58 protein-coding genes and 1 pseudogene (2 of these 59 running past the window's edge) are annotated in these 55086 nt (G+C 61.0%); 30 read left to right on the plus strand and 29 right to left on the minus strand.

Features of this window, described 5'->3' with window-relative positions; genetic code table 11:
- The 4 genes in view from ACQY1P_RS20860 to ACQY1P_RS20875 are tightly spaced (at most 27 nt apart) and all read left to right on the plus strand, a layout consistent with a single transcriptional unit that may run on beyond the window.
- On the plus strand, window positions 1-431 hold the 3' portion of the coding sequence (locus ACQY1P_RS20860) for a COG4223 family protein (RefSeq protein WP_430255285.1). It extends 937 nt beyond the left edge of the window; only the last 431 of its 1368 coding nucleotides appear in the window; the start codon falls outside the window, past its left edge; the stop codon is at window positions 429-431.
- 21 nt (window positions 432-452) lie between these two features.
- Window positions 453-2078, plus strand: coding sequence for a heme biosynthesis protein HemY (locus tag ACQY1P_RS20865; RefSeq protein WP_430255287.1), 1626 nt, complete (start codon window positions 453-455; stop codon window positions 2076-2078).
- 27 nt (window positions 2079-2105) lie between these two features.
- Window positions 2106-2600, plus strand: a complete 495-nt coding sequence (locus ACQY1P_RS20870; RefSeq protein WP_062462449.1) for a TerB family tellurite resistance protein — start codon at window positions 2106-2108, stop codon at window positions 2598-2600.
- 26 nt (window positions 2601-2626) lie between these two features.
- Window positions 2627-3394: a glutamine amidotransferase gene (locus ACQY1P_RS20875; protein ID WP_430255289.1), complete on the plus strand. Its 768-nt coding sequence runs from the start codon at window positions 2627-2629 to the stop codon at window positions 3392-3394.
- Between the two features lies 1 nt (window position 3395).
- On the opposite strand, the gene ACQY1P_RS20880 is transcribed toward ACQY1P_RS20875, so the two are convergent.
- On the minus strand, window positions 3396-4631 hold the full coding sequence (locus tag ACQY1P_RS20880) for an MFS transporter (RefSeq protein ID WP_062462443.1): 1236 nt from the start codon (window positions 4629-4631) through the stop codon (window positions 3396-3398).
- A 142-nt stretch (window positions 4632-4773) separates the two neighbouring features.
- On the opposite strand from ACQY1P_RS20880, the gene ACQY1P_RS20885 reads away from it, so the two are divergent.
- Window positions 4774-5067, plus strand: a complete 294-nt coding sequence (locus tag ACQY1P_RS20885; protein ID WP_062462428.1) for a YggT family protein — start codon at window positions 4774-4776, stop codon at window positions 5065-5067.
- A 146-nt stretch (window positions 5068-5213) separates the two neighbouring features.
- Here the strand turns inward: ACQY1P_RS20885 and ppa are convergent, their stop codons facing one another.
- The 4 genes from ppa to ACQY1P_RS20905 form a co-directional block, all read right to left on the minus strand.
- Window positions 5214-5747, minus strand: a complete 534-nt coding sequence (gene ppa, locus ACQY1P_RS20890) for an inorganic diphosphatase (RefSeq protein ID WP_062462425.1) — start codon at window positions 5745-5747, stop codon at window positions 5214-5216.
- Between the two features lie 115 nt (window positions 5748-5862).
- Complete coding sequence (locus ACQY1P_RS20895) at window positions 5863-6369, minus strand: GNAT family N-acetyltransferase (RefSeq protein WP_062462422.1); 507 nt, start codon at window positions 6367-6369, stop codon at window positions 5863-5865.
- A gap of 200 nt (window positions 6370-6569) precedes the next feature.
- Complete coding sequence (gene typA, locus ACQY1P_RS20900) at window positions 6570-8393, minus strand: translational GTPase TypA (protein WP_062581654.1); 1824 nt, start codon at window positions 8391-8393, stop codon at window positions 6570-6572.
- A 150-nt stretch (window positions 8394-8543) separates the two neighbouring features.
- Window positions 8544-10634: a M3 family metallopeptidase gene (locus tag ACQY1P_RS20905; protein WP_430255291.1), complete on the minus strand. Its 2091-nt coding sequence runs from the start codon at window positions 10632-10634 to the stop codon at window positions 8544-8546.
- 188 nt (window positions 10635-10822) lie between these two features.
- Between ACQY1P_RS20905 and ACQY1P_RS20910 the strand changes: the two genes are divergently transcribed.
- Complete coding sequence (locus tag ACQY1P_RS20910) at window positions 10823-11326, plus strand: MarR family winged helix-turn-helix transcriptional regulator (protein WP_092659301.1); 504 nt, start codon at window positions 10823-10825, stop codon at window positions 11324-11326.
- 37 nt (window positions 11327-11363) lie between these two features.
- Complete coding sequence (locus tag ACQY1P_RS20915) at window positions 11364-12539, plus strand: multidrug effflux MFS transporter (protein WP_092660934.1); 1176 nt, start codon at window positions 11364-11366, stop codon at window positions 12537-12539.
- Between the two features lie 57 nt (window positions 12540-12596).
- Here the strand turns inward: ACQY1P_RS20915 and ACQY1P_RS20920 are convergent, their stop codons facing one another.
- The 3 genes from ACQY1P_RS20920 to ACQY1P_RS20930 all read right to left on the minus strand — a co-directional run bounded on the left by ACQY1P_RS20920 (window position 12597) and on the right by ACQY1P_RS20930 (window position 14475).
- Entirely contained in the window at window positions 12597-13820 is a 1224-nt protein-coding gene (locus tag ACQY1P_RS20920; protein ID WP_430255293.1) for an argininosuccinate synthase, read from the minus strand.
- Window positions 13821-13931: 111 nt separating this feature from the next.
- Entirely contained in the window at window positions 13932-14234 is a 303-nt protein-coding gene (locus tag ACQY1P_RS20925) for a type II toxin-antitoxin system RelE/ParE family toxin (protein WP_430255295.1), read from the minus strand.
- Window positions 14224-14475, minus strand: coding sequence for a type II toxin-antitoxin system ParD family antitoxin (locus ACQY1P_RS20930; protein WP_430255297.1), 252 nt, complete (start codon window positions 14473-14475; stop codon window positions 14224-14226). The genes ACQY1P_RS20925 and ACQY1P_RS20930 overlap by 11 nt, the downstream gene beginning before the upstream one ends.
- Before the next feature lie 150 nt (window positions 14476-14625).
- Here ACQY1P_RS20930 and ACQY1P_RS20935 point away from each other — a divergent pair, with 150 nt between their 5' ends.
- Together ACQY1P_RS20935 and ACQY1P_RS20940 are read left to right on the plus strand one after the other, a co-directional pair.
- The gene (locus ACQY1P_RS20935) at window positions 14626-15483 is read left to right on the plus strand and encodes an SDR family NAD(P)-dependent oxidoreductase (protein WP_430255299.1); all 858 of its coding nucleotides are present in this window, start codon (window positions 14626-14628) and stop codon (window positions 15481-15483) included.
- A 71-nt stretch (window positions 15484-15554) separates the two neighbouring features.
- Entirely contained in the window at window positions 15555-16196 is a 642-nt protein-coding gene (locus ACQY1P_RS20940) for a LysE family translocator (RefSeq protein WP_430255301.1), read from the plus strand.
- A 55-nt stretch (window positions 16197-16251) separates the two neighbouring features.
- Here the strand turns inward: ACQY1P_RS20940 and ACQY1P_RS20945 are convergent, their stop codons facing one another.
- The 3 genes from ACQY1P_RS20945 to ACQY1P_RS20955 form a co-directional block, all read right to left on the minus strand.
- Complete coding sequence (locus ACQY1P_RS20945; RefSeq protein ID WP_430255303.1) at window positions 16252-17322, minus strand: hypothetical protein; 1071 nt, start codon at window positions 17320-17322, stop codon at window positions 16252-16254.
- A gap of 306 nt (window positions 17323-17628) precedes the next feature.
- Window positions 17629-18867, minus strand: coding sequence for a 23S rRNA (adenine(2503)-C(2))-methyltransferase RlmN (gene rlmN / locus ACQY1P_RS20950; protein ID WP_062581643.1), 1239 nt, complete (start codon window positions 18865-18867; stop codon window positions 17629-17631).
- 237 nt (window positions 18868-19104) lie between these two features.
- Complete coding sequence (locus ACQY1P_RS20955) at window positions 19105-19632, minus strand: invasion associated locus B family protein (RefSeq protein WP_062462391.1); 528 nt, start codon at window positions 19630-19632, stop codon at window positions 19105-19107.
- 417 nt (window positions 19633-20049) lie between these two features.
- On the opposite strand from ACQY1P_RS20955, the gene ACQY1P_RS20960 reads away from it, so the two are divergent.
- Entirely contained in the window at window positions 20050-20613 is a 564-nt protein-coding gene (locus ACQY1P_RS20960) for a sigma-70 family RNA polymerase sigma factor (protein ID WP_062462388.1), read from the plus strand.
- An 18-nt stretch (window positions 20614-20631) separates the two neighbouring features.
- Here ACQY1P_RS20960 and ACQY1P_RS20965 read toward each other — a convergent pair whose 3' ends face one another.
- The 4 genes from ACQY1P_RS20965 to ACQY1P_RS20980 form a co-directional block, all read right to left on the minus strand.
- Window positions 20632-21033 (minus strand): YkvA family protein, encoded by a 402-nt coding sequence (locus ACQY1P_RS20965; protein WP_062462639.1) that lies wholly within the window; start codon window positions 21031-21033, stop codon window positions 20632-20634.
- A 64-nt stretch (window positions 21034-21097) separates the two neighbouring features.
- A complete protein-coding gene (locus tag ACQY1P_RS20970) occupies window positions 21098-21415 on the minus strand; it encodes a 4a-hydroxytetrahydrobiopterin dehydratase (protein WP_325265536.1) in 318 nt (105 codons plus the stop codon).
- Between the two features lie 20 nt (window positions 21416-21435).
- A complete protein-coding gene (gene thpR / locus ACQY1P_RS20975) occupies window positions 21436-22023 on the minus strand; it encodes an RNA 2',3'-cyclic phosphodiesterase (RefSeq protein WP_062462385.1) in 588 nt (195 codons plus the stop codon).
- Window positions 22024-22089: 66 nt separating this feature from the next.
- The gene (locus ACQY1P_RS20980; RefSeq protein WP_192077850.1) at window positions 22090-22740 is read right to left on the minus strand and encodes an arylesterase; all 651 of its coding nucleotides are present in this window, start codon (window positions 22738-22740) and stop codon (window positions 22090-22092) included.
- Between the two features lie 75 nt (window positions 22741-22815).
- Here ACQY1P_RS20980 and ACQY1P_RS20985 point away from each other — a divergent pair, with 75 nt between their 5' ends.
- The 4 genes from ACQY1P_RS20985 to ACQY1P_RS21000 all read left to right on the plus strand — a co-directional run bounded on the left by ACQY1P_RS20985 (window position 22816) and on the right by ACQY1P_RS21000 (window position 27650).
- Window positions 22816-23526, plus strand: coding sequence for an ABC transporter ATP-binding protein (locus ACQY1P_RS20985; RefSeq protein WP_062581638.1), 711 nt, complete (start codon window positions 22816-22818; stop codon window positions 23524-23526).
- Window positions 23523-26066: an ABC transporter permease gene (locus ACQY1P_RS20990; protein ID WP_325265497.1), complete on the plus strand. Its 2544-nt coding sequence runs from the start codon at window positions 23523-23525 to the stop codon at window positions 26064-26066. Before ACQY1P_RS20985 ends, ACQY1P_RS20990 begins: the two co-directional genes overlap by 4 nt.
- 156 nt (window positions 26067-26222) lie before the next feature.
- Window positions 26223-26969, plus strand: a complete 747-nt coding sequence (locus ACQY1P_RS20995) for a Bax inhibitor-1/YccA family protein (RefSeq protein ID WP_062581634.1) — start codon at window positions 26223-26225, stop codon at window positions 26967-26969.
- 123 nt (window positions 26970-27092) lie between these two features.
- Window positions 27093-27650 (plus strand): GNAT family N-acetyltransferase, encoded by a 558-nt coding sequence (locus tag ACQY1P_RS21000; protein ID WP_325265496.1) that lies wholly within the window; start codon window positions 27093-27095, stop codon window positions 27648-27650.
- A gap of 6 nt (window positions 27651-27656) precedes the next feature.
- Here the strand turns inward: ACQY1P_RS21000 and ACQY1P_RS21005 are convergent, their stop codons facing one another.
- From ACQY1P_RS21005 to acnA, 4 genes are all read right to left on the minus strand, one after another.
- Window positions 27657-28046 (minus strand): DUF2794 domain-containing protein, encoded by a 390-nt coding sequence (locus ACQY1P_RS21005; RefSeq protein ID WP_062462366.1) that lies wholly within the window; start codon window positions 28044-28046, stop codon window positions 27657-27659.
- A 326-nt stretch (window positions 28047-28372) separates the two neighbouring features.
- Entirely contained in the window at window positions 28373-29140 is a 768-nt protein-coding gene (locus tag ACQY1P_RS21010; protein WP_062462362.1) for a DUF1223 domain-containing protein, read from the minus strand.
- A 177-nt stretch (window positions 29141-29317) separates the two neighbouring features.
- The gene (locus tag ACQY1P_RS21015) at window positions 29318-30055 is read right to left on the minus strand and encodes a sulfite exporter TauE/SafE family protein (RefSeq protein ID WP_062462359.1); all 738 of its coding nucleotides are present in this window, start codon (window positions 30053-30055) and stop codon (window positions 29318-29320) included.
- A gap of 226 nt (window positions 30056-30281) precedes the next feature.
- Window positions 30282-32975, minus strand: a complete 2694-nt coding sequence (acnA, locus tag ACQY1P_RS21020; RefSeq protein ID WP_062462356.1) for an aconitate hydratase AcnA — start codon at window positions 32973-32975, stop codon at window positions 30282-30284.
- A gap of 281 nt (window positions 32976-33256) precedes the next feature.
- On the opposite strand from acnA, the gene ccmA reads away from it, so the two are divergent.
- From ccmA to ACQY1P_RS21045, 5 genes are read left to right on the plus strand one after another with little or no spacing between them, the layout of a single operon-like run.
- Entirely contained in the window at window positions 33257-33901 is a 645-nt protein-coding gene (gene ccmA / locus ACQY1P_RS21025) for a heme ABC exporter ATP-binding protein CcmA (RefSeq protein WP_430255306.1), read from the plus strand.
- Window positions 33901-34560 carry a heme exporter protein CcmB gene (gene ccmB / locus ACQY1P_RS21030; RefSeq protein ID WP_113111713.1) on the plus strand — a complete coding sequence of 220 codons (660 nt, stop codon included), beginning with the start codon at window positions 33901-33903 and terminating at the stop codon, window positions 34558-34560. Before ccmA ends, ccmB begins: the two co-directional genes overlap by 1 nt.
- Window positions 34561-34600: 40 nt before the next feature.
- Window positions 34601-35383 carry a heme ABC transporter permease gene (locus ACQY1P_RS21035; RefSeq protein ID WP_430255308.1) on the plus strand — a complete coding sequence of 261 codons (783 nt, stop codon included), beginning with the start codon at window positions 34601-34603 and terminating at the stop codon, window positions 35381-35383.
- 1 nt (window position 35384) lies between these two features.
- Entirely contained in the window at window positions 35385-35558 is a 174-nt protein-coding gene (gene ccmD / locus ACQY1P_RS21040) for a heme exporter protein CcmD (protein ID WP_430255310.1), read from the plus strand.
- The gene (locus ACQY1P_RS21045; protein WP_430255312.1) at window positions 35555-36169 is read left to right on the plus strand and encodes a DsbE family thiol:disulfide interchange protein; all 615 of its coding nucleotides are present in this window, start codon (window positions 35555-35557) and stop codon (window positions 36167-36169) included. The genes ccmD and ACQY1P_RS21045 overlap by 4 nt, the downstream gene beginning before the upstream one ends.
- A gap of 36 nt (window positions 36170-36205) precedes the next feature.
- Here ACQY1P_RS21045 and ACQY1P_RS21050 read toward each other — a convergent pair whose 3' ends face one another.
- The 7 genes from ACQY1P_RS21050 to ACQY1P_RS21080 form a co-directional block, all read right to left on the minus strand.
- Window positions 36206-36781 (minus strand): DUF2585 domain-containing protein, encoded by a 576-nt coding sequence (locus ACQY1P_RS21050; RefSeq protein ID WP_430256753.1) that lies wholly within the window; start codon window positions 36779-36781, stop codon window positions 36206-36208.
- Between the two features lie 8 nt (window positions 36782-36789).
- A complete protein-coding gene (locus ACQY1P_RS21055) occupies window positions 36790-37440 on the minus strand; it encodes a septation protein A (RefSeq protein ID WP_062462334.1) in 651 nt (216 codons plus the stop codon).
- 55 nt (window positions 37441-37495) lie between these two features.
- The gene (gene ftsY / locus ACQY1P_RS21060) at window positions 37496-38872 is read right to left on the minus strand and encodes a signal recognition particle-docking protein FtsY (RefSeq protein WP_430255314.1); all 1377 of its coding nucleotides are present in this window, start codon (window positions 38870-38872) and stop codon (window positions 37496-37498) included.
- 16 nt (window positions 38873-38888) lie between these two features.
- On the minus strand, window positions 38889-40175 hold the full coding sequence (gene mtaB / locus ACQY1P_RS21065) for a tRNA (N(6)-L-threonylcarbamoyladenosine(37)-C(2))-methylthiotransferase MtaB (protein WP_430255316.1): 1287 nt from the start codon (window positions 40173-40175) through the stop codon (window positions 38889-38891).
- The gene (dapF, locus tag ACQY1P_RS21070) at window positions 40172-41092 is read right to left on the minus strand and encodes a diaminopimelate epimerase (RefSeq protein WP_430255318.1); all 921 of its coding nucleotides are present in this window, start codon (window positions 41090-41092) and stop codon (window positions 40172-40174) included. Before dapF ends, mtaB begins: the two co-directional genes overlap by 4 nt.
- A gap of 112 nt (window positions 41093-41204) precedes the next feature.
- Window positions 41205-41792: a biliverdin-producing heme oxygenase gene (locus ACQY1P_RS21075; protein ID WP_430255320.1), complete on the minus strand. Its 588-nt coding sequence runs from the start codon at window positions 41790-41792 to the stop codon at window positions 41205-41207.
- Between the two features lie 63 nt (window positions 41793-41855).
- Window positions 41856-42929, minus strand: a complete 1074-nt coding sequence (locus ACQY1P_RS21080) for an MBL fold metallo-hydrolase (protein WP_430255322.1) — start codon at window positions 42927-42929, stop codon at window positions 41856-41858.
- A 406-nt stretch (window positions 42930-43335) separates the two neighbouring features.
- On the opposite strand from ACQY1P_RS21080, the gene ffh reads away from it, so the two are divergent.
- From ffh to trmD, 5 genes are all read left to right on the plus strand, one after another.
- Complete coding sequence (gene ffh / locus ACQY1P_RS21085) at window positions 43336-44913, plus strand: signal recognition particle protein (RefSeq protein ID WP_113111705.1); 1578 nt, start codon at window positions 43336-43338, stop codon at window positions 44911-44913.
- A gap of 12 nt (window positions 44914-44925) precedes the next feature.
- Entirely contained in the window at window positions 44926-45240 is a 315-nt protein-coding gene (locus tag ACQY1P_RS21090) for a chorismate mutase (protein ID WP_062462309.1), read from the plus strand.
- A gap of 58 nt (window positions 45241-45298) precedes the next feature.
- Entirely contained in the window at window positions 45299-45664 is a 366-nt protein-coding gene (gene rpsP / locus ACQY1P_RS21095) for a 30S ribosomal protein S16 (protein ID WP_062462306.1), read from the plus strand.
- Between the two features lie 131 nt (window positions 45665-45795).
- On the plus strand, window positions 45796-46362 hold the full coding sequence (gene rimM / locus ACQY1P_RS21100) for a ribosome maturation factor RimM (RefSeq protein ID WP_062583011.1): 567 nt from the start codon (window positions 45796-45798) through the stop codon (window positions 46360-46362).
- Between the two features lie 5 nt (window positions 46363-46367).
- Window positions 46368-47048, plus strand: coding sequence for a tRNA (guanosine(37)-N1)-methyltransferase TrmD (trmD, locus tag ACQY1P_RS21105; RefSeq protein ID WP_113111881.1), 681 nt, complete (start codon window positions 46368-46370; stop codon window positions 47046-47048).
- Here the strand turns inward: trmD and ACQY1P_RS21110 are convergent.
- Window positions 47045-47791: a sulfite exporter TauE/SafE family protein gene (locus tag ACQY1P_RS21110; RefSeq protein WP_430255326.1), complete on the minus strand. Its 747-nt coding sequence runs from the start codon at window positions 47789-47791 to the stop codon at window positions 47045-47047. The genes trmD and ACQY1P_RS21110 overlap by 4 nt on opposite strands.
- 270 nt (window positions 47792-48061) lie before the next feature.
- Here ACQY1P_RS21110 and rplS point away from each other — a divergent pair, with 270 nt between their 5' ends.
- The 3 genes from rplS to ACQY1P_RS21125 all read left to right on the plus strand — a co-directional run bounded on the left by rplS (window position 48062) and on the right by ACQY1P_RS21125 (window position 50478).
- Window positions 48062-48598 carry a 50S ribosomal protein L19 gene (gene rplS / locus ACQY1P_RS21115; RefSeq protein ID WP_062462300.1) on the plus strand — a complete coding sequence of 179 codons (537 nt, stop codon included), beginning with the start codon at window positions 48062-48064 and terminating at the stop codon, window positions 48596-48598.
- A gap of 205 nt (window positions 48599-48803) precedes the next feature.
- Window positions 48804-49601 carry a transporter substrate-binding domain-containing protein gene (locus ACQY1P_RS21120; protein WP_113165676.1) on the plus strand — a complete coding sequence of 266 codons (798 nt, stop codon included), beginning with the start codon at window positions 48804-48806 and terminating at the stop codon, window positions 49599-49601.
- Window positions 49602-49641: 40 nt separating this feature from the next.
- Window positions 49642-50478 (plus strand): amino acid ABC transporter permease, encoded by an 837-nt coding sequence (locus tag ACQY1P_RS21125; RefSeq protein WP_430255328.1) that lies wholly within the window; start codon window positions 49642-49644, stop codon window positions 50476-50478.
- 30 nt (window positions 50479-50508) lie between these two features.
- Here the strand turns inward: ACQY1P_RS21125 and ACQY1P_RS21130 are convergent, their stop codons facing one another.
- Window positions 50509-51537: a sensor domain-containing diguanylate cyclase gene (locus tag ACQY1P_RS21130; RefSeq protein ID WP_113165674.1), complete on the minus strand. Its 1029-nt coding sequence runs from the start codon at window positions 51535-51537 to the stop codon at window positions 50509-50511.
- Between the two features lie 329 nt (window positions 51538-51866).
- Between ACQY1P_RS21130 and leuC the strand changes: the two genes are divergently transcribed.
- Together leuC and ACQY1P_RS21140 are read left to right on the plus strand one after the other, a co-directional pair.
- The gene (gene leuC, locus ACQY1P_RS21135; protein ID WP_430255330.1) at window positions 51867-53276 is read left to right on the plus strand and encodes a 3-isopropylmalate dehydratase large subunit; all 1410 of its coding nucleotides are present in this window, start codon (window positions 51867-51869) and stop codon (window positions 53274-53276) included.
- Between the two features lie 213 nt (window positions 53277-53489).
- The gene (locus tag ACQY1P_RS21140) at window positions 53490-54320 is read left to right on the plus strand and encodes an EamA family transporter (protein WP_430255332.1); all 831 of its coding nucleotides are present in this window, start codon (window positions 53490-53492) and stop codon (window positions 54318-54320) included.
- A gap of 41 nt (window positions 54321-54361) precedes the next feature.
- Here ACQY1P_RS21140 and ACQY1P_RS21145 read toward each other — a convergent pair.
- Window positions 54362-54811 (minus strand): annotated as a pseudogene (locus ACQY1P_RS21145) (L,D-transpeptidase family protein); the annotation flags it as partial.
- A 123-nt stretch (window positions 54812-54934) separates the two neighbouring features.
- Between ACQY1P_RS21145 and ACQY1P_RS21150 the strand changes: the two are divergent.
- Window positions 54935-55086, plus strand: the beginning of a protein-coding gene (locus ACQY1P_RS21150) for a response regulator transcription factor (RefSeq protein WP_062462280.1). Its footprint extends 529 nt past the window's final position; only the first 152 of its 681 coding nucleotides appear in the window; the start codon lies at window positions 54935-54937; its stop codon lies beyond the right edge, outside the window.

A 55086-nucleotide genomic window follows, 5' to 3' on the forward strand; every position in this document is an offset into this window, starting at 1 on the left:
ATACGAACATTGCCGGCGACGATCCCGCGATCGCCGAGCTCAAGACATTCGCCGCAGACGGCGCGCCGTCGCGTGAACAGCTGCAGAGCGAGTTTCCCGCCGTCGCGGATGCGATCATCCAGGCGTCTGTGCCTGCAGATCCCGACCAGGGCATTGCCGGCCGGCTTCTGTCCTCCGCCATGTCGGTGGTCAAGGTTCGCCGCGTCGGCGATGTCGAGGGTGACACGGTCGACGCGATCGTATCGCGCATCGAGGACCGGTTGCGCAACGGCGACCTGCAGGCTGCCGCCCAGCAGTGGGATACGCTGCCGGACGCCGCAAAATCGGCGTCTACCGAGTTCAAGCGGAAGCTGGATGCGCGGGTACAGGTTGAAAATCTCGTGAGCGGAACTCTTTCGCGCGCGCTTGCTGGCACGAAATCAGGCTCTTAAGGCTGAAGAAGAAAGAAACGGATGATCATCAGGCTCTTCATTTTTCTTCTCGTGGTTCTGGGCCTCGGCTGGGGCTTTTCTTGGATTGCGGATCGCCCAGGGCTGATCTCGATCACCTGGCAGGACCATCTGATCGAAACCAGCATCATGGTAGCCGCTTCCATGGTCGTGGCGCTGATCGCGGCCGTCATGATCGTCTGGTGGGTCATCGGCGTCATCTGGACGTCGCCGCTCTCGGTGCGCCGCTATTTCCGCACCCGCAAGCGTGACCGCGGCTATCAGGCGCTCTCGACCGGCCTGATCGCAGCCGGTGCCGGCAATGCCGTTCTTGCCCGCAAGATGAGCATCCGCACGCGCGGCCTGCTCAGCGCCGATCAGGAACCGCTCATTCACCTTCTGGAAGCCCAGGCAGCTCTGATCGAAGGCCGCCATGCCGACGCACGCGCCAAGTTCGAACAGATGGCCGAAGACCCGGAAACCCGCGAACTCGGTCTGCGCGGCCTTTACATGGAAGCACGCCGTCTCGGCGCCAACGAAGCTGCTCGCCAGTATGCCGAAAAAGCCGTCGAACATGCGCCCTACCTGCCCTGGGCAGCCCAGGCGACGCTCGAATCGCGCAGCCAGTCCGGCCGTTGGGACGAGGCCATCCATCTGCTGGATCAACAGCGTGCGGCAAGTGTGCTGGAACGCGGTGAAGCCGAGCGCTTGAAAGCCATTCTTTTGACCGCCAAGGCAGGCGAACGCCTGGAAGGCGACCCGAACGGTGCCCGCGAAGATGCAAAGGCCGCCCTGAAGCTCGCCAAGGGCCTCGTCCCGGCCGCCATCATTGCTGCCAAAGCCTATCTGCGCGAAGACAATATCCGCAAGGCAGCAAGCATCCTCGAAAGCGCCTGGAAGATCGAGCCGCATCCGGATCTCGGCCGAACCTACGTGCGCGCCCGCAGCGGCGACAGCACGCTTGACCGTCTGAAGCGTGCCGAAAAGCTCGAAGCGCTGCGTCCCAACAACATCGAATCGCTGCTGGTCGTCGCGCAGGCAGCTCTCGATGCCCAGCAGTTTCCCAAGGCGCGCGCCAAGGCGGAAGCTGCAGCCCGCATGCAGTCGCGTGAGGCCGCCTATCTCCTGCTGGCCGATATCGAGGAAGCGGAAACCGGCGATCAGGGCCGCGTCCGTCACTGGATGGCGCAGGCTCTGCGCGCCGGCCGTGACCCTGCCTGGGTTGCCGACGGTATCGTTTCGGACAAATGGTTGCCGCTCTCGCCGGTCACAGGACGTCTTGATGCCTTCGAATGGAAAGTCCCGTTCGGCCAGATCGAAGGACCCGTGGAAGACGGCACCCTGGCCGCAGACGAGGCGATCGCAACGCTTCCGGCAATCACGATTCGCGAAGACGTCACGCCGGCTGTCGAAACACCGGAAAACGAGAGCACCAATCAGGTTGCTGCAGACATGCAGCCCGTTGTAGTGCCTCAGGAAGACTTAGCTGTTGCAGCAAAAACACCTACGGCCACGAATGTGACAGCGGAGCAGCCTCCGGAGGCAGAAAAGCAGGACGAGACCGTTCCCTTTTTCGGTCGTCCGCCCGATGATCCCGGTGTCAAGGACGCAAGTGCCGAGAAGTCTCCCACGAGGCTGAGGCTTTATTAGAAAAACCGGAGAAGGCCTAGATTACATATGCTCGATCGCATCCAGGCCTTCCTCCACACGCTGACAGCCCCGCACCATACGGATGAATTTGCGCCAGACGACCCGCGCGTTGCGTTCGTGGCGCTCTGTTTCCAGGTCATGGAAGCCGATGGCAACATGTCCGAGGAAGAGCAGCAGAAATTCCGCGATCTGATGCGCGATCGTTACGATCTGAGCCCGGAAGGGTTGCAGTCGCTGATCGAGGCGGGCCGGCAGGCTGGAAGCGAAGCTGTCGACTATTACCGGTTCACCTCGGATCTCAGAAAGCATCTGGTTGACGAAGAGGACCGGATCGAGCTTCTCGGTATCCTCTGGGATATCGTCTACGCGGATGGGCAGCGCAGCGAGATCGAGGACCACGTGATCTGGCGTATCGCCGATCTCCTGGGCGTTTCCGCCCGAGACCGGGTTCTACAGCGGCAGGAAGCGGCCGCGCGCACCTCGGCTCATCCGGTCGCAGGGGAAGAGGAAGAAAAGGTCTAGCCAGGAACGCTTCAGGACGTGACGTCATGAGAACCCCTTCCCGCCCATCCTCCAAACTCCCCATCCTCGCGATCCTGCATCAGGAAACCTCGTCCACCGGTCGCGTCGGCCAGATGCTGGTCGACAAGGGCTTTGCGCTGGATATCCGCAGGCCCGCTCTCGGCGATCCCCTCCCCAACTCGATGTCCGGCCACGCAGGCGCCGTCGTCTTCGGCGGTCCGATGAGTGCCAACGACCCGGACCCGTTCATCAAGACGGAAATCGACTGGATCGACGTGCCGTTGAAGGAGAACAAGCCCTATCTCGGGATTTGCCTCGGCGCCCAGATGCTGGTGCGCAATCTCGGCGGCCGCGTCGGGCCGCAGAAGGGCGAAGTAACCGAGATCGGCTGGTATCCGCTGCGTGCGACCGAGCACGGCAGGCTTTTGATGCACTGGCCGAAAATGGTCTACCACTTCCATCGCGAAGGATTCGACGTGCCGCGGGGCGCAAAGCTGCTTGCGGAAGGCGACGCCTATCCGCATCAGGCGATCCGTTACGGCGAGAATGCCTGGGGCGTACAGTTCCATGCGGAACTCACCCGCGCCATGATGCATCGATGGGTGGTGCACGGCGCCGAACGCTTCGGCATGCCGAATGCGCAGCAGGGAAACCAGCATTTGGAAGGACGGATGATCTTCGACCACGCGTTGAAGGACTGGCTGTGGACCTTCCTCGACATCGTTTTCGATCGGCCCGCCGCCGAAGCAAACCGACCGTCAGCACCTGCCTACCCCGCCCAGGGGAACGGATAACTCAGCGCTGCGGTGCTTCCAGATTGTCGATCTTGCGAAGCTTCGGAAAGCCGATCGACCAGATGACGGCGACCGCCAGTGTGCCGATACCGCCGATGACGACGGCAGGGACCGCGCCGATCGCGTGCGCCATGGTGCCGGCCCGGAACTCGCCCAGCTCGTTCGATGCGCCGACGAACACCATGTTGACGGCGTTCACACGGCCGCGAACCTCGTCCGGTGTCCAGAGCGCGATCAGCGTCTCGCGGACATAGACCGAGATCATGTCAGCCGCACCCATCAGCATCAAGGCCGCAATCGAGATCCACGGGGTGGCCGAGAGGCCGAAGATGAGCGTTCCGAGACCGAACAGCGCCACGCCAATGAACATCGCTGTACCCGCGTGGTGGCGGATCGGATGGATGGCAAGCCAGACCGCAACGCCGATCGCGCCGATGCCGGGCGCCGCGCGCAGCAGGCCGAGGCCCCAGGGACCAAGCTCCAGCACGTCGCGGGCAAAGATCGGCATCAGCGCCACGGCGCCACCGAGCAGCACAGCAAACAGATCGAGCGAGATTGCACCAAGCACGATCTTCTCGCCGGCGATGAAGCGGAAACCGGCCAGCATCTCGTCCCAGCTGACTTTCGAGGCAGGCGTGCGCTGCGCGGGCTTCGGGATCATAAACACGAGGATGGCGGCAACCGTCATCAGAAAACAGGCGACCGAATAGGCCGCAATCGAGCTGGCGCCGTAGAGTAGCCCGCCGAACACCGGCCCTAAGATCGATGCCGTCTGCCATGAGGATGAATTCCAGGCGATGGCGTTGGGAAGATCTTCTTCCGGCACGAGGTTCGGTCCGAGCGACTGCACCGCCGGCCCCATGAAGGCGCGCTCGATGCCGAAGACGACAAGGATCGAAAACACCAGCCACGGCGTGAATGAGTCGGTGATGGTGAGCGCCAAAAGCGCCGCCGAACACAGTCCGCCGACGACCATGCAGATCGCCATGATCATGCGTCGGTTGTAGCGATCGGCGACCGAACCCGTCACCAGGATCAAAAGCAGCGACGGCAGAAACTGGAAGAGCCCGATCAGACCGAGATAGAGAGGATTGCGCGTCTCGTCATACATCTGCCAGCCGACGGAGACGCTGACAATCTGGATCGCGAAGGCTGCGAAGAACCGGCTGAGAAAGAAACGCGTATAAGCTGCGTGACGAAAGGCGGCGAAGCGATCACCCGATGTGGGTATGGACATGGAACCTGTACTTTCAGCGAAGCCGGAAACCCACGATATGCACACGCCGCCGTTAAACATCCTGCGACGCGGGCCATAGACGGCACTTGCCCGTTAGTTCGCCAATGTCTACATGTCTGTCAACAAAGAAATGGAGACGTGAATGCTCGCCCTGTTTCAGACCATTGACTTGGCCTTGAACCTTTACACCTGGATCTTGATCGCCAGCGCCATCTTTTCATGGCTGTTCGCCTTCAACGTGATCAATTCGAGCAACCAGTTTGTCGATGCAATCGGCCGGTTTCTCTTCAATGTCACCGAGCCCGTTCTCGCGCCGATCCGCCGGGTCATGCCGAACCTCGGTGGTATCGACATCTCCCCGATCATCGTGCTTCTGATCATCTTCTTCATCCGCTCGCTGATGTGGACCTCGATCTATCCTGCTCTCGCAGGCTGAAGCCAAAGACTTTCAGCACGGACACGGTCGGCCCGCGCTGGGAAATTTCCCGCGCGGGCCGTTTTTGTTTTGGGCTTACGAGCGAAACAAAAAATCCCCCGGCTCGAGACGAACCGGAGGATTTTGGAAGCGGTCAGCGGTAAAGATTACTTCTGAGCGTTGAAGCGTTCGATCGCCGCGACGATCATTTTCTTGGCGACGTCAACGTCCTTCCAGCCTTCGATCTTCACCCACTTGCCGGGCTCCAGATCCTTGTAATGCGTGAAGAAGTGCTCGATCTGCTTCAGCGTGATTTCTGGCATATCGGTGTAGTTCTTGATCTTGTCGTAGCGCTGGGTCAGCTTCGGAACCGGCACGGCAATGATCTTCTCGTCCTTGCCGCCGTCGTCTTCCATCACCATCACGCCGATCGGGCGGACATTGATGACGCAACCGGGAACCAGCGGGCGGGTGTTGCAGATCAGAACGTCGATCGGATCACCATCCTCGGACAGCGTATGCGGCACGAAGCCGTAATTGCCCGGATAGGTCATCGGTGTGTACAGGAAACGGTCGACGATCAGGGCGCCGGCTTCCTTGTCCATCTCGTACTTGATGGGCTGGCCGCCGACAGGTACTTCAACGATTACGTTGACGTCTTCAGGCGGATTCTTGCCAACAGAAATTGCATCGATGCGCATAGTCTTCCCCGATGAGGTTTACGAACTTGTGAACCGTCGATAGCGGGAATTGGCTGGCAAGGCAACACAGGTTTGCCGCCAAGGTTAAGTCGTGGCGCACCTTTCGGCCCCGAAGTCAGTGCCAGACGAAACCAATCTTCTTTAGGGACTTTCCGTCGAAGTCCTCCATGCCCTCTGCAAGATCCGCCCCGCCATGGGATCGCAGAAAGCGGACGGCATGCTCGCTGTCTTCCAGGCACCAGACGACCAAGCCCTTGCAGCCAAGCGATTTCAGCAGCCTGCGGCTTTCGCCGAACAGGCGGCGGCCGAGGCCGACGCCCTGATATTCCGGGCGCAGGTAGATCTCGTAGATCTCGCCGTCATAGGGAAGCGCACGGGCGCGGTTGAGGCCGATCGTCGCATAACCCGCGATAACGCCACCGATATCCAGAACCAGAAGCGTCGCCGGCCCGCGGACGGCCTTGCGCCACCACCCCTCGCCGCGGCGCTCCAGCATCTGGATCAGCGGCTTGTGCGGAATGAGGCCGGCATAGGCTTGCGACCATGCCTGGCGGTGCACCTCGGAGATAGCCGGGGCGTCTTGCGGCTCCGCACGCCTGACATCGATCGATAACGTTTTCATAACGCGATTCTAGGTCCTGCCATGGGCTCTCCGCCATTCCCGAGACCCGGGTAAAGTGGATTGCCCACAAGCTTCTCATGTGGACGATGGCAAGGAGGTTAACGCATTTTTTACCTTCGCCACAAGCGTGGCCCAGACCAAGCCACAAAAAAACCCCGGCATTTCTGCCGGGGTCTTGGATGGTCTTGGGAGGCGCGCTGTTAGAGAGCGGCCTTCGACTTGTCGAAGCGCTTGCGGTCGTTTGCGTCGAGATAGATCTTGCGCAGGCGGATCGACTTCGGCGTGACTTCCATCAGTTCGTCGTCCTGGATCCAGGACAGCGCGCGGTCGAGCGTCATGCGGATCGGCGGCGTCAGGCGAACGGCTTCGTCCTTGCCGGCCGAGCGGATGTTGGTCAGCTGCTTGCCCTTGAGAACGTTGACTTCGAGGTCGTTGTCGCGGGTATGGATGCCGATGATCATACCGGCATAAACCTTTTCGCCTGGCTCGATGATCATCGGGCCACGGTCTTCCAGGTTGAACATCGCGTAGGCGACGGCTTCACCGGACTGGTTCGACAGGAGAACACCGTTGACGCGACCGACGATCGCACCCTTGTAAGGCTGATAGTCGTGGAACAGGCGGTTCATGATCGCCGTGCCGCGCGTGTCGGTCAGAAGTTCCGACTGGTAACCGATCAGGCCGCGGGTCGGCGCGTAGAATACCAGGCGAACGCGGCTGCCGCCGGACGGACGAAGCTCGACCATCTCGGCCTTGCGCTCGGACATCTTCTGCACGACGATACCGGAATGCTCTTCGTCGACGTCGATCACGACTTCTTCGATCGGCTCCAGCGTCTGGCCGGTTGCTTCGTCCTTGTGCATGACGACGCGCGGACGCGAAACGGCAAGCTCGAAGCCTTCGCGACGCATGGTCTCGATCAGAACGGCAAGCTGCAATTCGCCGCGGCCGGACACGAAGAACGAATCCTTGCCGTCAGACTCTTCGATCTTCAGCGCAACGTTGCCTTCGGCTTCCTTGAACAGACGGTCACGAATGACGCGGCTGGTAACCTTGTCGCCTTCGGTGCCGGCAAGCGGGCTGTCGTTAACGAGGAAGGACATGGTAACGGTCGGCGGATCGATCGGCTGCGCTGTCATCGCTTCGGTGACCGCAGGATCGCAGAACGTGTCGGCAACCGTACCCTTGGAAAGGCCAGCGATCGCTACGATGTCACCAGCATGGGCTTCTTCGATTGGCTGACGCTCGATGCCGCGGAATGCGAGGATCTTGGAGATACGGCCGGTTTCGACGGTCTTGCCGTCCTGCGACAGAACCTTGACGGCCTGGTTCGGCTTGATCGAGCCGGATGCGATGCGGCCCGTGATGAGACGACCGAGGAAGGGGTTGGCTTCGAGAAGCGTACCGATCATGCGGAACGGGCCTTCGCCGACATTCGGCTCCGGAACGTGCTTCAGGACCAGATCGAGCAGTGGTGCAAGACCTTCATCCTTCGGACCTTCTGGGTTGACGTTCATCCAGCCATCGCGACCCGAACCGTAGAGGATCGGGAAGTCGAGCTGCTCGTCGGTGGCGTCGAGGTTCGCGAAGAGGTCGAAGACTTCGTTGATGACTTCTTCGTGGCGACCGTCCGGACGGTCGATCTTGTTGATCGCGACGATCGGGCGAAGACCAACCTTCAGCGCCTTGCCGACCACGAACTTGGTCTGCGGCATCGGGCCTTCCGAGCTATCGACCAGAACGATGGCGCCATCCACCATCGACAAGATGCGTTCGACTTCGCCGCCGAAGTCGGCGTGGCCGGGAGTGTCGACGATGTTGATGCGAACACCCTTCCACTCGACCGAAGTCGCCTTGGCGAGAATGGTGATGCCGCGTTCTTTTTCGAGGTCGTTCGAGTCCATCATGCGCTCGACGGTGCGCTGATTGTCGCGGAACGAGCCGGACTGCTTCAGAAGTTCATCGACAAGGGTCGTTTTGCCGTGGTCAACGTGCGCGATAATCGCGATATTCCGCATAGCCATTTTTAGATCTCGGATGTTTCGGGGCGCAGATCGACGGACCGCACCTATTTCGTTGGCGCGCTCATACCCTGTTTTTCGCAAATGCGAAAGGGGGCGAGCGCGATCTGCGATCAACGCCCGCTCTTCACCTTTTAAAGATAATGGCTTTTGTCAGCCGTCTCCGCCCGAAAGCTCGGCCATGATGGAGAGCCCCCGCTTCTTCAACATTGCGGTCGGATCCGGCAGCTTGCCGCGGAAGGCTGCATAGGCTTCTTCCGGATCAATCGAGCCGCCGACCGAATAGATATTGTTCTTGAGCTTGCGCGCCGTCACCGGATCGAACGGGTTGCCGACCTCCTCGAACGCCGCAAATGCATCCGCATCAAGGACTTCCGACCACATGTAGGAATAATAGCCGGCCGAGTATCCGTCACCGGCAAACACGTGCTGGAAATGCGGCGTGGCGTGGCGCATGACGATGGAAGCCGGCATGTCGAGCTCTGCCAGCACCTTGGCCTGCACCGCCATCGGATCATCGACCGTGCTTTCCTGGGTGTGGAAAGCCATATCGACGAGTGCCGAAGCGGTGAATTCGACCGTCGAGAAACCGGCGTTGAACGTCTGCGCGGAAAGAACCTTGTCGAGCAGTTCCTTGGGCATTGGCTCGCCGGTCTTGTAATGGACGGCATATTTCTCGAAGATTTCCGGCACCGTCAGCCAGTGCTCGTAAAGCTGCGACGGCAACTCGACGAAATCGCGCGAGACGCCGGTGCCCGACACCGATGGATAGGTCACGTTCGAAAGCATGCCGTGCAGCGCATGGCCGAATTCGTGAAACAGCGTACGCGCATCGTCGAGCGACAGAAGCGCCGGCTTGCCTTCGGCAGGCTTTGCGAAATTGCAGACATTGTAGATGATCGGCAGCTCACCTTGCATGCCGTTCTTCAGCGTCAGCTTGTGCTGCGACTGGAAAGAACTCATCCAGGCGCCGGAGCGCTTCGAGGAGCGGGCAAAATAATCGCCGAGGAAAAGCGCTTTCAGATTGCCGTCCTCGTCATGGATCTCGAACACGCGCACGTCAGGGTGATAGACCGGCAAGTCCTTGACCTCGACGGCCTTGATGCCGAACAGGCGCTCGGCCACATCGAAGGATGCCGCGATGATCTTCTCGATCTGGAGATAGGGCTTCAGCTCACTCTCGGAGAAAGAGAACGTCCGCTCGCGCAGCTTTTCGGCGTAGTGGCGCCAGTCCCAGGGCATGACCGGATGATTGCCGCCCGCTTCCGAGATCAGACCTGAAAGACTTGCCTCTTCCTCCAGCGCTTTGGTGCGGGCCTTCTGCCAGACCTGGCCGAGCAGACCGTTTACCGCCTTCGGTGTCTTCGCCATCGTGTTGTCGAGCTTCAACGCGGCGTAATTCTCATAGCCGAGCAGCTTGGCCTTTTCGGCCCTCAGCGCCAGCGTTTCGCGAACGATCGCGATATTGTCCCGCTCGCCGCCATTTTCGCCGCGCGCCACCCAGGCCTTGAACGCCTGTTCGCGCAGATCCCGGCGGGTCGAGAAGGTCAGGAACGGTTCGATGATCGAGCGCGACAGCGTGACGAGATAGCCTGAGCCCTCGCCGCGCTCCTTGGCAGCTTCCGCCATCGCCTCTTTCACAAAAACCGGCAGACCCTCGAGATCGGCTTCTTCGGTCAGTTTCAACGACCAGGCCTTTTCGTCGCCGAGAACATTCTGGCCGAAGCTCGCCCCGAGACCGGCAAGCGTCTCGTTGATGCTCGACAGCCGCTTCTGCTGGTCCTCAGGCAGATTGGCACCCGATTTGACGAAGCCCTTCCAGTGACGCTCCAGCACCCGCTGCTGCTCGACGGTCAGATCAAGGTCGTCCCGCTTCTGCCAGAGGGCGTCTATACGCGCGAACAGTTCGGCATTGGTGCCGATCTTCGAATAGTGGCGCGACATCTTGGGCGCGATCTCGCGTTCCAGAGCCTGGATCGTATCGTTGGTATGCGCACCCGCCTTGCCCCAGAAGATCGACGAAACGCGCGACAGCTCGTCACCGGCGATTTCCAGTGCAACGATCGTGTTTTCGAATGTGGGCTCAGCGGAATTTCCCGCGATCTCAGCGATTTCCGCCTCGTGCAAGGCGATGGCGGCATCGAAGGCCGGCGCGAAATCCTCGTCCTTGACCTGATCGAAGCGCGGCAGGCCATGATGCCCGTTCCAGTCGACAAGCGCGGAATTCGCTGAGAAAGTTGCCATTGGGTCGTCCTTCACTGTGCTGCTTCGATACCGTCTAATTGCGTAGAGCGACCATATATAGGCAGGCACGGCAAGAGCTTCATCCGCTGATGCAGATTTTTGGAACGCACATCGTTGCGAAATCGCCCGGCACACGGTTTCCAGGCATTTCGATTTGCGTCGTCGGGGAAAGATAGTAAGGCTGCCTTATGAAGCTCGCGAACGAACATCGCCCGGAAACGCCAGGCTTGGTCGCCCAGGGTGAAACCCTCGGCTTCCTGATCGCCGATGCCGCGAGGCTTCTGCGCACGGCTTTCGAGCGGCGCATCGCCCAGGCGGGCCTCGGCCTTACCGCCGGCGAAGCACGAGCACTGATCCATATCGCCCAAGTCGATGGCAGCCGCCAGCTCGACATCGCGTCGCGCATGGGCGTCGAACCGATGACGCTCTGCGCCTATCTCGACAGGCTCCAGTCGCTTGGCCTCATTGAGCGGCAGCAATGCTGCGCCGACCGACGGGCAAAGCGCATCATGCTGACGCCGACCTCTGCCGACATGCTGGCGTCAATCCAGCAGGAACTGCGCGCCATCATCACCTGCGCCACCGAAGGGTTCGATGCCCAAACCGCAAACCTCCTCGGGCAAGCCATGAAACATTTCAACGGCAACCTGCAGAGCTTCAATTCGTCTCAGGCCGAAATTGATGAAGGCTGATACGCAGGCAGCTTCCTTAGTGACACCGCCCGAGCGGATGACAGCTCTGCGAACCACGCTGCTCGGCGCCCTGCTGACGGCGATCGGCCCTGTCTCGATGGCAATCTACACGCCGGCGATGCCGGAACTCGTGAAAGCCTTCGGCACGTCGGAAGCCGCAATCAAGCTCAGTCTGACGCTTTACTTCGGCGGCTTTGCCGTCGCGCAGCTTCTGGCAGGACCGGCCTCAGACGCATTCGGCCGCCGGTCCGCCAGCATTGCGTTCCTGCTGATCTATCTCGTCGGCTCGCTGATGGCGGTCTTTGCACCCTCGGTCGACTGGATCCTGGCTGGGCGGCTGGTGCAGGGGGTCGGCGCTTCCGTCGGCATGACGGTTGCCCGTGCCGCGGTTCGCGACCAGTTCGTCGGTTTCGAAGCCACCCGCATCATGAACATGATCGGCATCATGCTGGCGGTGGGTCCAGCAATCGGCCCCACCATCGGCGGCCTGTCGCTGTCGGTATTCGGCTGGAAATCCGTCTTCGTACTGATGGTCATCTTCGGCGTTATCGTGCTGACAAGCTGCCTGCTGTTCCTCAAGGAAACAACGGTTCCCGACCGCAGCCGGCTCAGACCCTCGATCCTCGTTTCGACCTACTTCTCCCTTCTCACCGACCTGAGGTTCCTTCTTCCGTCTCTTGTCCTCGGTGGCGCGATCGGCGCGCTCTACGCCCAGGGAACGATGCTTCCCTTCGTGCTGATCGGTGAAGTGGGGCTGACCCCGACGCAGTTCGGCCTCGGCATGCTCATCCAGACCGGCGCTTTTCTCAGCGGGTCGATTGCACTGCGGCTTGTGTCCGGGCGCATCAGCGGGCCGACGACGGTGGTGATCGGGCTCATGTTCAGCGGTATCGGGGGCACGATGATGGCCCTCTCCGTTCATCTGCTGCCACCGTCCTTCCTATCGATCATGCTACCGGTCGGCGTCTCCACCTTCGGCATCGCGTTCATCTCACCCTACACGGTGACGGTCGGCCTTGCGCCCTTCCCAAAGACGGCAGGCTCCGCTTCCGCACTGATGGGTTTCATCCAGATGGGCGGCGGCTTTGTCGGCGGCCTACTCGCCGCTGTCTTCGGCGACCCTTTAACGGCTATCGGCACCATCATTCCCGCCATGGAATATGTCGCCGTCGGCAGTTACATCGCCTACCGGATCATCAGCCGTCGGCAATAAAAAAAGCCCGCCTCCGTTTCCGGAAGCGGGCTTCAATATCGATCGGTGCAAAAGCGCTTAGCGGAGCTGGTTGCGCTTGGCGAGCGTGCGCAGGCGCAGAGCATTGAGCTTGATGAAGCCAGCTGCATCCTTCTGGTCGTAGGCGCCCTGGTCGTCCTCGAACGTGACCAACTGGTCGGAATAGAGCGACTTCGCACTCTCGCGACCGATGACCATGACGTTGCCCTTGTAGAGCTTCAGCGTCACTTCGCCTTCGACATGCTCCTGGCTCTTGTCGATCATCGCCTGCAGCATCTCGCGCTCCGGCGAGTACCAGAAGCCGTAATAGATGAGCTCGGCATATTTCGGCATCAGCTCGTCCTTGAGGTGGGCTGCACCCCGGTCTAGCGTGATGGATTCGATGGCGCGGTGAGCGGTGAGCAGGATCGTGCCGCCGGGGGTCTCGTAGATGCCGCGCGACTTCATGCCGACGAACCGGTTCTCAACCAGATCGAGACGGCCGATACCGTTGTCGCGACCGTAGGTGTTGAGGGCCGCGAGCAGCGTTGCCGGAGACATCTCGACGCCGTTGATCGAGCAGGCATCGCCCTTGCGGAAACCAACCTTGATGGTTGTCGCCTGATCCGGTGCAGCTTCCGGCGAAATCGTGCGCATATGCACGTATTCGGGAGCCTCGACCGCCGGGTCCTCCAGAACCTTGCCTTCGGAGGACGAGTGCAGCAGGTTGGCATCGACCGAGAACGGCGCTTCGCCCTTCTTGTCCGTGGCAACCGGGATCTGGTTCTGTTCGGCGAAGTTCAAAAGGTCCGTACGGCTCTTGAAAGCCCAGTCGCGCCAAGGTGCGATGACCTTGATATCCGGGTTGAGCGCATAGGCCGACAGCTCGAAGCGGACCTGGTCGTTGCCCTTGCCTGTTGCGCCATGCGCGATCGCATCGGCACCGGTCTTGCGGGCGATGTCAATCAGATGCTTGGAAATCAACGGCCGGGCGATCGACGTGCCAAGCAGGTAGACGCCTTCATAGACGGCATTGGCGCGGAACATCGGGAAGACGAAGTCGCGGACGAATTCCTCGCGGACGTCCTCGATATAGATCTCCTTGATGCCCAGCATCTCGGCCTTCTTGCGCGCCGGTTCCAGCTCTTCGCCCTGACCGAGATCGGCGGTGAAGGTCACCACTTCAGCATTGAGCTCGGTCTGCAGCCATTTCAGGATGATCGAGGTGTCGAGACCGCCGGAATAGGCGAGAACGACCTTTTTTACGTCTTTCGGAAGTGCCATGTCGAATTGTCCGTCTGCGGGTGGTGGCGGTTGGATCAACCGTCGTGTCTGGGATGGCGCACTTTTAGCGAGTTTCAAAAGCCGCGCAAGAAAAACCCGGAAACGACCGCGTCAGAGATGGCGCGACAGGTTCATGCGTTGATGCAGGATGCGGATGATCACGACCTGGGCGCCTTTGTGCCGGTAGACGATCCAGTGGGAGCCGCATGAGCACGTCAGATACCCTCGGCGAATTTGGTCAATCGGCTTGCCCCGCTTGCGACCACTCGCAATGGCTTGCACAGTAGAGATGATGTCGCCGTAATAGGCGTCCGCTTGGGAAAGAGACCAGGTTTCAAAAGTGTATCGCCAGATCTCCGCAAGGTCCCGTCTCGCGCGGGGCGCAAGCTTGTAACCCTTGGCTCTACCGGACATGTTTGCGATGCATTTCTTCCAGAAATTCATCGGAATCGAACGGCTGCGGCTCGCCAGAGTCTTCGCCTTCTTGAATTGCCGCGCGGATGGCCTCGAGCGAAGCGGCGTCGCTTTCCTGCATCAGGCGCAGAGCGTCCTCGATCACTTCGCTGGCGGAGCCATAACGTCCGTCTTCGACCTGCTTTTCAACAAAGGCGGCCAGTTTTTCGTCAACTTTGATAGATCTAAGTTCGCCCATCATGCCGGCTCCGGTTCGGTCTCGCGTCATGTTGACGGATCTGCTGTACGATACCATATCGCGCCGAGCCGTTGAACACCTTTGGGTCTCAGAACAGCCCGAACCTTCGAACGCCAAAACCTTTCAACAGAGGCGTCAAAGAGGAGACTTTCCATGTCCATCACTCACCCTGCTCTGAAGAAAGACAATGTCGCCGTCGTCACCGGCGCCGCCTCCGGTATCGGCCTTGCCGCTGCCAAGGAATTTGCGAAACTTGGCATGTGCGTCGTCCTCGCGGATCTCGAGGGCGACCGGCTGTCAGAGGCCTGCCGCGAGGTGGCCGCCCTTGCCGACGATGGCGAGGCCGATATCGTGGCAATCGGCACCGACGTCTCGAAGCCGGCGGAGATCGAGGCTCTGGAACGCGCCGTTCTGCAGCGCTTCGGCCGGGTGCACGTGCTGATGAACAATGCCGGCATCCAGCCTGGCAGCAGCCTGTTCGGCCCGCAGGTTAACTGGGACAACGTTCTGGCCGTCAACCTGATGGGCGTCGTCAATGGCAGCAGGACATTCGGCCCCCGCATGATCGCCCATGGCGAGCCGGCGCTGATCATCAACACCGGTTCGAAACAGGGCATCACCACGCCGCCCGGCGATCCCGCCTACAATGTCTCCAAGGCCGGCGTGAAAGCATTCACCGAAGCCCTGCAGCACGAATTGCGCAACATGCCCGAATGCAAGGTCAGCGCCCACCTTCTGATTCCCGGTTTCGTCTATACCGGACTGACCAAGGGGGGCCGCACCGAAAAGCCCGATGCCGCCTGGACGTCCGAACAGACGGTGCAGTTCATGCTGGAAAGCCTCGAACGCGGTGATTTCTACATCCTTTGCCCGGACAACGATGTCGACCGCAAGACGGACGAGCGGCGCATGGCTTGGGCGATCGGCGACATCATCGAAAACCGTCCGCCTCTGTCGCGCTGGCATTCGGACTTCACGGATGCATCAAAAAAATTCATCAGCGGCAGTTGATCGACAGGTTTGGCAGGACTTCGAAAGCCGGATAGAACGCGATAAACGTTATCCGGCTTTCGAGAGTACTCATGGAATTCCTGCCAAGCCTTGCATCGCTTCTGGCCTTCACCGCAGCCGGCCTGCTTCTGGCTCTGACGCCTGGGCCGGATATGACGCTGTCGATCAGCCGGGCGCTTGCGCAAGGGCGCAGATCGGCGCTGTTCGTGGTGCTCGGCACCAGTCTTGGCGTCGTCTGCCACACGCTTCTGGTCGCCTTCGGCATCTCGGCGCTGATTACCGCCTCGCCAACGGCCTTTTTCATCCTGAAAACCGGCGGCGCGGCCTATCTGCTGTGGCTGGCAATCCAGGCAATCCGCTTCGGCTCCAGCTTCTCCGTCGAAACCGTGGAGCGCGCAACGGCAAGCCCGCTCGCAAATATCTCGATCGGCTTCTGGGTGAATATCCTCAATCCGAAGGTGATCATCTTCTTCATGACCTTCCTGCCGCAGTTCGTGACGGCGACAGATCCGCATGTGACGGGCAAGCTGGTCTTCTTCGGGATCTTCTTCATCGCCATCGGCATGCCGGTGAACCTGATCGTCGTGCTTGCTGCCGATCGGCTTGCGAACTGGCTGCAAAGAAATCCGAAAGTCCTGCGCGGCCTCGACTACACCTTCGCCGGCGTGTTCTCGGTCTTCGCCCTGAAGATCTTCATGACGCAGTCGAGATAAGGTCGCCTCTTCGTTTCAAACTACCTTCGCTTCGCGTCGAAGGACGACTCTTCTGTTACTCCCCCTGGCCGCGGGTGGGCGGGGCACCAATTCCGATGTCGGACTGCGGGCCATGCGGGTATTCGACGCTGTGGGAATGGGTGGTCTTTTCGGCCGCCACCGGCCCGGAAAAGCCTCCGGCACCATAGAAGGCGAGATGCAGGCCCCAATAGCCACTCATGAAAACCACGATGGCGACAGCCAGCCCGGCAGGGATGGCCGAAAGCTTTTGTTTCAGTCCGGGCAGCAGCCCGTCTGCCCGGTTCTGGTCGCAGGCAACCGCCACCAGGATGGCGGTGATCAATCCGTGGCCGATCAGGTCGATACGCCCAAACGGCAAGACGGCCGAGGTGAAGATGACGATCATTGCGATGGCCGAAAGGCGGCGGATAAGCGCGGTCCAGAGAAGACCGAAGCCCATGGTGAATTCGGCGATACCGGCCATGGGAATAAAGACATCGCGGGGCATGCCCATCGTGAGAACGGGCTTTTCCAGCACCAGCGGATAGAACCATTCGGGATAGGCGAATTTTTCGAGGCTCGACCACATGAGCGCGATGGCTAACCCCCAGCGCAGCACTTCAAAACGGTGGACACGCCAGTCGTCTTTCATCGGCTCGATGATCAGGTAGGCGGCAACGCCGAGCCCGAGCGCCAAATAGTCGAACAAGTGGAAGAGATCGTAGTCCCGCGCCGCGAGCAGCCATAGGGCAACAATTCCAAGGCCGGCGAAAGGCATGGTCCGCCGCGAGAAGATCAGGGCAGCGATCAGCAACTGCAGCCAGGACACCCATTCGGCAGGCGTCTTCAGGTCCGGCGTCAGGTAAACGCCACCCGTGGCAAAGATCGCGACGAAGAACGAGCCAATGACGACGCGGACATAATCGTCGATCCTCACCCAGAGCGGCGAGGTAAAGCGATCAAGCGCTTCGAAGATCAACGGTCCAAAACGGCTGGTTTCGATCGCCCGGGCTGCGGCGAAACAAACGAGAACGAGTACGATCGCCACCCAGAACCAGATATCGCGCAGAACAGTTTCGACCGGCTGGAGAGGCGCACCCACGATGTAGGGTGCGAACCATTTCACATGCGCTTCTGCGGTTGTGGAAATTAAGGCAGCAACTATCGCTCCGCCTGTTAGTGAGACATAAAATACAGACTTCCTAATGGGATGCTGAAACATGGCGGCATCTTCCGGTTGCACCTGGATGAGCCACATCGATATCAGATTATTGCAGTCTGCATATGACCCCTACAACGGAATCAAGCGCATTTGCGCCGCGCCAGGCGGCATTTTTGCCGCCCCTCGAGCGCTCGGTTTCAGAAACGAAAGGACTGATGAGAGTTTCCAGGCTTCGAGCCGGTTCAGCCAGCAATCGAAGCCCTCCCGGCGTCAGTCGTCTTCGCCATGGCCGGCGATCATCATCGCTTCGAAGGCGAGACGCTCCGTCTTGCGCATGCGCTCCGATTCCGACTTCAGCTGACCACAGGCGGCGAGAATGTCGCGGCCGCGTGGCGTGCGGATCGGCGAGGCATAGCCTGCCTGGTTGATGAAGTCGGCAAACTTGGTGATCGTCTCCCAGTCCGAGCACTGGTAATTGGTACCGGGCCACGGGTTGAACGGGATGAGATTGATCTTAGCCGGAATGCCCTTCAGCATCTGGGTCAGCAGCTTGGCATCCTCGAGGCTGTCGTTGACGTCCTTCAGCATCACATATTCGAATGTGATGCGACGGGCGTTGGACAGGCTCGGATACTGGCGGCAGGCTTCCAGCAGTTCCTTCAACGGATACTTCTTGTTGATCGGCACCAGCATGTCGCGCAGTTCGTCGCGGACCGCATGCAGCGAGATCGCCAGCATCACGCCGATTTCCGTGCCGGTCCGATAGATTTCCGGCACGACGCCCGACGTCGACAGCGTGACACGACGCTTTGACAGCGAAAGCCCGTCGCCGTCTGTCGCGATCAGCAGCGCCGTCTTGACGCTTTCGAAATTGTAGAGCGGCTCGCCCATGCCCATCATGACGACATTCGTGACCTTGCGGTCGCCGGTCGGCACGAAAGCGCCGGGCGGCGTGTCGGCACCGGGAAAATCACCCAGCCGGTCGCGCGCCAGAAGCAACTGGCTCAGAATTTCCTCGGCCGTCAGGTTGCGCACGAGGCGCTGGGTGCCGGTATGGCAGAAGGAACAGGTCAGCGAACAGCCGACCTGGCTTGATATGCAGAGCGTGCCGCGGCCCTCTTCGGGAATGTAAACCGTTTCGACCTCGACCGGACGACCGGCACCGCGCGGCGGGAAGCGCAGCAGCCACTTGCGGGTGCCGTCGTTGGAAATCTGCTCTTCCACCACTTCGGGACGCGCAATGGTGAAATGCGTCTTCAGCATCTCGCGCATGTCCTTGGCGACATTCGTCATCGCGTCGAAATCCGACACGCCGCGAATGTAGAGCCAGTGCCAGAGCTGGCTGACACGCATGCGCGCCTGTTTTTCCGGTATGCCCTTTTCTCGCAGCGCCGCGCTCATATCCTCGCGCGACATACCGATCAGCGACGGCTTTTCACTGAACAGGTCCGGATTGGCGACGAGCGGCTTCTTGATGGCGACAGGCGCAAAGGCCTCGGAGACCGACATTTCTTCATATCCCGTTCGAATAACATGCCTTCGCCCAGCGCAGGTTTCGCGCATCGCCGTGGCATGTCTTTCTGTGAAATCATGGCGTCCCGGGTAAGCGACTTTCCGAGGAACGGTCGCGCAGGACTAATCTTGACGGGCGCTTTATCATCAAAACGACGCCACGTCACTATTCTTCGTCAAACGCAAAAGGCCGGTCGATGACCGGCCTTCCAATGCGGTGGTGGCAATCTCTGCTTACTTGCAGGATTCGACCTGCTTCAGAGCTGCTGAAATGCCCTGCAGCGAATAGGCGTAGGACGTCTTGGTGCCGCGACCGGATACGGCGCTGACGCTCATCTTCTGACCGGTGCGCATCGCTGCAACGAGAGCCGGTTCTTCGGCGGCGTTCTCGACCCAAGCGGCCTTGTCCTTGGTGAACATCGTGAAGTTCTTATTGTCGATCGTCACGGTGACCTTGGAATTGGTCTGCATCGTGTAGCCCATCATCGCCTGCGGTTCGTAGGAGATGTTCTGGCCCGGGCGCTGCGACACGATGAAGAAGATATCGCCGTGATCGACGCTTGCAGGCTCCTTGGTCGTCGGGACGGACAAGACGTAGCAGACCGTAGCCGCGCCCTGCTTGTAGGAATACGCACCCCACGCCTTGAACTGCTGGATGCGGTTCGGCGTCTGGGCGGAAGCGGTACCCGTGCCGGCGCCAAGTCCTGCGCCAATTCCGGCGAGAGTAAGCGCCAATGCGATTGCGACGGTTCTAGCGGCCATGATCTCCTGCCAATTTTCGTAATTTCAAGGGCCCGAGCCGGGCCAGTACGGACATGCCTTCTCGGCGTCATGTCTGGGCGTCATATGCGGCGTCCCAACGGTCGGGTCCCATTTTGACTTCATTCCGGTTACCAAAGAGTCAACACTATCGGTTGGATGCTGAATATGTAGTGAACCGGGATGTGGTCGAATGCGGCGCAGGGTTGCGTTTAATGATGCCCGTTCCAGACGTCGAGTTTTCTGGGCGCATCACTCAACAACGATTTGGGCAAGAGTTTGTCCGTCCGATGACGCAGGCCGCAGCACTTTGAAACTACGTATAAATCCTGCTTAAAACCGCTACCCGTTTTTCTACCGATACGGTAGGATAGTCGCAAAGCTGACGCCTACTCACAAAGAAAGCCTACTGCCGGTTAGATGCTAGGGGACGAGAGAGACCGCTTCGCCCGCCTGGTCAGGGCAGTGGCTGCAACGCGTGATCAAGACGCGTTCACTGCGCTTTTTGATCATTTCGCGCCACGCCTGAAATCCTGGCTGATGAAGCGCGGCATGAATTCGGACGAGGCAGAAGAACTCGTCCAGGATGTCATGACCATCCTTTGGCATCGTGCCAGCCTCTATGATCCCGCAAGATCAAGCCTGTCGACCTGGCTGTTCCGGGTCGCACGAAACCGCCACATCGATGCCAAGCGCCGCGCCCGAAACCGCAAGTTTGACGGCCAGGAGACATTTCTTGCCTTGGCGGAGGTACCGGGCGTCGACACCTTGTTTGAAAGCAAGGAGCGCGACGAGCGGGTCCGTGATGCCCTTTCTCAGATTCCGGACGAGCAAATGAAGCTGGTGCGGGCCGCCTTTTTCCTGGGTCAGTCCCATTCCGAAATCGCCGCTTCGACCGGGCTTCCGCTGGGCACCGTAAAGTCGCGCATCAGGCTGGCGTTCGAGCGCCTGCGGCGAGCACTGGAAGAGACTTCACCGAACTGAAGCGGCGGGGCGGCCGGATCAGCCGCTCGTCTTCATTCCGGCTGCAATATCGGGGTGATCGGCAAGCGCGCTGTCTGCTGCGTCGTAATGTCCGTCGTTGATATGGCCCTGGATCATGCGCAGGGCCGCAGCAAGAACCGCGATATCATCGCTGAAGCCGACGACCGCAAAGAAATCTGGGACGATGTCGATGGGGAGAATGAAATAGGCAAGCGCTGCCAGCAAGGTCCCGCGAACGCGCAAGGGTGTTTTTCGGTCCACGGCGCAGTAATAGGCGGCGACCAGATCGCGGCTGAATGGAATTTGCCGCGCGGCTCGCCGCATCGTCGGCCAGAACCTGGCACGCACCTGCTTTTCCCGGCGATCCTGCGTTTTTTCGTCGCCGGGCAGAAGGATCTCGCCGATCTTGACGTCATCCACGCTCATTCCGTCACTCCAGATGCTCGCTTCAATGCATCAGCATATGGGAATGCCGGTGTGAAGTTCAATTCCGGGGCGTGACGATCCGTGCGCGAAATGCCTTGTCCATCGCCCGCGCCAGCTCGAAATCGCGATCCGTCAGCCCCTTCTTCGCATGGGTGGTCAGCTGCACCTCGACGCGTGAATAGCTGTTAGACCAGTCCGGATGATGGTCGAGTTTTTCAGCCGCCAACGCGCATTCCGCCATGAACCCGAAGGCTTGGCGAAACGACGCAAAGACAAAACTCCTCGTGATCGCGTCGCCATCAAGGCCCATCGTCCAGCCATCGAGAGTGGCGATCTCGCGCTTGATCGCTTCTCTGTCCAGCACCTCATAGGCCATCAGCATACCTTCGCCAGAGACTAGAAACGGTGCTCGGCTGTTTCCATCTCGTCCTGGGCATAGCCGTAGCTGAGCTCGCGCAGCGGGAAGATTTCCTCCGTCAGGTAGGGCCCGCCACCGCAGGATTCCTTGGAAGACATCAGCACGAAACGCGGAACGAGAAAGGGCGCGGTGTGAAAATTCCCGCGCCCTGAAAGGTAATGTACGACTTCATCGAGTCGGCAGTGTTTGAGACGTGCCAGAGTGACATGCGGCGTGAATTTCCGCGGATCCGGCGCCAGTCCGAGACGCTGGCAGATCCGCTCGGTTTCCCCCTGCAGCGCGTGAAGTTCGGGCGACGGGGAGACGCCGGCAAAGATCGAATGCGGCTTCTTGGACCCGAACGAACCGATCCCGGTCAGCTTTAGCTGGAATTCCGGACGGTCGATCCGGTCCAGCCGGTCGACGATCTCGTCTGCGGTCCGTCCGTCGATGTCGCCGATGAAGCGAAGGGTGATGTGATAGTTCTCCACATCGATCCAGCGTGCACCGGGGATGCCGCCACGGAGCAGCGACAGGCTCATGGCGACATTGCGTGGAACTTCGAGGGCGATGAAAAGTCTCGGCATAGGGACCTCCTCGAATCTTTTGCAGATGCTAACAGCGGAACATGCAACTCGCTTCCGCGCAAGATATTATTTTTGCTGACTACCGATGTCCCCAAGGAAGGCTTCGACGGAAGGAAGGCTCTTTTCGACCATGGCCGCGACACCCTTTGCGTTCGGATGCATGCCGTCTTCAAGCTGCATTCCGGCAACCGTGGTCACGCCATCAAGGAAGAACGGGTAGAGCGGCAGCGCGTGTTTCTTGGCGAGCCTTTCGTAGATCGGGTTGAACTTCTGCGCATAGTCGCTGCCCATGTTCGGCGGCGCCATGATGCCAACCAGATAGATCGCGATGTTGCGCGCCTTCAGACGCGTGATCATCGCATCAAGGTTCTTTTCCGTCTGCTCGGGTGCGATGCCGCGCAGCGCATCGTTGGCGCCAAGCTCCAGGATCACGCCATCAGTGCCATCTGGAACCGACCAGTCGATGCGTCCAAGCCCGCCGGAACTGGTATCGCCGGACACGCCGGCATTGTTGATCGCCACATTGAGGCCCTTCGCCTTCAGCGCTGCCTCGAGCTGGGCGGTGTAGGATTCTGCCGGCGCCAGCTGATAGCCGGCCATCAGACTGTCTCCAAAGCCGACGATCTGGAGGGTCTTGTTCTGGGCGAAAACCGGGGCTGAGGTCAGTGCTGCCAGTATCATGACGAGGAATTGAAGCGGTCTTGCTTTAAAACGCACGATCGGTCTCCTAGATTTGGGCTTAACCGCAGCGCGGCATGAATTGCTCTTGAAGCCTATATAGGACGGTCTGCATTGACTAAAACCATCATCACGCTGCGAAAAGCCGATCTCACCCTCGGCAGCGCGGCGGCATCCGTTCACGTTTTGAAGAGCATGGATCTTGACGTCGACGCAGGAGAAGCGGTCGGCATCGTTGGTCCCTCCGGTTCCGGCAAATCGACACTGCTGATGGTGCTGGCCGGCCTCGAACGCCTCGACAGCGGCGAGATCGTCATTAACGGCCAGGCGCTTCACAACCTTTCCGAAGATGCGCTGGCGGATTTCCGCGGCCGCAATATCGGCATCGTCTTCCAGTCGTTTCACCTCATCGCCAACATGACCGCGCTCGAAAACGTCGCAGTCCCGCTGGAGCTTGCAAATGCGAAGGATCCGTTCGAGATCGCCCGCCGCGAGCTGACAGCCGTTGGCCTGGGTGAACGCCTGCACCATTATCCTGGCCAGCTCTCTGGCGGTGAACAGCAGCGCGTAGCGATTGCCCGCGCACTCGCCCCCTCGCCCGCCGTGCTGATCGCGGACGAACCGACCGGCAATCTCGACACCGAGACCGGGCGCCAGATCGCCGACCTTCTGTTTTCCAAGCAGGCCGAGCGCGGCATGACGATGATCCTCGTCACCCATGACATTTCGCTCGCTGCCCGCTGCTCGCGCCAGATCCGCGTCCGCTCCGGCGAAATCATCGACGACGGAGCAGGCGCTCCGGCCGTTCAGGTCGCATCCGTATGATGGTCGCGGTCCCCCGGCTGAAAATTGCACTGCGCCTGGCATTGCGGGAAATGCGCGGTGGCCTTAGCGGCTTCTACATCTTCCTCGCCTGCATCGCCCTTGGCACCGGCTCCATCGCCGCCGTCAATTCCGTTTCGCGCGCCATTACCGAAGCGATTGCCGGCCAGGGCCAGCAACTGCTTGCAGGCGATATTCGTTTTGAGCTGAACAACCGCGAAGCGACCGAACAGGAACGCGCCTTCTTGAGCGGGCTCGGCGAGATGTCTGTCTCAACCGGCCTTCGCTCCATGGCCCGCAAGCCGGATGGATCCGAACAGGCGCTGGTCGAGGTCAAGGCCGTCGACGGCGCCTATCCACTCTACGGAGAGTTTAAGGCCGAGCCAGCCGCGCCCCTGCAGGAACTCGTCGCCAAACAGGGCGAGACCTTCGGCGCGCTGGCCGCACCGCTTCTGCTCGAGCGCCTCGGCATCAAGACTGGCGACGAACTGTTGCTCGGCAATATCAGGCTCGTCCTGCGCGGCACGATCGCGTCGGAACCGGACGCGGTGTCCGATGGCTTCGGCTTTGCGCCCCGCCTGATGGTCAGCCGGGAAGCGCTGCAGGCGTCGGGCCTGATGGCAAACGGCAGCCTTGTCGAACACGCCTACAAGATCAAGCTGCGTGATCCTGCCAGCCGGGCCGGGTTGGCCGATCGCGCCAACCGAGAGTTCCCGGCCGCCGGCTGGTCGATCCGAAGCAGCGACCGCGCAGCCCCGTCGCTTACCGAAAACGTCGAGCGCTTCTCGCAGTTTCTGACGCTGGTCGGCCTCACCGCGCTGATCGTCGGCGGTGTCGGCGTGGCGAACGCCGTGCGGGCCTTCCTCGATGCCAAACGCACCACGATCGCCACGTTCAAATGCCTCGGCGCACCCGCAACTGTTGTCACGCTGATCTACCTGTTCCAGATCATGGTTCTGGCAGTGATCGGCATTCTGGCCGGCCTCGTCATCGGCGCCGTTTCGCCCATCGTCGCACTGCGCTTTCTCGAAGGCGTGCTTCCGGTACCGGATGGCATCAACATCTATCCGTCGGCGCTTGGGCTTGCCGCCCTGTTCGGTCTGCTGATCACCTTTGCCTTCGCCATTCTGCCGCTTGGACATGCGCGCGAGGTCCCTGCCACAGCTTTGTTCAGAGAACAGAGTTTCGACACGGGCCGGCTTCCATCCTGGCCGTATCTGGCAGCCGCAGGCGCAGCACTCGCCGCTCTCGCAATCCTTGCGATCTTCTCGTCCGAAAATCACTTCGTCGCCTCGGTCTTCCTCGGCGCGGTCGCCTGCGCGTTCGTGCTGCTGCGGCTTGTGGCGGCGCTCATTGCGTGGCTTGCCCGTCGTGCCCCGCGCGTCAGTTCGCCGGCCTTGAGGCTGGCACTCGGCAATATCCACCGTCCCGGCGCCCTGACGCCCTCGGTCGTGCTCTCGCTCGGCCTCGGTCTGGCACTCCTGGTGACGCTGGCGCTGATCGACGGCAACATGCGCAACCAGCTGACCGGCAACATCGCCCGCAACGCGCCGAACTTCTTCTTCGTCGATGTCCAGAGCGCCGAAGTCGATGGTTTCCGCAAGCTGCTGCAGGAGCAGGCACCCGGCGCCAAGCTGTTCGAGGTGCCGATGCTGCGGGGTCGCATCCTCGCCTTCAACGGTCAGGATGTCAGTCAGATGAATGTTCCGGCAAAGGGCCGTTGGGTTCTGCGCGGCGATCGCGGCATCACTTACGCCAAGAACAAGCCGGAAAGCTCGACCCTGACGCAGGGTGAATGGTGGCCGGCCGACTATGACGGCGAGCCTCTCGTTTCATTTTCGGCGGAAGAGGCAGGCGAACTCGGACTGAAACTCGGTGATACGGTCACCGTCAACGTGCTCGGCCGCAACATCACCGCCAAGATCTCCAGTTTCCGCAACGTCGAATGGGAATCGCTGTCCATCAACTTCGTCATGGTCTTCTCGCCCAACACGTTCCGCGGCGCGCCGCATGCCTGGCTTGCGACCCTCACCGATCCATCGGCAACGGCGCAGCAGGAAGCGACAATCCTGCGCTCCGTCAGCAATGCCTATCCGACCATCACGAGTGTTAGGGTCAAGGATGCGATCGATATCGTCGATCAGTTGATCGGCCAGCTGGCAACCGCGATCCGGGCAGCGGCCGCCGTGGCGCTGATCGCTTCGGTGCTGGTGCTTGCCGGGGCGCTTGCGGCCGGAAACCGCGCCCGTACCCACGATGCTGTGATCCTGAAGACGTTGGGGGGAACGAGATCCATGCTCATTCGTGCCTTTAGCTACGAATACATGATCCTCGGCTTCGCCACCGCCGTGTTTGCGCTTCTGGCCGGCGGCGTATCCGCCTGGTTCATCGTGTCGCGCATCATGCGCCTTCCCTCGACCTTCCTGCCAGATGTGGCGATCATCACGGTTGTGGCCTCGCTGGTGCTGACCGTCGGCATCGGGCTTATCGGCACGTGGCGGGTGCTGGGCCAGAAGGCGGCGCCGGTCCTCCGGGAATTGTGATCGGGAGCTTTGGGATCCATTGCGTTCCTTCCCCCTTGTATAGGCGTGGTTATCGCCTCATATTTGATGGTAGGCTTGCTGGGCTCCGCAGCGGCGCCTGGGTCTGACCGTTAGGGCCCGACACCGTGACAAATTCCGGAGCTTGAAGAGGATACTATGGCTGACTTCAACAACTATCAAAACCGAGCCGCCCAGACGGGTGCGCAGTCCGGTGCGATGATCGATGAAGGCCTGCGCGCCTATATGCTCAAGGTCTACAACCTGATGGCACTCGGCCTGGCAATCACCGGCATCGCGGCATTCGCGACCTGGCAGATGGCCGTCGCCGATGGCCAGCTGACCCCCTTCGGCCAGCTGCTGTTTGCAAGCCCGCTGCGCTGGGTCGTGATGCTGTCGCCGCTCGCCGTCGTGTTCTTCCTGAGCTTCAGGATCAACAAGATGAGCGTAAGCGCCGCCCAGGCAACCTTCTGGGGCTACGCTGCCCTGATGGGTCTTTCGCTGTCGTCGATATTCCTGGTCTTTACCGGCCAGAGCATCGTGCAGACGTTCTTCGTGACCGCAGCTTCGTTCGGCGCTCTGTCGCTCTACGGCTACACGACGAAGAGAAGCCTGTCGGCAATGGGCTCGTTCCTGATCATGGGCCTGTTCGGCCTGATCATCGCCTCGATCGTCAACATCTTCCTGGCGTCTTCGGCACTCGGCTTCGCGATCTCCGCGATTGGCGTGCTGATCTTCGCAGGCCTTACCGCCTACGACACGCAGAAGATCAAGGAAATGTATTACGACGCGGATGACGCGACGGTCATGGGCCGCAAGGCGATCATGGGCGCCCTGACGCTCTACCTCGACTTCATCAACCTGTTCACCTTCCTGCTTCAGTTCATGGGCAACCGTAACAACTGATCCACGAAGTGGAAGACAGACCAGACGACAAACAAGAAGGCGGCCGCAAGGTCGCCTTTTTTGTTGCCCGCCGGGAGGCTGCGTCATAGGCTTGCTGCCTCACCTCAAGCCCCAAGTCCTGCCATGCCCCAGCACCTTCGCGACGTCACAACCGACGACCTGCCCGCCATCACGGCCATCTACCGGGACAGTGTGCTGAACGGCACCGCAAGCTACGAGATCACCCCGCCTGATCTGAAAGCGATGACCGCGCGCTTCCACGCCATCCGCGAGAAGGGCTATCCTTACATCGCCGCCATCGACGACGCCGGCGTCCTCATCGGCTATGCCTATGCATCCGCCTTCCGCACGCGGCCGGCCTATCGCTGGCTGGTAGAGGATTCGATCTATCTCTCTCCGGGGGCGCGTGGAAAGGGTGCCGGGAAGGCACTGCTGCAGGAACTGCTCAGCCGCTGCACAGCGCTCGGCTTTCGCCAGATGGTGGCCGTGATCGGTGGCGCAAGCCCCGCATCCGTCGCGGTCCACAAGAGCCTAGGCTTCGAAATGACCGGTACGCTGAAAGGCACCGGCTTCAAGCACGGTCAGTGGCTGGACACGGTCCTGATGCAGATTGCACTCGGCGAGGCTAGGGATACACCGCCTGACCCGACGGTCTATCCCGGTTCGCTGTTCACCGAGTGAACCAGTTCAGTCGATGAGCTTCAGCGCCTTGTCGAACACTTTCAACACCTGTGGCAGCTCGTGACCACGCTTCAGGATCACGCCGTTCGTGTTGATGACGGAATAGGCACCCTGCTTGTTGGCAAGCTTGGGGTTCTTCTCGATCCTGAACAGCGGCAGCTCTCCCGATCGCTTGAAGATCGAAAAGACGGCCTTGTCCTTCAGGTGGTCGATCGCGTAATCCTTCCACTCGCCCTCGCCCACCATCCGACCATAGATCCACAGGATGGAGTCGAGCTCTCGACGGTGAAATGTCACGGGCGCAGGATCGAGGCTCTGTCGGTATTCGCTGAGATTGACGACGACGGCAGCATCGTGAGGCCGGTGGCCCCTCGGAAATTCAGGCTGATCGGTCATCAAGACTCCCAATCATAGATGTCAATGCAGTGACAGTGTGCCCCGACATTTTAGAAATTGCAACGCTGCCATACCAGGTTACCGGCTGCCGCGATGTTTTCTGAGAAAGCCGTATTTCGGTCAAAACAGCGCCCGAATTGCAAGCGAGATTGCAGATGTTGGTTTGGCGCGTTCTTTAGCGCCATTTGGCCCGGTTCGGTTCGCTGACCCTTACCCCCAGCCCCCCAGTGGATTTGGACCGGGCCGCCAACAAACTTCCCGTCGAAAAGAATGAGCGCGCGGCGCTCCGCGACCAGCTTGCTGGTGAGCGGTGTTGGTATGCCCTGTCAGTCGTCCAGCTTCTTGCGCCCGGCCATCAGGATTGTTGCGCCGATGATCTCGGCCGGCTCGCCATTCGGGCCCGATGCCTGAAGCAGGATTGCGCAACCGTCCTTCTTGGACTTGCCCATCAGCTTGCCTGGCAGCTTCAGCGACATGGTCTGGCCGTTCCACATGCCAACGGACTGCACGTCGTAGACGCTATGCCAGTAATCCATGTTCTTGCCGCTGTTTTCGCCCTTCGTCACCTCGACCTGCTGCTTCTTCGTGAAGTAGGCGACGACGACTTCGGCCTCGGCCGGTATCTGTGCATTGCCGGCGCCGATCTCGATTTCGATCTCGTCTCCGTGCATGGCAGCCGAGACGGGAACAACCAGCCCCTCTCCCTTGCTGCGCATACCATCGACCTTGGAGTTGATGCCGACCAGGTCCGTACCTTTGACATGGTCGCGACCGTTGATGATGGCCTGCGGCGTGTACACGCCGCTGCGGCCCATCGTCTTGGCATAGCCGTACTGACGCTCGGTATTCTCTTTGGAGGCAAGCGTATCGGTCCAGCCGAGATAGTTCCAGTAGTCGACGTGATAGGACAGCGCCACGACGTCGCCCTGGGCCACAAGCTGGCTGAACGTGGTGTCCGCAGGCGGACAGGAGGCACAGCCCTGCGAGGTGAACAGTTCCACGACGCCCTTCGGGGCCTTCGATTCCCCTGCCGAAGCCGAGCCTGCTATCAGCAGACCGGCAACGAGGACCATGGAGCGAAAACGAAGCAGCATGAATGGCAAACCCTTTGATAGGTTGTTTGTTATCCACGATTGCGAGGGGCAATCAAGGCCATAACGGTGGGACGCCGGATAAGTAACCGCGGCACCGGTTCAAGAGGAAGTCACGAACGGGTGAGGATCCGACATGTGATCGCTCTCTGCGATCGCGTGTCCGGCCCGTTCCGCCTGTTAGAAAAAGCTCAGCAATCCCTGGGTCAGGTAGACCGCGCCGACGCCGGTCACCACCCATCGGGTCCAGCTCCGAAAATTGGCGTCCGTCATCTTTTGCAGGATACCATTGCCCGCCCGAGCGCCCAGGATGGCGATCGGCGCGGCGATCAGCACCGCCACCATGTCGACGGTCGGAAGGTTCGAAGCGGCATCCCAGTAGAAGGCGATCTTTGCCAGATGCGAGATCGTCTGGATCGACGCCTTGGTGGCGATGACCTTGCGCCGGTCCATCTCTGTGCGAATGAAGAAGATATCGACCGTCGGACCTGCCACGCCGACGCTGATCGTCATGCCGCCGGACAGCAGTCCAGCCAGAAACGCATGCGAGGGACGGGACGCATCGAGCTGCAGCCTGTTGACCGGCAACCAGACGAGAACAGGCATCAGGCCGACACCGATCAGAACCACGATCAGGCTTGGCATATAGCTCGTCAGAAACAGGATGAGGGCGGAAACGGCGACACCAGAGCACAGGATCGAGAGGATCTTCCAGTCGATATAGGCACGGGAGAACCAGGCGCGGGATCCGTTGGAGACCATCTGGATGACGCCCTGGATCGCGATGGCGGTGCCGACCGGATAGAGAAACAGCAGGACCCACAAGAGGATCAGCCCGCCCGCCATGCCGAAAATCCCAGACAGAAGCGACGTCAGGAAAACCGTAACGGCCATGCCGATAAAAATGATGAGGGACAAGGAATGAAGACCTTAACGTCGGTGGCCAAGGCGAAATGCTCACCACCGCATCCCCGTGCTGGTCAGGGGAATTGAGCGACCCGGCACATGCAAGGTCGGAAAACCGGTTCTCCAGCCCAGGAGTTTGGGCTGACGAAGTCTTGCGAAAAGCACATCCAGGCGGGTGAGCCGATCGCCGTCAAAGAATGTCCACCCGCCGGTCTGACCGGCGGGTGGAGGATTTTTATTAAGCGACAAGATCGCGAAGAACGGTCTGCAGAATGCCGCCGTTGTTCATGTAGATCACCTCGTCCAGCGTATCGATGCGGCAGAGGATGTTGATTTCCTTCACCGAACCGTCGCCATAGGTGATCTTTGCGATCTTCCACTCGCGCGGCTTGATATCGCCTTCGAGACCGACGATCTCGACCGTCTCGTCACCCTTGAGGTCGAGCGAAGCCCAGGTCACGCCCTCTTCGAAGACGAAGGGAACGACGCCCATGCCGACCAGGTTGGAGCGGTGGATACGCTCGAACGACTGGGCGATGACGGCCTTGACGCCGAGCAGGTTGGTGCCCTTTGCAGCCCAGTCACGCGAGGAACCGTTGCCGTATTCGACGCCGGCAAAGATGACCAGCGGCGTGCCTTCATCCTTGTACTTCATGGCCGCATCGTAGATCGACATCTCTTCCTTGGACGGATAGTGGATGGTGTAGCCACCTTCCTTGCCGTTCGGGCCGAGCATGTGGTTGCGGATGCGGATGTTGGCGAACGTGCCGCGCATCATGACTTCATGATTGCCGCGACGCGTGCCGTACTGGTTGAAGTCGGCAACGGCGACGCCGTTTTCCGAAAGGTAAGCACCGGCTGGCGAAGCAGCCTTGATCGAACCGGCCGGCGAGATGTGGTCGGTGGTGATCTTGTCGCCGAACAGGCCAAGGACGCGTGCGCCGTGGATGTTCTTGAGACCGGTTCCCGTCTTGCCCATGCCGACGAAATACGGCGGGTTCTGCACATAGGTCGACTTGTCGTCCCATGCATAGGTGTCGCCGTCAGGGATCTGGACTGCCTGCCAGTTCTCGTCGCCCTTGAACACGTCCGCATACTTGCTCTCGAACAGTTCGCGGGTGACGTATTTCTGGATGAACTCCTGAACTTCCTTGGAGGTCGGCCAGACATCCTTGAGGAATACCGGCTGGCCATCGCTGCCGATGCCGAGCGGTTCCGTGGTCAGGTCCTTGCGCACCGAGCCGGCCAGCGCATAAGCGACGACGAGCGGCGGCGAAGCCAGGTAGTTGGCCTGGACGTCAGGCGAAATACGGCCTTCGAAATTGCGGTTGCCGGAAAGAACGCCGGCAGCAATCAGACCCTTGTCGTTGATCGTCTTGGAGATCGGCGCCGGCAGAGGACCGGAATTGCCGATGCAGGTCGTGCAGCCGAAGCCGACGAGGTTAAAGCCGATCGCATCGAGCGAATCCTGCAGGCCGGACTTGGCGAGATATTCGCCAACAACCTGCGATCCCGGTGCAAGCGACGTCTTTACCCACGGCTTGGACGTCAGACCCTTGGCGACTGCGTTGCGGGCGAGAAGGCCAGCCGCGATCAGCACCGACGGGTTGGATGTGTTGGTGCAGGACGTGATGGCGGCAATCGCCACATCGCCATGACCGAGATCGTAATCCGTGCCTTCAACCGGGTAGCGGTTTTCAAGCTGGCCCGGCTTCTTGTAGTCGGTGTCCATCGAGCCGGCAAAACCGGAGGCGATGTTCTCGAGCGAGATGCGACCTTCCGGACGCTTCGGGCCGGCCATCGACGGTACGACGTCGTTGAGGTCGAGTTCCAGTGTGTCGGTGAAGACCAGCTCGGCACCGTCGGTGTCGCGCCACATTCCCTGAGCCTTCGAATAGGCTTCGACGAGCGCAATGCGCTCTTTGGTGCGGCCCGACATGTGGAGGTAGCTGACGGTTTCGGCATCGACCGGGAAGAAGCCGCAAGTCGCGCCGTATTCCGGACCCATGTTGCCGATCGTCGCGCGGTCTGCGACCGGCATGTTGTCCATGCCCGGGCCGAAGAATTCGACGAACTTGGAAACCACGCCCTTCTTGCGCAGCATCTGCACGACTGTCAGCACGAGGTCGGTCGCGGTAACGCCTTCCTTGAGCTTGCCGGTCAGCTTGAAGCCGATGACTTCAGGCAGAAGCATCGAGACCGGCTGGCCGAGCATCGAGGCTTCCGCTTCAATACCGCCGACGCCCCAGCCGAGAACGCCGAGACCGTTGATCATGGTCGTGTGCGAATCGGTGCCGACGCAGGTATCCGGATAAGCGACGGTTTCGCCGTCCTCTTCACTGGTCCAGACCGTCTGGCCGAGATATTCGAAGTTCACCTGGTGGCAGATGCCGGTGCCGGGCGGAACGACGCGGAAATTCTTGAACGCCTGCTGGCCCCACTTGAGGAAGCGGTAGCGCTCGCCGTTGCGCTCGTATTCGAGCTCGACGTTGCGGGCAAAAGCGGTCGGCGTGCCGAATTCGTCGACGATGACCGAGTGGTCGATGACGAGATCGACCGGAACCAGCGGGTTGATCTTTTCAGGATCGCCGCCGAGTGCCTTGATGCCGTCGCGCATGGCTGCGAGATCGACGACTGCCGGAACGCCGGTGAAGTCCTGCATCAGCACGCGGGCTGGACGATAAGCGATCTCAGCCTCGGCCAGACCCTTGTTGTTGAGCCATTCGGCAACCGACAGGATCTGGTCCTTGGTAACGGACTTTCCGTCTTCGAAGCGCAACAGGTTTTCAAGCAGAACCTTCATCGAGAAGGGCAGCTTGGAAACGTCCGGCAGACCATTCTGCTCGGCTTTCGGAAGGCTGTAATAGACATAGTCCTTACCGCCTACGGTAAGGACGGAGCGACAATTGAAACTGTCGACAGATTTAGCCACGGATAAACCCCGCTGATGTAAGAGCCAACACGCGCGTGCGGACGCCTATGCACTTCATGCACATCAGGATGCGGGTACGACCATTTCCGCTGTCCGCACGAAAGGACTTTTGAAGATCCTCAAGTTCGGCGCTAGATGAAAATCACGCCGGCCGCTGGCGTGTTGCGATGCTTATAGATAATTTCTAAGAAGCGTTCCAGACACTTTGACGCAGGTCGCCAAACATTTTTTGGCAGCGATGTGATCGAAGGCTTAATCCGGCCCGAAAAGGCATAGACCATATGCGGCTGATTGCCGAAAATCTGAGCGCCCGGCGCGGCGAAGATCTGATCTTCCAGGGCGTCTCCTTCGCACTGTCTGGCGGCGAAAGCCTTGTTCTGACGGGGAAAAACGGATCGGGCAAATCCACGCTCCTGCGCGTCGTGGCAGGCCTCCTGCGCCCCGAAAGCGGCACCGTCACATGGCAGGCAGAGACTGCTGACAAGGGCATGCGGGCAGCAGAAGCCTGCCATTACCTCGGCCACCGCAATGCCATGAAAGCCGAACTTTCAGTGTATGAAAACCTGACATTCTGGCAGCAGTTTTTCGGCCATTCGCCGCAGGGCGAGTCTCTTTCTGTCGACGAAGCAGCCGATGCGGTCGGCCTTTCCGACATCACCCATCTGCCGTTCGGATATCTTTCCGCGGGCCAACAGCGGCGCATGGCATTTGCCAAGCTTCTCGTCTCCTTTCGGCCGGTCTGGATCCTCGACGAACCGACCGCAGCCCTCGACGTGAGTGCGGAACGCGTGTTCACCGGGCTGATCGAATCACATCTGCGCACCGGCGGCATCCTCATCGCCGCCACCCACCAGCCGCTCGGGCTTGAGAGCGCGCAGGAATTGAAGATGGCAGGATTTGCCGGTTTTGCGGCGGAGGTCTGGTGATGACCGCACTCCTCCTGCGCGACCTGAAGCTTTCCGTCCGTGCCGGCGGTGGGGCGCTGATCGGCGTCCTGTTTTTCATCACCGTTGTCGCCGTCATTCCCTTCGGTGTCGGTCCCGATCTCAACCTCCTGTCGCGAATCGGTCCGGCGATCGTCTGGATCGGAGCGCTCCTCTCCGCCCTGCTCGGCCTCGACCGGATGTTCCAGACCGACCGCGAGGATGGATCGCTGGACCTGATGCTGATGCAGGAGCATCCGCTCGTTCTGACCGTGCTCGTCAAATGCCTGGCCCACTGGATCGGCAACGGCCTGCCGCTGGTCATCGCCTCGCCGCTGCTTGGCCTGTTCATGAACATGGACGAAGTGGCGATCGGCGCCACCATGCTGACGCTTCTGGTCGGCACGCCGGCGCTCACCTTTATCGGTGCCGTCGGCGCAGCTGTTGCGGTCACCCTGCCGCGCGGCGGGCTGCTTGTCTCGATCCTCGTCCTGCCTCTTGCCGTGCCAGTGCTGATCTTCGGGGTCAGCGCCTCCTATGCGGCGGTGGAGGATCCCGCTCCATTCCTGCCGCCTTTTCTGATACTGGTGGCAATCACGATGTTTTTTGCAGTGCTTGGGCCCCTTGGCGCAGCGCTCGCTTTGCGAAACGCCGACGATTGATTAGATGGAACTTCTTTTCGCCCTGAAGTAGAAAACCCAGATGTCCGAAAGCCTTGCCATCACCAAATTCAGCGATCTCGCCAACCCGACCCGGTTTTTAGGCCTGGCGTCGCGCGTCCTGCCCTGGCTTGCAGCGGTCACCGCGATCCTGTTTGCAGCAGGCCTCTATCTGAGCTTTGCCGGCGAAGGCGACTATCAGCAGGGGCTGACGGTCCGCATCATGTATGTGCATGTGCCCGCGGCATGGCTGTCGATGATGTGCTACACGGTGATGGCGCTTTCGGCGATCGGCACGCTGGTCTGGCGCCATCCCCTGGCGGACGTTGCCCACAAGACCGCTGCCCCGCTTGGCGCCGCCTTCACGCTGATCGCACTTGCCACCGGCTCTCTCTGGGGAAAGCCGATGTGGGGAACCTGGTGGGTCTGGGATGCGCGTCTCACCTCCGTCTTCGTGCTTTTCCTGATGTATCTCGGCCTGATCGCGCTCAACCGCGCCATGGACGATCCGGGCAAGGCCGCCCGCCTTTGCGCCATCCTCATCCTCGTCGGCTTCGTAAACATTCCGATCATCAAATTCTCGGTCGACTGGTGGAACACGCTGCATCAGCCGGCAAGCGTCATTCGCATGGGCGGATCGAGCATCGACGCGTCGTTCCTGCGGCCGCTGCTTGTCATGGCACTTGCCTTCACGATGCTGTTCTTCACCCTGCACATCGCTGCCATGCGCAACGAGATCTGGCGTCGCCGCGTGTCCGCGCAGCGCCGGATGGCAGCAAGAATGGCAGGCGACAAGCCAGGCCTGACGATCGAGAAGAGCACCTGACATGAGCCACACATTCTATATCGCCATGTCCTATGGAATTGCCGGCCTCATCTCGCTCTGTCTGATCGCCTGGGTCTGGCTCGATGGCCGCGCCCGCCGCCGGGAACTTGCGCAGCTCGAAGCCGCCGGCATCCGCCGCCGCTCGGCAAAGACCCCGGAAGGCGGCAAGGCATGACCGCCGAACCCTCGTCCTCGCAAGACATCCCGCCGAAACGCCGCGGTCTTGCCCGTTATGCCTTCGCGCTTATCCCGCTTCTTGCCTTCGCAGGTTTTGCCGCAATCGCCGGCAAGATGCTCTACGACCAGGACGTCAACGGACGCGACATCTCCGCCATTCCGTCAGCCCTGATCGGCAAGAAAGCGCCGTCTCTGGCGCTGCCGCCTCTCGAGGGCTCGCAGACCGCGGCGCTGACCTCACCGGCCATTGCCGGCAAACTGACGCTGGTCAATGTTTTCGCCTCCTGGTGCGTACCCTGCCGGCAGGAACATCCGATCCTGAAGCAGCTGGCAGAAGACAGCCGGCTCACCATCGTCGGCATCAACTACAAGGACCGCAACGACAACGCGCTGCGCTTCCTCGGCGAGCTCGGCAACCCCTACAAGGCGATCGGCATCGATCCGAACGGCAAGTCCGCGATCGATTGGGGCGTCTACGGCATTCCGGAAAGCTATCTGGTCGGCCCCGACGGCACGATCCTCTACAAGAAGGTCGGCCCCTTCGACACCCGCAGCGTCACCCAGGATCTGCTACCAGCCATCGAGAAAGCGGCAGCGGGAAAAGGATGAACCAGCACTTGCTGATTCTGAACCTTGTTCAACGCCTCAAACCGCGTTTTGCCAGACCTTGATTGCATCGACGGGCCAGACCAGCATCAGCACGTTGAGGACGAGGTTGTCGCGGATCAGCAAGCCGGTGAAGAGTTCGAAGAACAGGGCGATGCACACCGTGAGCCAGACGGGCGCGCGTGCGGCAACTACGAAGCCGAGCGCCATGAACACCGTATCCATCGCCGAGTTGATGATGCTGTCGCCCGAATAACCGAGCGCCATCGTCGCGGTCCGGTAGCGATCGATGATGACAGGGGAATTTTCGGCGATCTCCCACGCGGCCTCGAGGAGGACGGCAAGCGAGAAGCGGGCCGGCACCGACGCCCGGCGCAGGATCAGCCAGCCGAGCCCGTAGAACAAAAAGCCGTGGATGATGTGGGACGGCACATACCAGTCCCCCAAATGCTGGGAATTGCCTGACGAATTCACATCAGGCTCGAACAGTTTGATGTAGCCGCATTCGCAGATCGGAATGCGGCCCATCGCGTAGAGAATGGCGATCTGCGCCACATACAGGACCAGCGCCGCCACAAGCCAGCGTCGTCCGGATGAACCGCTTGAGGGCAGCACCCCGGCAGTCACACCTCGGAACCTGATTTCGGCTCTTCGACGGAGTGCCGCATGATCAGCGGCATCTGCGACAGCGTGAACAGGATGGTGATCGGCATCGTGCCCCAGACCTTGAAGTTGACCCAGGCCTCGTCGGAGAAATTGCGCCAGACCACTTCGTTGAGCACGGCGAGAAACAGGAAGAAGATCCCCCAGCGCAGGGTGAGCTTTCTCCAGCCCTCTTCATTCAGGCTGAAGGCGGCATTGAAGACATAGCCGAGCAGCGACTTGCCGAAGAAAAGCCCGCCGAGCAGCACCACGCCGAACAGCGTGTTGACGATGGTCGGCTTCATCTTGATGAAGGTTTCGTCCTGCAGCCAGATTGACAGCGACCCGAACACCATGACGACCACGCCCGACACGAAGGGCATGACCGGCAGATGCTTGAAGACGATCTTGGAGATCACCAGCGAGATCACCGTGGCGACCATGAACAGCGCGGTTGCCACCAGAAGCGGGCCGCCGACGGCCGAAAGCGCCGGGAATTTCTGCACCAGCCATTCGCCGCGCAGGTTGCCGAAGAAGAACACCAGGAGCGGCCCGAGCTCCAGCGCCATTTTCAGGCCCGGATGCTGCTTTTCTTCCTTGGTCGGCTTGGTGTCGCTTTCAATCGTCTGCATGGGGTCCAACTTTAAAGCCAGTAATTGCCTGGAGCAAATTCGTTTCTGTGTGTCATCAATGCGGCGCGGGCGCCAGCCCGGCGATTGCTTCGGCAAAATCCTTCGCCTCGAAAGGCTCGAGATCGTCGACCCCTTCGCCCACACCGACGAAATAGACCGGCAGCTTGTGCTTGGCAGCAATCGCGACGAGGATACCGCCGCGCGCGGTGCCGTCGAGCTTGGTCATGATCAGACCGCTGACGCCGGCGATATTGCGGAAGATCTCGACCTGGTTCATCGCGTTCTGGCCGGTGGTCGCATCGAGCGTCTGCAGCACCGTATGCGGCGCGTCCGGATCGAGCTTGTTCAGCACGCGAACGATCTTTTCGAGTTCCGCCATCAGCTCTGTCTTGTTCTGCAACCGGCCGGCCGTGTCGATGATCAGCACGTCCGACTTGTTGGCACGCGCCTGCTCGAACGCGTCATAGGCAAGACCCGCCGCATCGGCGCCGAGCTTGGTGCCGATGAACTGCGATCCCGTCCGGTCGGCCCAGATTTTCAGCTGCTCGATGGCAGCGGCACGGAACGTATCGCCGGCGGCCAGCATCACCTTCAGCCCCGAGCCCGAAAGTTTTGCCGCCAGCTTGCCGATCGTCGTCGTCTTGCCGGTGCCGTTGACGCCGACGACGAGAATGACATGCGGCTTGTGGCTGAGATCGAGCTGCAACGGCTTGGCAACCGGCGTCAGCACCCTGGTGATCTCCGCCGACATGATGCGCGACACATCCTCGCCGGTCACGTCCTTGCCGTAGCGTTCGGAAGACAGCGTGCCGGTGATCCGCATGGCGGTCTCGACGCCGAGATCGGCCTGGATCAACAGATCCTCGAGATCCTCGAGCGTCTGGTCGTCCAGCTTGCGCTTGGTAAACAGCGCCGCGATCTGGCCGGTGAGCTGCGACGAAGTCCGCGACAGGCCTTCGCGCAGACGCTGGAACCAGGTGAGTTTGGCCGGCGGCACGATGGTGACCGTCTCCGGTGCCGCACTGGCGGTGGAAAAGCCCTTGGGAAGAACGGGCGTCGGCAGTGGAGCGGAATCGACATCTGCGGCCGCTTCCGCTTCCAGCAGCGACAGTGGCACGAGCCCGAGTTCGGAGGTTTCCTCGACACCCGGGAGAATGGCACCCTCGTCCTCTGCGGCAGCCTCGGAAACCGGCTCGTCGACGTCAGCCATGTCGGCCGGCGCATCCGACGCCGGTCCGCCGGCAGTCTCCATCTCGATCGCGGCCACCGGATCGACAGCGGCGACGGGCAGGTCTTCCGCGCGCGTCTTTGGTTCAAGCTCCGCCTGAACGGATTCCGCTTCGCTGATCGGTGCCGGAGCGCGATCTTCGACCTGTTGTTCGGGGGGGACGTCGCCGAAGGTGAAGACGCGTTTGATGAAACTCAGTGCCATAAGAAATCCGTTCCGGTCAGGCCGCCCGCTCTGTGGCGGGAGCGGCCATGACCCGCATGTCGAGATGTTTGCCGTTATGGCCAGTTATCATAATGCGCTGGATGTCCCGGGGAACCAGCCCCGGCACGGCGACCAGCGAAAAGTTTTCGGTATGCGCCATGCCGTTGTTTTCGACGATGACGATCTGTTCGGTCCCCACCATGCGGTCGAGATGGGCTTTATGCAACGCTTCGCCCGTTGCACGAAGCCGTGCTGCACGCTCCTTGACCACTGCCCGGTCGAGCTGCGGCATCCGCGCGGCCGGCGTTCCGGGACGCGGGCTATAGGGGAAAACATGCAGAAAGGAAATGCCGGCGTCCTGCGCAAGCGTCGCCGAATTCTCAAACATCTCTTCCGTCTCGGTCGGAAATCCGGCGATCATGTCGGCGCCGAATGCGATCTCGGGCCGCAGGCGCCGTGCCTGCTCGACAAAGTCCAAGGCTTCGCGGCGACTGTGGCGGCGTTTCATCCGCTTCAGGATCATGTCGTCGCCATGCTGCAGCGAGAGGTGCAGGTGCGGCATGAAGCGCGGCTCGTCGGCGATCAGATCCCAGAGGTGATTGTCCGCCTCGATACTGTCGATCGACGACAGCCGCAGCCGCAGGATATCAGGCACCTGCTTCAGAAGCGTCTTCGCAAGAAGACCGAGCGTCGGCTGGCCGGGAAGGTCGCCGCCGTAGCTGGTGGCATCGACGCCGGTCAGCACGATCTCGCGATACCCGCCTTCGACAAGCCGGCGCGCCTGTTCGACGACCGCGCCCATTGGCACCGAACGGGAATTACCGCGACCATAAGGGATGATGCAGAAGGTGCAGCGATGGTCGCAGCCGTTCTGGACCTGGATGAAGGCCCGCACGTGTCCGTCGATATGGCGGATCATCTGCGGCGCCGTCGCCTTGATGCTCATGATGTCGTTGACGCGAAGTTTCTCTTCCGACGACACGCCGAAATCCGGAAGCGCGCGGTAGGATTGGCTCTTCAGCTTTTCCTCGTTGCCGAGCACCATGTCCACTTCGGGCATGTCGGCAAACGTCTGCTTCTCGGTCTGGGCGGCGCAACCCGTGACGACGATGCGGGCATGAGGATTGTCACGACGCACGCGGCGGATCGTCTGGCGGGCCTGGCGCACGGCTTCGGAGGTTACCGCACAGGTATTGACCAGCACGGCATTGTTGAGCCCTGCCTTTTCGGCCTCCGCCCGCATCACTTCCGATTCGTAGGTGTTCAGCCGACAGCCAAAGGTGATGACCTCGACGCCACTCAATGGACCTTCGCCCCTTGGTAAGCGCCCTGCCCCACATCCTCGTCGCGCGAAAATTCACCGGTGACCGGATCGACCTTGCCGGACCATTCCCATTCCGCTGGACCAGTCATCACCACGTGATCGTCTTCACGCCACTCGATGACGAGCGGCTGCCGGGTGGGCGCCGAGGCAACATCGATGGTCACGGTGCGACCCGTGCGGCCGGTGCGCGCAGCGGAGACGCCGGCGGCACAGGCGGCAGAGCCGCAGGCAAGCGTCAGACCCGCGCCGCGTTCCCACGTGCGGGTGCGCAGCGACGTTTCCGATGTCACCTGCGCCAGGGTGATATTCGCCTTTTCCGGAAAGATCGGATGGTTTTCGAGAAGCGGTCCGAACCGTTCCAGATCGAAGTCCATCGGGTCGCGATCAACCCAGAAGATCGCATGCGGATTGCCGATCGCCATTGCGGACGGCGAATGCAGGATCGGCGCATCGATCGGGCCGATCTGCAGCTCGATCCGGCTGGTATCGTAGAATTCTTCAGACAACGGGATCTTGTCCCAGGCAAAGGCCGGCTTGCCCATATCGACCGAGATCGTGCCATCCTCGTGCTCACGCGCATTGAGAATGCCGGCAACCGTCTGGAAGGTGAAAACCTTGCGGCCAGTCTCGGAGCTCAAGGCCTGCACGACGCAGCGCGTGCCGTTGCCGCAGGCCTGGGCCTTGCTGCCGTCGCAGTTCAGGATGTCGATGAACGCGTCGGTACCCGCTATCTTCGGATCGTGGATCGCCATGATCTGGTCGAACTGGGTCGCAGCATCCGCGTTGAGCGCAACGGCTGCTTCCGGCGTGACCTTGTCGGCGCGACCGCGCATGTCGATGACCAGGATCTTGTTGCCAAGCCCGTTCATGCGCGCAAATTCGACCTGTTCTGCCATGATTGCCAACCCGTGCGGTAATTTACCGGTCATCGGCCGTATATGGCGGAAAACGCCATGAATTGCCAGTAGCGCGCGCAACTTGTGCGGCGAGCGCCATTCTCCGATCGTGTCATCCGAAGATCTGGTCGACCAGCGCATGCACCCGGCGGAACGCCGCCTTGGCACCTTCTGCTGCCTCAAGTTCCTCTGCCTCGGTCAGCAGAAGCTCGTTATAGGCCGAAACGAAATTGCGCCAGTGCAGGCCGCGACCGTCCGTGTGGCCGGCCAGATGCCGCGCACCGAAATCGTCGGACAACCCGAGCTTGGCCGCTTCCTTGCGCAGGAGGGCTGCCCCGAGATTGGAGCCTTCGGCGACGTAGAGCCAGCCAAGCGCGGTCGCAGGGTTCAGGGGGCCGGTCGTCGATCCCAGCTGTTCCGGCACGCCGCCGAGATCCGCGATGTCGTGGCGAAGCGCTTCCAGCCGGCAACGCTCGGCAAGGCCGGGCAGCAGCCGGTTGAGTTCGGCGGCAGCGTAAAGCGGCGCGACATCGGCGTGAAACCGATGCTGGACGTCGAGAAACAAGGCATAGCGCTCGCGATTGGCGAATGGCTCCGCCCGCATGATCCGCTTGTCGAGCGTATCATGCGTACCCGCTGTCTGCGCCTTGAGGCGCTGGATGCGAGTAGCGTCCGTCAGGCGGTCCAGTTCGATCTGCATATCTTGCCCCATTCACTCATGTTTCCGCATCAAGCAAACTGTGGAGCGGCTCGTCAAGCTCCGTCACGCCGGAACGTCGAAAACCTCACCTGCCCGCATCGGCCGGAATCGTTCACGCGCAATACCACGACTGTCGAGCGCCGCAAACAGCGCCTCGACCGGCTGGTCGATGCCCTCGTCCGTCAGCTTGACCGTGCCCCAATGATGCCCGGCAACAAAGGAGGCTCCGCAAAGCTGCATACCTTCGACGGCTTCCTGCGGATCCTGATGCTGCGCCTTCATGAACCAGCGCGGCTCATAGGCGCCGAACGGCAGGTTCGCGAGGCGGAAAGGACCATGCTTACTGCCCGCGGCGCGATAGTTGACGCCCTCGTGAAATCCGGTATCGCCCACATGATAGACCTTGCCGGCCGGCGTTTCAAACACGAAGGCCGCCCACAATGCCTTGCGCCGGTCGCCGAGACCCCGCGCCGACCAGTGATGGCAGGGCTCGCAGTGAAACACGACGCCGGGCGCGACAGTCTCGCTGCCGCCCCAGTCCATGACCGTGATCTTCGCATCCGGAACCTTCGAGCGGATGATCGCATCATTGCCGAGCGGCGTGATGAAATGCGGCTTGTCGCGGCCCTCAAGCACCCACAGCGTCTCGAGATCCAAGTGGTCGTAGTGATTGTGGGTGACGAGCACGATATCAATCGGCGGCAGATCACCGATGCGGATACCCGGCGGATTGACCCGCTTGGGCCCGGCGAAGGAGACCGGACTGGCACGCTCCGACCAGACCGGATCGGTCAGAATATTGACGCCGGCAACCTGGATCAGCAGCGACGCATGGCCGACCATGGTGACGACAAGACGATTGCCGGTCACGCGCGTCTCCGGCACGGCCTGCGGAAACGGGCTGGCAAACGTGTCCGGCCAGGGAATATTGCCGTTGCCGAACTTCCAGCGCAGGAGGTCGAACGTTCCACGCGGCTCCTCTCCGCCGGGATTGAAGAAATGCGTTCCGTCGAAGTGATCGGACACCGGCCCGGAATAATAGCTGTTGGCTGCCATGGCACCTCGTGCGGTCAACCCGCCGGCAAGGGCCACCACTGCGCCGATCCCGGACCATTTGAGAAAATTGCGACGTTTCATGAGGTCTGTTCGATCACCAGGGTTTGCAAGAGCTGCGCCATCAAGGCCACCTCTATCTAGGTTCGCATATATCCCCTATAGAATACGGCAATTCGCGCACGGGCGGAAGCTTGCGGCAACATCAGATCTCCGGCATCTCGTCAGCGGACGCCCTCGCCCGCGGCAAAACCCCGGCGCGCCTTGACTTCCACCCCCATTTCCTGTTTAAGCCCGGCAATCTGCTGACAAGTCCGAGAACTTGGAGCCGCCGACCGGGAGCCGAACTATTCGGAAACCCGGAGGTCAACACCCGACAGCGCGTGGCGCCCTCGGGTGCTATTTGGCTTTGCGTACTCCTTGGTGCCTTGTATTTGCCGGCGAAAGAACCGACGTTTTTGGGCACCCGGAAACGAAGAAGGAATACACGATGTTCGAAAACCTCCAGGACCGTCTTGGCTCCATTCTGAATGGACTGACCGGCCGTGGCGCATTGAGCGAAGCGGATGTATCCGCCGCCCTGCGCGAGGTTCGCCGTGCGCTTCTGGAAGCCGACGTGGCGCTGGAAGTGGTGCGCGCCTTTACCGACAAGGTTCGTGAAAAGGCCGTCGGCGCCGAGGTTCTGAAATCGATCAAGCCCGGCCAGATGGTCGTCAAGATCGTCCATGACGAACTGGTCGAAATGCTCGGGACCGAAGGCGTCGGCATCAGCCTGCATGCCGCGGCCCCTGTTGTCATCATGATGGTCGGTCTGCAGGGTTCGGGTAAAACCACGACATCAGGCAAGATCGCCAAGCGGTTGACCGACCGCGAAAAGAAAAAGGTGCTGATGGCGTCGCTCGATACGCGACGTCCGGCAGCCCAGGAACAGTTGCGCCAGCTCGGCGTCCAGACCGGCGTCGATACGCTGCCGATCATTGCCGGCCAGTCGCCGACCGATATCGCCGCGCGCGCCGTCCAGGCGGCCAAGCTTGGTGGCCACGACGTCGTCATCCTCGACACCGCCGGCCGCACGCATATCGACGAACCGCTGATGGCCGAAATGGCGGAAATCAAGCGGAAGTCCAACCCGCATGAAATCCTGCTGGTCGCCGACTCACTGACCGGCCAGGACGCCGTCAATCTGGCCCGCAATTTCGACGAACGCGTCGGCATTACCGGCCTCGTTCTGACCCGCATGGATGGCGATGGCCGCGGCGGTGCAGCACTTTCGATGCGTGCCGTCACCGGCAAGCCGATCAAGCTGATCGGTGTCGGCGAACGGATGAACGAACTCGAAGAGTTCCATCCCCGCCGCATCGCCGACCGTATTCTCGGCATGGGCGACATCGTCAGCCTGGTCGAAAAGGCAGCCGAAAACATCGACGCTGAAAAAGCAGCGGCGATGGCCAAGAAGATGCAGTCGGGCAAGTTCGACCTGAACGATCTCGCCGACCAGCTGCGCCAGATGAAGTCGCTCGGCGGCATGGGCGGCATCATGGGAATGATGCCCGGCATGGCCGGCATGAAGGACAAGCTTGCCGCATCCGGCATGAGCGACAAGATGTTCGACCGCCAGATCGCCATCATCGGCTCGATGACGAAGGCCGAACGCTCGAACCCGGATATGCTGAAGCACTCCCGCAAGAAGCGCATCGCAGCCGGCTCCGGCACGGACGCGTCCGAAATCAACAAGCTGCTGAAAATGCACCGCCAGATGGCCGACATGATGAAAATGATGGGCGGCAAGGGCAAGGGCGGCATGATGAAGCAGATGATGGGCGGCCTTGCCGGCAAGATGGGTCTTGGTGGTATGGGCGGCGGAATGGGTGGAATGGGCGGCATGCCCGATCTTTCCAAGCTCGATCCCAAGCAGCTGGAAGCCCTGCAGAAGCAGGCCGAAGCTGCCGGCATGAAGCCTGGCTCCATGCCGGGTCTCGGTGGCGGAATGCCGGGTCTCGGTGGAGGAAAGCTCCCCGGCCTTGGCGGCTTCCCGGGTCTTCCCGGCCTGCCTGGCAAGAAGAAGTGAGGGGAGGACGCGATGGTTGACCCTGAGATCAAGGCAAAGCTTTCAAGCTACCGCCAGTCGATCGACAATATCGATGCGGCACTGGTGCATATGCTGGCGGAACGCTTTCGCTGCACCAAGGAAGTGGGCGTCCTCAAAGCCCAATACGATTTGCCGCCGGCAGACCCGGCGCGCGAGGAATACCAGATCGAACGCCTTCGCCGCCTGGCCGACGACGCTCATCTGGACCCGGATTTCGCCGAGAAGTTCCTGAACTTCGTCATCAAGGAAGTCATCCGGCATCATGAAGCCATCGCCGCCGAACACGGCGGTAAGGAAACAGCTTAAACCAATAACGACACGGCCCGCCGGGACGGCGGCCCAGACAAACCTAGGAGTGAATACAATGCCCTTGAAGATCCGTCTTGCCCGTGGTGGCTCGAAGAAGCGTCCTTACTACACGATCGTCGTCGCTGACGCCCGTTCGCCGCGTGACGGCCGCTTCCTGGAAAAGGTCGGTTCGTGGAACCCGATGCTTGCCAAGGACGACGCAAAGCGCGTTGAAGTCAACGTAGAGCGCGTTCAGCATTGGCTCGACAACGGCGCACAGCCGACCGACCGCGTTCTGCGCTTCCTGGCAGAAGCCGGCGTTGGCCAGCGCGATGCCAAGAGCAACCCGGAAAAGGCAAAGCCGGGCAAGAAGGCTCAGGAACGCACTGCCGAGCGCGCAAAGAAGATCGAAGACGCCAAGGCAGCTGCTGCCGCGGAATAAGATCTGCTTCTTTTGCTTCGACGGGTGGTGCGGCAACGCACCGCCCGTTTTGCTGTTTTCATTCAGCCGAGACTGTTTTCATTTCACTGTGTTGCGCTTAAATGGGCGCGAAGAAACCGGAGCCTTCCCGCATGACCAAGCTCGAAAACCCAGTTCTGATGGCAACGATCGGTGCTGCCCAGGGCCTGCGGGGCGAGGTGCGGGTGAAATCCTTTACCGAGGATCCGACGGCGCTCGGCGACTACGGCAACCTTTACACCGCCGACGGCCGCGTCTTCGAGATCCTCGATATCCGCGAAGCGAAAACAGTCGTCATCGTCCGCTTCCGCGGTATCAACAGCCGCGAGGATGCAGAAGCGCTGAACGGCATCGAGCTGTTCGTCGACCGTGACAACCTGCCGGACGAGGAACTGGACGACGACGAATTCTATTACGCCGACCTCGAGGGCTTGGAAGCCGTCGACAAGGACGGCAAGAGCTTTGGCACGGTCAGCGCCGTGTTCGATTTCGGCGCCGGCGATCTCCTGGAGCTGAAAGGCCCCGGCCGTCGTCCGTCGCTCATTCCGTTTACCGAGGCAGCCGTTCTGGAGATCGATCTCGAAGGCGGCAAGATCCTGATCGATCCCGAAGCTGCGGGCCTGATCGAAAACCCGGACGAAGACGACGCGAACTCGAACTTTCCGCGCAAGGACAAGTGACCGCGATGCCGTTTCGCGCGACGGTGCTCACCCTCTATCCGGAAATGTTTCCCGGCCATCTCGGCTTTTCCCTCTCCGGCAAGGCAATGGAACGCGGGCAGTGGTCGCTTGAAGCGATGCAGATCCGTGATTTCGCGGAGGACAAGCACCGTACTGTCGACGACACGCCGGCCGGCGGCGGCGCCGGCATGGTGCTGCGGGCGGATATTCTCGGCAAGGCGATCGATTCCCTCGCAGATGACAACCGTCCCCGCCTGCTGATGAGCCCGCGCGGAAAGCCGCTCAGCCAAAAGCGCGTTCGCGAGCTTGGCGAGGGCGAGGGCGTGGTGATCGTCTGCGGACGTTTCGAAGGCGTCGACCAGCGGGTGATCGATGCACGCCAGCTCGAGGAAGTGTCGATCGGCGACTATATCCTTTCGGGCGGCGAGCCGGCCGCTTTGACGCTGCTCGACAGCGTCGTTCGCATTCTGCCTGGCGTGATGGGCAATGCGCTGTCCGGCACCCACGAAAGCTTCGAGCACGGCCTGCTCGAACACCCGCACTATACGCGTCCACAGGTCTTCGAAGACCGGGAAATCCCCGCTATTCTGACCTCCGGCAACCATGCCGCGATCGAGAAATGGCGGCTCGAACAGTCGCTGCGGCTTACTCGGGAACGCCGCCCGGACCTGCTGAACGAAAGCTAGCCGGTGACGAAATAGTAGACGGTCAGGCCTGCGCCGACCGCTACCACGCACCAGCGCAGCACTGCCTGCGGAACGCGCCGTGCGAGCCACACGCCGCAATAGCCGCCGAGCGCTCCCGCTGGCATCATGATGATCGTTTCCGGCCAGGCAATCACGCCGCCGCCGACGAAGACGACGATCGCGACGCCGGCAATCAACGCCGCCAGCATGTTCTTCAGCGCATTGAGATGATGATAGCTGCCGCCGGTCGTCATACCCAGCACCGCCAGCATCATGATCCCCATCCCGGCCCCGAAGAAGCCGCCATAGATCGAGGTCAGGAACTGGCCGATGACCGAAAGGGGCGAGTTGGCAGGCCGCTCGGCCGAGGCCTTCGGCTTTAGCCATGGGCCTGCGGCAAACACGGCGGTAGCAGCGCCCAGGAGCCACGGCACGACCTGGCGAAACGCGTCATTGTCGAGCGCCAGCAGGATCAACGCTCCCAAAATCGAGCCGATGACGGAGACGATTGCGAGCGCCAAAGCACTTCGCCAGTGCCTGGCAATCTCGCGGCGATAGGCAAGCGTCGAGGTGACATAGCCCGGAAACTGCACGATCGACGATGTTGCGTTGGCCGCGATCGGCGGCACGCCGGCAAGCGTCAAGGCGCCGAAAACGAGAAACGTTCCGCCGCCGGCAATCGCGTTGGCGGCACCCGAGAAAAAGCCGGCAGCGGCCAGCAGCACCACCATGGTGATCGACATGAATCCTCCCGAATTCTTTTCGGTCAGCCTTTAGACCTGCTATAGAGAGGCAGCAAGCGGCGAAAACGCCACCGATCGCCACAAAATTGCGGCATGCCCGATGACAAGCGCATGCCTTTCGTGTAATGGCGCGAACGGAAATGGGAAAACTGTCCCGTCTGCCAGCAACAAAGAATGGCGAAACGCTCTGCCGCAAGGCAGATCCAGAGGCTTTGACCAACGGATCCTAAGAGCGCTCTGGCTGTTTCAGAAAAACCTGAGGTTTGACACATGAACATCATCCAGCAGCTTGAGGCCGAACAGGTCGCCAAGATCGAAGCCAAGCGCTCGCTTCCAGAATTTTCCCCGGGCGACACCGTCCGCGTCAACGTCCGCGTGACGGAAGGCACCCGTACCCGCGTACAGGCCTATGAAGGCGTTTGCATCGCCCGTTCCGGCGGCGGCATCAACGAAAGCTTCACCGTTCGCAAGATCTCCTACGGCGAAGGCGTCGAGCGCGTATTCCCGGTCTACTCGCCGCTCGTCGAAGGCGTCGAAATCGTTCGCCGCGGTCGCGTCCGTCGCGCCAAGCTGTACTACCTGCGCGATCGTCGCGGTAAGTCGGCTCGTATCGTCGAGAACACCGGCACGCGTGCACGCAAGCTGAACGAAGCCGAGCGCGCTGCAGTTGTCGAAGAAAAGGCACGCATCGAAGCTGAAAAGATCGCAGCAGCACAGGCTCTCGCCGCCGACAAGGCAGCAGCAGAAGCCGCTGAAGCGAAGGCTGCGGAAGAAGCAAAGGCTGCAGAAGCAGCATCTGCTGAATAAGATTTCCCTTCATGGGATGCGAAAAGGCGGCCGTTTGGCCGCCTTTTTTATTGCCTGCGGTTGCCCTCGGGCATTGATATCGACCCCACTGCAGTTGCGTCTGCAAAGGCAAACCCAGCGATCTTCGTCTGAGGGAATGGTTGTGCTTGTCTTCCCGCAGAAATTGGTGAGATTTGGCTGAGATATTTCTCTTGAGGATCGCCCCATGCTGAAAAGACGTTTTGTCATTGCCGCCCTCGCAGTTGCAAGCCTGGCACCGGTCACTGCTTTTGCGCAAAACCTGCCGGACCTGAAGGCCCGTTCCGTGGTCGTCGTTACCGAAAACGCCTACCCGCCCCTGCAGTTCGTCGATCCGAAGACGGGCCAGACGATCGGCTGGGAGTATGATGCGATGAACGAGATCGCCAAGCGGCTGAATTTCAAGGTCGAGTACCAGAATGTCAGCTGGGACGCGATGATCCAGGCCGTGTCCGATGGCCAGTACGACATCGGCATGACCGGCATCACCATCAAGGATGAACGCAAGGCACAGGTCGATTTCTCCGATCCCTACCTGCGCTCCGAACAGTTCATGCTGGTACGTGGCGACGAAACCCGCTTTGCCGACGAAAAGGCCTTCGCTGCCGTGGACGGCGCGCTGATCGGCGCCCAGCCGGGCACCTCGCCCTTCTATACAGCCGTCTACAGCATCCTCGACGGCAACGAGCAGAACCCGCGCATCAAGCTGTTCGAAACCTTCGGCGCAACCGTGCAGGCGTTGAAAGGCGGCGATGTCGATCTCGTCCTGACCGACAGCGTTGCGGCGAAAGGCTATGTCGACGCGTCGAACGGCGGGCTGAAGGTGATCGGCGGCCCGCTCGGCGCCGAAGATTTCGGCTTCATCTTCAAGAAGGGATCGGATCTGGCCGCCCCCGTCAACGCCGCGATCGCCGCGCTGAAAGCCGACGGCACGCTGGATGCCCTGAACAAGAAATGGTTCCTCGACTACAAGATGGGCCAGTGACCACCAAGATGGCAGTCCCTGCGGACAGGGTCGAAACCTGATGAACTTCCAGACCCTGCCGACATCGGGCGGCGATGGTGATCGTCCGTGGTGGCTCGCAGCCGTCGTCGTCATAGGCCTCGCGATCGCAGCCGTGATCGTCGTCAACGATCTCTATGCCCAGGTTTTCGCCACCGTCTCGCGCGGCATCTGGGTGACGGTGTTCGTGACGGTCACGGCCTTCGTGCTTGCCACCGCTCTGGGGCTGGCCATCGCCCTTGCGGGCCTTTCCGATCGCCTCGCGCTCCGGCAAGCGGCGCGATTCTACGTGGAAGTCGTGCGCGGCATCCCCATCCTGGTTCTATTGTTCTACATTGCCTTTGCCGGCGCACCGGCGATCGTCGGTTTTTACAATGTCCTGATCGCGCCGCTGGTCGACGGCGGCTTTCTCGAGCCGATGCAGGTCCGTGATCTCTCTTTGATGTGGCGTGCGATCATTGCGCTGACGATCGGCTATTCGGCCTTTATCGCCGAGATCTTTCGCGCCGGTTTCCAGTCCATCGATCGCGGCCAGGTCGAAGCGGCCATGGCGCTCGGGCTGACGCGGGGTCAGCGCTTTCGCCTTGTCGTGTTTCCGCAAGCGATACGGGTGATCTTCCCGCCGCTCTCGAACGACTTCGTTGCCATGGTGAAGGACAGTTCCCTCGTCTCGGTTCTCGGCGTCGCCGATATCAGCCAGGCCGGCAAGATCTATGCGTCCGGCTCGTTCCGGTTTTTCGAGACCTATTCGATCGTCGCCTATATCTACCTGATCCTGACGATCGGCCTGTCGATCGCCTTGCGGCAGGTCGAAAAGAAGATGCGGGAACAGGGGATCAGAAAGGCAAGCCGCCGATAGTGCGGCGCAGGACGTTTCCTTTGCGAGCCGTCAGGAGGACCTGAGGACGAACCTGTCGCGGCCGGAGGCCTTCGCCTCGTACAGCGCTTCGTCCACGGCCTGCAAAAGGCTGAGGCGATCCGACCCTGCATGCGGCGCAAGGGCAGCACCCACGCTCAGACGTGCATTGACGATATGCCTGCCCACGGCAAACGGGCTGCGGAACCGTTTCACGAGGCGTTCCGAAAGACCGGCCAGCGCATCGGCATTGGCAAGGTTCGGAACAAAGACGGCGAACTCGTCGCCACCCATCCTGACGGCAATTTCCTGGACACCGAGGCATTCGGTAATGCGTTGCGCCGCCTGCTTCAGCACTTCATCGCCCGCGGGATGGCCGAGCGTGTCGTTGATCGTCTTGAAACCGTCCATATCCATGTAGAGAACGCCGACAGTCTGGTGCGCCGAAAACGCATCGGCCAGCATGCCGTCGACGATCGAGACCAGCGCCGCGCGATTGTAGAAACCGGTCATCGGATCGGTGATCGCGGCCAGCCGCAGCTTTTCCTCGGCAAAGCCCATCACATGATTTGCCTTCTGAAGCCGCAAAAGACCGCTCGCCACCTCGGCGAAATGCATGAGATTGGCGATCTCCCGGTCGCTGAATTCGCGCGGCTCCGTATCGAGAAGGCAGAAGGCACCAACGGGAAGACCTGGCTCCAGCGCGACCGGCGCACCAGCATAGGACCTGAAACCCGGCTCGCCCAGCACATAAGGAAGATCGCGCAGTTCCGGATGGCGGGCAAGATCGGGAACCACCACGACCTCGTTGTCGAACACGACACGGGAGCAGATCGAGATGTCGCGCGGGCATTCGCTCGTTCGAATGCCAACTTGGCAGGCCACCCGATGCCAATCGGCGTCGACGATGTTGACGGCCGCATAAGGCGTCGTGAACACATCCTTGGCAAGCTTCACCAGCGCCTCGAGCTCCGGCGTGGAGGGTCCGTCGGCGGAAATCAGGGCCCGCACAGAGAGCAGGCGTTCAGCCTCGTTGTCGGGAAGCTGGGCTGGCAAAGCCATTCTCGTCTCCTCTTTCAGGCCCGGGAGGCGCTGCAGACCGGCCCCCCATGAGGGGGTTCCTTTAGTAGCGTTCTCGCATGTACGTTTTCTGGAGGCAATTGCCGAGAATTCAAAAAACTGCTACACCCTTTGCCATGGGATCGAAATTCGGATGTCTCGCGAACCGCATGATCGTGCTGCAGGACCACAAGCGTCTGCCGTCACGCTTTTTTGCGCGCGTATCCGGCGCTCTATGCAGCCGACTTAGCTGACCGGGCAGACATGTCCGGCGCGGCCTAAGATGCCGCCTCTATTTCCCCATCCATTCTCAATCTTATTGGACCGCAGCCATGAGCGCACCTCGTACTTTGTATGACAAGATCTGGGACGACCACGTCGTCTCCCGTGATGAAAACGATACCTGTCTTCTCTATATCGACCGTCACCTGGTGCATGAGGTGACGAGCCCGCAGGCCTTCGAGGGCCTGCGCCTGGCCGGACGCAAGGTGCGCTCGCCGCAGCGCACGCTTGCCGTCGTCGACCACAACGTGCCCACCTCGCCTGACCGTCACCTCGGCATCAAGAACGAGGAGAGCCGCATCCAGGTCGAGGCGCTGGCGGAAAACGCCAGGGATTTCGGCGTCGAATACTTTTCCGAAAGCGATGTCCGCCAGGGTATCGTCCATATCGTCGGGCCGGAACAGGGTTTTACCCTGCCGGGCATGACGATCGTCTGCGGTGACAGCCATACCTCGACGCACGGCGCCTTCGGTTCGCTGGCGCACGGGATCGGCACATCGGAAGTGGAGCACGTTCTGGCCACCCAGACGCTGCTGCAGACCAAGGCGAAGAACATGCTGGTCCGCGTCGACGGCAAACTGCCGGCGGGCGTCACGGCAAAGGACGTCATCCTGTCGATCATCGGCGAAATCGGCACGGCCGGCGGCACCGGACACGTCATCGAGTTTGCCGGCGAGGCGATCCGGTCGCTCTCCATGGAAGGCCGCATGACCGTCTGCAACATGACGATCGAAGGCGGCGCCCGTGCCGGCCTGATCGCGCCTGACGAGACGACGTTCGAGTATATCAAGGGTAAGCCGCGCGCGCCGAAGGGCACGGCGTGGGATATGGCCGTCGACTACTGGAAGACGCTGCATACGGACGAAGGCGCTCATTACGACAAGGTCGTGGTGCTGGACGCAGCCGCCCTGCCCCCGATCGTTTCCTGGGGCTCCTCGCCCGAGGACGTGACCACGATCGAAGGCACGGTTCCCGATCCCGACCAGATCAAGGACGAAAACAAGCGCACCTCCAAATGGCGCGCGCTCGAGTATATGGGCCTGACGCCGGGCACGAAGATGACCGACATCACCATCGATCGCGTCTTTATCGGCTCCTGCACCAACGGCCGCATCGAGGATCTGCGCGCTGCGGCAAAGATGGTCGAAGGCAAGACCGTGGCGCCCACTGTCTCGGCCATGGTCGTTCCGGGCTCCGGCCTCGTCAAGAAACAGGCGGAAGCCGAAGGTCTCGACCGGATCTTCAAGAATGCCGGTTTCGATTGGCGCGAGCCGGGCTGCTCCATGTGCCTTGCCATGAACGACGACCGCCTCAACCCCTATGAACGTTGCGCTTCGACCTCGAACCGCAATTTCGAGGGCCGTCAGGGCTCCAAGGGCCGCACCCACCTCGTCTCCCCCGCCATGGCCGCCGCCGCCGCCGTCGCCGGCCGCTTCGTGGATATCCGCGACTGGAAATAGGCTGAAGGCTCTTCATGCCAGACAAGCGAAGCCGCTGGATGTGAAAGCATCCGGCGGCTTTTTGTTGCGATGAACAGCGCTCACAGCCGGTTCAGGAAAACACGTTTGACCTTTCGGGACGCGCCAATACGGTAGATTATTTAAGGAGAACGGTACGGCAATGCCTGTCTGCCCGCTCCGTCTTTTGCCGCGGGCCTGAAGGATCGCCAAGCAATGAGCCCGACCGTCATCGCGCTGGCGCTTACAGCCGCCGTCATGCATGCCAGCTGGAATGCATTCCTGCGCTCGGGCGCCGACAGGCTATGGTCGATCACCGTGATGGGCATCACGGGCATTCTCGCCGCTCTTCCGGTCATGCTGTGGTTTCCATCGCCGACGGCCGCAGGCCTCGGGTTTATCCTCGCCTCATCATTGCTGCAGGTGGCCTACAGTATCTTCCTCGTCTTCGCCTACCGGCTGGGCGACCTCGGACAGGTCTACCCGATCGTGCGCGGCTCCGTGCCGCTTCTGGTGTCACTCGGCGGCTTCCTGATGATGGGACAAACGCTCACCTCTTCCCAGATTCTCGGCGTAATCCTGGTAGCGGCTGGCATCATGAGCCTCTCGACCGGCAGCCAGCGCGCGCCGACCACGTCCATTTTGTGGGCGCTGCTAACCGGCCTGATCATCGCCACCTACGCGACGGTTGATTCTATCGGCGTGCGCTATTTGGCCGATCCGAAGGCCTATGCCGCCTGGGTGCTGTTCACCTATGGCGTGCTGCTGATTGTCGCCTATACGCTGATGCGGGGGCGCTTGCGCCTGGACATCCGCGAGCGGGAAACCCGCAAGGCCCTGCTGGCCGGCATCTTCGTGCTGATCGCCTATGGCGTCGTCATCATCGCCTACTCCATGGGACCTGCCGGCCCCATCACCGCCATCCGCGAAACGAGCGTGGTCTTCGCGATGATCATCGGCAGGCTGTTCCTCGGCGAGACACTCACACCGAAGCGCATCGTGGCAGGGCTCATCGTGGCGGCCGGTGCGATTGCCATCGGCCAGTAACTCAGACGACCCTCACCCCATCACCCTTACAAGCGTCCCCTTGGGCGGATCAGGTGGAAGAAGATGGCCGAGCCGCCGTGGCGCTTGCGCGAGGTGATGTTCCAGTCGAGCACGAGGCAGATATCGTAGAGCTCGTCGGCCCGCTTCATCTCCTCATGACTGGGCTTGAACGGGGCCTTCACCAGACGGTTGTAGGCCGGGTGCTTCGGCTCGTCGCACCAGAGCATGTCGCGGCCGATGCGGCGAAGCGGAAGCCGCGTGGCCGGCACCGAAAGACGGTCGCCGCGGATGAAGCCGCTGATGATCCGCATCGCGGCAATCGGCGTTCCTCCGTCGCCTTCGCGCTTGAAGGCGGTCGTTCCGGATCGCCCCAGTGCTGCCTGAACGGTGATCCCGCCGCATGTCACGATGGCACGCCGGCGGTCTCGCGGCGCGGTACGAACCACGACCACGGGTCCGGTTTTGTGATCTTTCTCGCGAAAGCGATGCATTTCACTCACAAGGTTTTGCTTTGAATATGATTTCGTTTGAATTCATAGCGGGTTGGGTTTTACATCGAAGATCCCTAGATACGTCTTACAAACGCAATAGGCGCTACGGAAGGCAAGAACTGCATGGCGAGAACGATACTGCTGGTCGATGACGACGATGATCTGCGCGAGACCCTTGTGGAGCAGCTCGGCTTCTACGACGAATTCTCGATTCTGCAGGAAGCCAATGCAACCAAGGCGGTCAATACCGCCAAGGCGACCCAGGTCGATCTTCT

Origin of the sequence: Neorhizobium sp. DAR64872/K0K18 (assembly GCF_050500175.1) — a bacterium.
GTDB lineage: Bacteria > Pseudomonadota > Alphaproteobacteria > Rhizobiales > Rhizobiaceae > Neorhizobium > Neorhizobium soli.

Coding starts and splice junctions, on each gene's coding strand:
- ftsY (WP_430255314.1), bottom strand. CDS start 38,872: ATGGCACTGAGTTTCATCAAACGCGTCTTCACCTTCGGCGACGTCCCC.
- leuC (WP_430255330.1), top strand. CDS start 51,867: ATGAGCGCACCTCGTACTTTGTATGACAAGATCTGGGACGACCACGTC.
- ACQY1P_RS20875 (WP_430255289.1), top strand. CDS start 2,627: ATGAGAACCCCTTCCCGCCCATCCTCCAAACTCCCCATCCTCGCGATC.
- ACQY1P_RS20920 (WP_430255293.1), bottom strand. CDS start 13,820: ATGGCACTTCCGAAAGACGTAAAAAAGGTCGTTCTCGCCTATTCCGGC.
- ACQY1P_RS20880 (WP_062462443.1), bottom strand. CDS start 4,631: ATGTCCATACCCACATCGGGTGATCGCTTCGCCGCCTTTCGTCACGCA.
- ACQY1P_RS21110 (WP_430255326.1), bottom strand. CDS start 47,791: ATGTCGATCACCATGGTGGTGCTGCTGGCCGCTGCCGGCTTTTTCTCG.
- rplS (WP_062462300.1), top strand. CDS start 48,062: ATGAACATCATCCAGCAGCTTGAGGCCGAACAGGTCGCCAAGATCGAA.
- ACQY1P_RS20910 (WP_092659301.1), top strand. CDS start 10,823: ATGAAGCTCGCGAACGAACATCGCCCGGAAACGCCAGGCTTGGTCGCC.
- ACQY1P_RS21055 (WP_062462334.1), bottom strand. CDS start 37,440: ATGCAGACGATTGAAAGCGACACCAAGCCGACCAAGGAAGAAAAGCAG.
- ACQY1P_RS21080 (WP_430255322.1), bottom strand. CDS start 42,929: ATGAAACGTCGCAATTTTCTCAAATGGTCCGGGATCGGCGCAGTGGTG.
- ACQY1P_RS20905 (WP_430255291.1), bottom strand. CDS start 10,634: ATGGCAACTTTCTCAGCGAATTCCGCGCTTGTCGACTGGAACGGGCAT.
- trmD (WP_113111881.1), top strand. CDS start 46,368: ATGCCGTTTCGCGCGACGGTGCTCACCCTCTATCCGGAAATGTTTCCC.
- ccmB (WP_113111713.1), top strand. CDS start 33,901: ATGACCGCACTCCTCCTGCGCGACCTGAAGCTTTCCGTCCGTGCCGGC.
- dapF (WP_430255318.1), bottom strand. CDS start 41,092: ATGGCAGAACAGGTCGAATTTGCGCGCATGAACGGGCTTGGCAACAAG.
- ACQY1P_RS20895 (WP_062462422.1), bottom strand. CDS start 6,369: ATGAAAACGTTATCGATCGATGTCAGGCGTGCGGAGCCGCAAGACGCC.
- ACQY1P_RS21075 (WP_430255320.1), bottom strand. CDS start 41,792: ATGCAGATCGAACTGGACCGCCTGACGGACGCTACTCGCATCCAGCGC.
- ccmD (WP_430255310.1), top strand. CDS start 35,385: ATGAGCCACACATTCTATATCGCCATGTCCTATGGAATTGCCGGCCTC.
- ACQY1P_RS21000 (WP_325265496.1), top strand. CDS start 27,093: ATGCCCCAGCACCTTCGCGACGTCACAACCGACGACCTGCCCGCCATC.
- ppa (WP_062462425.1), bottom strand. CDS start 5,747: ATGCGCATCGATGCAATTTCTGTTGGCAAGAATCCGCCTGAAGACGTC.
- ACQY1P_RS20970 (WP_325265536.1), bottom strand. CDS start 21,415: ATGGCCTATGAGGTGCTGGACAGAGAAGCGATCAAGCGCGAGATCGCC.
- ACQY1P_RS20870 (WP_062462449.1), top strand. CDS start 2,106: ATGCTCGATCGCATCCAGGCCTTCCTCCACACGCTGACAGCCCCGCAC.
- ACQY1P_RS20955 (WP_062462391.1), bottom strand. CDS start 19,632: ATGGCCGCTAGAACCGTCGCAATCGCATTGGCGCTTACTCTCGCCGGA.
- ACQY1P_RS21125 (WP_430255328.1), top strand. CDS start 49,642: ATGAACTTCCAGACCCTGCCGACATCGGGCGGCGATGGTGATCGTCCG.
- ACQY1P_RS20995 (WP_062581634.1), top strand. CDS start 26,223: ATGGCTGACTTCAACAACTATCAAAACCGAGCCGCCCAGACGGGTGCG.
- ACQY1P_RS20865 (WP_430255287.1), top strand. CDS start 453: ATGATCATCAGGCTCTTCATTTTTCTTCTCGTGGTTCTGGGCCTCGGC.
- ACQY1P_RS21035 (WP_430255308.1), top strand. CDS start 34,601: ATGTCCGAAAGCCTTGCCATCACCAAATTCAGCGATCTCGCCAACCCG.
- typA (WP_062581654.1), bottom strand. CDS start 8,393: ATGGCTATGCGGAATATCGCGATTATCGCGCACGTTGACCACGGCAAA.
- ACQY1P_RS21120 (WP_113165676.1), top strand. CDS start 48,804: ATGCTGAAAAGACGTTTTGTCATTGCCGCCCTCGCAGTTGCAAGCCTG.
- ACQY1P_RS20940 (WP_430255301.1), top strand. CDS start 15,555: ATGGAATTCCTGCCAAGCCTTGCATCGCTTCTGGCCTTCACCGCAGCC.
- ACQY1P_RS20990 (WP_325265497.1), top strand. CDS start 23,523: ATGATGGTCGCGGTCCCCCGGCTGAAAATTGCACTGCGCCTGGCATTG.
- ACQY1P_RS20925 (WP_430255295.1), bottom strand. CDS start 14,234: ATGTCCGGTAGAGCCAAGGGTTACAAGCTTGCGCCCCGCGCGAGACGG.
- rpsP (WP_062462306.1), top strand. CDS start 45,299: ATGCCCTTGAAGATCCGTCTTGCCCGTGGTGGCTCGAAGAAGCGTCCT.
- ACQY1P_RS20930 (WP_430255297.1), bottom strand. CDS start 14,475: ATGATGGGCGAACTTAGATCTATCAAAGTTGACGAAAAACTGGCCGCC.
- ACQY1P_RS20885 (WP_062462428.1), top strand. CDS start 4,774: ATGCTCGCCCTGTTTCAGACCATTGACTTGGCCTTGAACCTTTACACC.
- ACQY1P_RS20915 (WP_092660934.1), top strand. CDS start 11,364: ATGACAGCTCTGCGAACCACGCTGCTCGGCGCCCTGCTGACGGCGATC.
- ACQY1P_RS21090 (WP_062462309.1), top strand. CDS start 44,926: ATGGTTGACCCTGAGATCAAGGCAAAGCTTTCAAGCTACCGCCAGTCG.
- ACQY1P_RS21010 (WP_062462362.1), bottom strand. CDS start 29,140: ATGCTGCTTCGTTTTCGCTCCATGGTCCTCGTTGCCGGTCTGCTGATA.
- ACQY1P_RS21130 (WP_113165674.1), bottom strand. CDS start 51,537: ATGGCTTTGCCAGCCCAGCTTCCCGACAACGAGGCTGAACGCCTGCTC.
- rimM (WP_062583011.1), top strand. CDS start 45,796: ATGACCAAGCTCGAAAACCCAGTTCTGATGGCAACGATCGGTGCTGCC.
- ACQY1P_RS21140 (WP_430255332.1), top strand. CDS start 53,490: ATGAGCCCGACCGTCATCGCGCTGGCGCTTACAGCCGCCGTCATGCAT.
- ACQY1P_RS21005 (WP_062462366.1), bottom strand. CDS start 28,046: ATGACCGATCAGCCTGAATTTCCGAGGGGCCACCGGCCTCACGATGCT.
- ACQY1P_RS20935 (WP_430255299.1), top strand. CDS start 14,626: ATGTCCATCACTCACCCTGCTCTGAAGAAAGACAATGTCGCCGTCGTC.
- thpR (WP_062462385.1), bottom strand. CDS start 22,023: ATGCCGAGACTTTTCATCGCCCTCGAAGTTCCACGCAATGTCGCCATG.
- rlmN (WP_062581643.1), bottom strand. CDS start 18,867: ATGTCGGTCTCCGAGGCCTTTGCGCCTGTCGCCATCAAGAAGCCGCTC.
- ACQY1P_RS21045 (WP_430255312.1), top strand. CDS start 35,555: ATGACCGCCGAACCCTCGTCCTCGCAAGACATCCCGCCGAAACGCCGC.
- ACQY1P_RS20960 (WP_062462388.1), top strand. CDS start 20,050: ATGCTAGGGGACGAGAGAGACCGCTTCGCCCGCCTGGTCAGGGCAGTG.
- ffh (WP_113111705.1), top strand. CDS start 43,336: ATGTTCGAAAACCTCCAGGACCGTCTTGGCTCCATTCTGAATGGACTG.
- ccmA (WP_430255306.1), top strand. CDS start 33,257: ATGCGGCTGATTGCCGAAAATCTGAGCGCCCGGCGCGGCGAAGATCTG.